Raw genomic sequence first — 57,671 nt, forward strand, 5'->3', positions numbered from 1 at the left:
TGATCCGCACCGAAGTCCTTCAGGTTATAGAAGTACTCCTCGTTCTTGAACTGCGGAATATCGTCGACGGTCAGGATGGATATATCGGGTGCGCCACTGCCAGCCGATAAGGCGGTCAACAGGTTCTGCTTGAGATTGGCATCATCCACCTGCACGTCGATTTTCACGTTCGGATGATCCTGTTGATACTGCTTGATGAGACCGTCCAGTCCTGGACCGTTATTCGTCCAGTATGTCAACTTGACCGTTTCGTTTGAAGCGCTTTCAGAAGAGCCGTTATTGTCAGAGCCGCAGGCAGACATAGAGATCAGAAGGGCGGCTCCCGCTGCTGCGATTGCCGTTTTTCGGAGATGTTTCATCATTCGTTCCCCCATTCCTAGTTTGAAATCCATAGCACAATTTAGTTATATCACCACCGTTCCAGGGGGGAGAATGCGGGGGATCTATCATTTCTTGAACTTATCTACGCTTAGTTGTTATTGCCCCCGAATTCTTAGATGCTCTCGATACTCGAAAGGACTGATTCCCTCCAAGGATTTGAAGAGGCGGCTGAAATAGGCTTGATCCGAATAACCGACTTCTTTGCAGATTTGATAAATCTTTAATTTCGTTTCGCCTAAGAGCCGCTTCGCATGCTCCATCCGTATACGAGTCAAATGCTGGGTGAAGGTTATGCCTGTTTCCGATGTGAATAACGCGCTTAAGTAGTTGGGGGTGATCTCGAGAGACTCCGCCAGCAAGCCAAGAGAGAAATCCTCATTCGCGTATTCCGTCTCGAGCCGATTCATCGCAAGCCGAATAATCCGATTCACGAACTCCATCGTTCTGCTTCCTGAAGTCGTATCCAATGAATCTGCCGAGAACGCCCTCAGACTCTGCTCGTACATGGAGCCGATTTCCCGTAAGTCCGAGGCCATGCCTCCGAGTCCCAGGCAGAGACTCGGGTCCACATTCTTCTGCAGTAACTTCTCCGCCTCCAGCATTTTCCGCTCAACGGACGGGACCGATACTTGACTGGAGAATACGACGGCTGTCATCAATAAATCATCGATAATGACGACCGAGCCCAGGGGGGATAATACTTCCTCCAACAACGCCCTTGCGGACGCCCGATCTTTGTTATCCCAATAAAGAGTGTCACGCCTGGAGAGCGAACAGACGCTGATCCAGCGATAGGTCGGGAGCAGCGCTTCATACGTATTCGCCGCGTCCGCCCCAAGCGTTCCATAGAACAGATCCTGTACACGCTTTTCCATCATCGTCTGTTCTCTCATCTTGACCGCGCCCAGCATCGTTCTCCTCTCCGCGTCATTGAACTCTCTGTTCACGAATCCGCTCTCGTCGTTGATTAGAACCTCGCTTAGAGCGGCGATCAGGTTCAGGGAATTGGCTTGGATTTTGATCCGATGATACGACGAAGAGTGCCCCGACGGACGAGAAGCTTCTTCTATGAATAAGTCAAGCAGCGGTCTGAGCCTCATAGTCAAATCCGAGTTCTTAGGCTGTAAAATGTCTGTTAAATGATAAAAGGGCTCGATCATGTGATGATCGTCAATGTTCAAATGAAGGCAGAAAAAAGTCATGCCTTCGGCCCCATCAGCCCTGCTGGAATGCGTCCACCCTGGCGGGATAAGCAGCAGGTCGCCCGGACCCTGCACATATTCCTTGTCTCCTACCCGCATCGCTTGCGTGCCTTCCAGCACCAAATTAAGTTCCAATAACGGATGCTCGTGTTCCGGATAAGACCAGCCTTGTCGAACGTTACGCCAATGAATACCGTAGATCTGGAAAGAAAAATGGAGGTTGGACATTGCGCGCAGCTCGACACAGAGATCGCCTTCGGGATCAAAATATTCGGCCATATTCATTCTCCTAAAAATAAGGATTTCGGTTAACTTGTACGTGATATGCCAATCGTATGCTTAAGAAAAATACCCCTTCCCGTTTCTCATGGCAGAGGTTTCGTCGGAAAGGAGTACCGGGATTATTCCAATGTAAAAGAGGCCAGGCTGGCATTGCCAATGCCCGTAAATGTAAAATATAAGGCATGCGTGCCGTTCGGAATGGCGAGATCGGCAGCATATTCTTTCCAAACATTCGTAAAATCGACCTGTATCTTACCGAGGGCCGGTCCATCCCACGATGTCTTTACTTCAAAGCTGCCGCGGCAATACCCGCGCACCTTGATTTTAACTTCCTGAACGTCGTTGCAATGAAAATATTTGAATCCTGCCGTAGCGGAATCCCGCATATTGGCGATGTATCCGATTTCCATATCCCCGTCTTTACCGTCCTGCGTAATGATCGGGAATCGACCGTCCATCCATGCACCGAATGTGCCCGAGTACGTTTCTTCGTCATTGCTGAATAGATTGCATGCCAGATACGCCGGATATTCGCCGCGCCCCACAAGCGCACCCCCATTAGCCCCGCATGAGGTCATCTCGACTTGAGGGATCGTCCCGTCGATTAGGAATGAAATGGGTTCGATGCAGCCCTGCCGGCTGAAGCTCGTTCCATTGGTATGTCTGTGATAGAAAATGTACCATTTGCCTCCGATCTCTACAATGCTGCCATGGTTGTTGCCGCCATAATACATCGGCTTGTTCGCCGGTTTGTAAGAGTCGATATGGAGATCGTTATTGCTTACAATGACTCCCTGATAAACAAACCCTCGTGTCGGATGCTTGCTGGTGGCATAGCACAGTTCGTGCATGACGATCGAGGAGTAGATGAAATAATACGTATCGCCTTTTTTTCGAATAGAGGGCGCCTCGAAAAACTCATGTCCTTCATAGCCGCTGCCCTTGCTGTAAGGCTCGCTTGGCGCGACAATAACCGGTTCCTCCACGATCGTAAGCATGTCCGGTCCGATGACTGTGGCCATGGCCCCTTTTCTTGATTTGTCGCCGAATCCACAGAAGCCGGTGTAGAGATAGGTGTTCTCCCCTTCGGTCATAACGCCCGGATCGAATTGAGGCTGGTCGCCTTCTCTCTCTCCTAGGCGAGTTCCATCCGAATCATGCACATAGCCGTAAAACTCGTATTTGCCGGCCGGCGTATCGCAGACAGCTACCGACACAATGGATACCTTGTCGAGAACATAGTATAAATAATATCGTCCATCCGGACCCATTGTCACGTCCGGCGCGTAGAGACACATGCTGCCGTCGGGATTGAGCGGATCGTCCGTTATATTGTAGATGACGCCTTCATACTGCCAATCGGCCAAATCATCGACTGGCGCCGACCAGCATACATAATCGTTCAAGCAAAAGACATGCCCGTTAAAACGGTCATGAGAGCCGTAAACATAAACTCTATCATTAAATACATGCGGCTCCGCGTCAGGGATATATTCCCAGGAAGGGAGATAAGGATTCAACCCTTGCTTTTCCATGTTGTCTATTACAACTCCTTGCCGGCTTTGAGTGCATTGCTTCTTGTAGAAGTATAATTTCAAAGATCCTGAACATTACAATAATAACGCCGCCGTTCCATCTAAGAAAATAAGAGGGATCTATTATTTCTTGAACATACCTACACCTATCAAAAATAAATTTACCGTTATTCCAGCTATAGACCTTCTTGCTATCGATCGCTTTTCCATTGGATTGGGAATCGGTAGAGCCTTGGTTTTGTTTCATCCTCCCAAAGGTTATACTTGGACCAGACCCTTGAAAGGAATGACACGAAGATGAAAGTAAGCAAGCACAGCGCCGAGCACTACATATGGGGCGATAGCTGCGATGGATGGCGTTTGGTGAAAAATCCGGATTTGAGCGTTATCCATGAGCAAATGCCTCCGCATACATCTGAAGTCAGACATTACCACGAGAAAGCTCAGCAATTCTTCTTTATCCTATCCGGTACGGCAACGATCGAAGTGAATGGCGAAGCGATCATCTTAAACGCTCAGGAAGGCGTCGAAATCCCGCCGCTCGTTCCGCATCAAATGTTCAATAAGTCCGATGAAGCGGTACAGTTTCTTGTTATCTCTCAGCCAGCAACCAAGGGCGATCGAATCATTGCAGACTAGCTTGCCATGAGCGATGCAAAGAAGGGCACCCCAACAAAGTTGAGATGCCCTTCTTTGGTCCATTCATTAGTAATCCCGCTTATTCCCCTTCTTCACATGCTCCCAGTCGACCTCAACGTTCCTGCGAACCCGCTGCAGCAGATGAAAGAGCGTCTCCTCTTCTTCTTCCGTGAATCCAGCCAACGCCACCGCGTTCGAATAGTCGCCCTCTCTCTTGAGAAAAGGATAAGCTTGCGCGCCTTTGTCCGTCGTATAAAGCCTCTTGATCTTCTTGTTCGTTTCATCATCCTTCTTCTCAACAAGCCCTTGCAGTTCTAGCTTCTGTATCGCACGGGCCGCCGTTGTGCGGTCCACCTTGATCATCTCTGCCAGCTTCTCCTGAATGATGCCCGGGTTCTCATGGATGCGTACCAAATATAAATACTGGCCTTTCGTCAGATCGATTTCCTTGAACTCGATATTGCTAATGGAATCCAATGCTCTTGCGATCATGCCAACCTCACGAAGGATCTCCCTCATATTCCCACCTGCCAGCGATGTCTATTTTGTTGCATTTGCAACATTATATCTTATACTTGTTTTATTGCTGTTATTCATTATGACGGTTTTCGCGAATAAATAAAGCTTGGAAGGATTGAGAACGTATGAGATATGCACAAAGAATCACGCTGCACGAAGAGCTCGAAACTGCGTTTACCATTCGAAAGAATGTTTTCGTTGAGGAGCAAGGCGTGCCTCTCGCAGATGAATTCGATCAATACGATAAGCTGGAGGGACCATGTGTTCATATTCTCGCTTATTATGATGGGAAGCCCATCGGGACTGGGAGAATTCGCAGCGTGGAGGGAATCGGGAAATTAGAGCGAATTTGCATCCTAGAGCCTTATCGCAAGTTCGGCATCGGGAAGAAGATCATCGCGGCATTAGAGGGAATCGCAGTCGAGCAGGGCCTTCGGAAGGTGAAATTGCACGGGCAGACGCAGGCGAAGGGATTTTATACAAAGCTTGGCTATCTTGCTGCATCAGAAGAGTTTATGGAAGATGGGATCCCTCACATCTTGATGATGAAGGATCTTACGATTGCCTAATCATGAAGAAGACTCGTGCATCAACGCTCTTCCTCTTCATATGCGGCATTCTGATCTTAACCTTTGGCATTGCGCTGACGATACAAGCCGACCTTGGGGTATCGCCATTTGATGCATTATTAGTCGGATTGTCCTCAAGCGTCGGTCTTACCGTCGGAAGCTGGGAGGTACTCATCGCACTCTTATTAATCGGTTGCAATGCTTGTCTCTCTAAACAACGGACGGAGATACTGGGCTTGGCGACAGCTTTTATAACCGGCATTGGGATCGATGTGTGGTTGTACCTGTTGCATCGTCTGACCGAGCCCGAGCATCTGTTCAGTAAGCTTGCCTGCTTTGGCGTAGGCATGATCATCATCGGCTTAGGGACATCCGTTTATTTGCACACCGATTTTGCGCCGATCCCGATTGACCGACTTACTCTCGTTCTGCAGAAAATAACAGGATACCGTTTACTGGTGACGCGTACAGTGATTTATCTCGTTTTCTTAATAGCCGCACTTCTGGTCCAAGGACCAATCGGCATTGGAACCATTCTCACCGTATGTCTAGGGGGCATCATTCTGAATACCTTCATGCCGCTTGCCCAGAAGGTTTTGAATCGACCTTACGCTTCAGACTCATCCTCTGATCACTCCTAGTAATGAAAAAAGGACGCTCCTCGACAGGAGCGTCCCTCTACTATCCGAACCCCATTACCCAAGCACCTTATACTCAAAATTCGAGAACGCGGCCGTTCCGCCGATCTCCTTCGTCGAGAACAGGAACAAGCCGATGCGGCAGCCCATGAAATGGTCGAGCTTGTATAGCATTTTGTGCCCGATGCCAAGCTGTTTCCATTCCTCGCCGTCCTTGTAGTAGAACGTGCAAATATCGTTATTGTCGACAAAATCGCCGTGCGCCTTCAACGTTACCGTGTCTCCGCTCACCGGAATGCGCGCATACTCCGTTCCTGGCACGCTGTCCACGAGATTGCCGAAGATCGTGCGGTCCTCGCTGTCTCTCGCCAGCATGACCAGATACGTCTGACCCGCTTCCTTCGTCAGCGCGATCAAGCCGTACATGCTGATCAAGAAGCTGATGCCGGCGTAGTCGCCATCCTTCAACTGGCTGCCGTCAAGCGTTACTGTCGCTTCACATGCAGGACCCATCGACCGCTGCGTCAGCGTGTTGACCGCATACGTCAGGTTCGGGCTAAGCTGACCCGTTTGAATTCGATATGCCCCGTCGGTCACCGACCAGAGTGCATCATTCGGAATATGATTCCACTGCCAGAAGTCCTTCAGACGCACCTTGCCTTCCGCATCCGGCTCATAACGGAAATCGTCACTGCCCACAAGTGGCTTATATTCGTAGCCCGGACGCGTGCTCGGAATGTCGATCGATTTAGGCGCTTCCTGCGCAAACACCGGCCAGCCGTTCTCGAACTGGAGCGGGACAAGCACCGGAATTCGGCCAACTGCACCGTGATCCTGGAACAACATCGCGTACCAATTGCCGTCAGGCGTATCGACGATGCCGCCTTGCGCGACGCCTGCATTGAAGTAGCCCATATCGTCGTTGAACACTTCGCCGCCTGTCCACTCGCCATCAAGCGAATCTGCAACATAGCAAGCTTGCGTACGACGGCCATTCGTAGCCGGTGTAATATGGATGAAAAAGGCGTAGTATTTGCCGTTGATTTTGTACAAATGCGCGCCTTCATAACCGAGGTAATACTTGTCCTTCTCCCGTACAATGATGCGATTCAAGCCATCCGGCTTCGGACCCGACAGATCTGCATGCAGCTCCGTCAGATGGATATCCGCGTTGCCATAGATGAGATACACGCGGTCGTCGTCATCGAACAACAGCGAACAGTCGTGGTAGAAGCCTTCTATGTACTGCTTCTTCCATGGACCTTCAATGTCGGTTGCCGTGTACAGGTACGTCTTATGCGTATCGTTCGCAACGAAGATAACGTAGAATTGCCCCTTATGATAACGAATCGACGCTGCCCACATGCCTTGGCTGTAGATCGACTTGCCATCCTCGAGCCGCTGGCCCGGCGTATCCTCAAGCACATCATACATATAAGTGGCAACTTCCCAATGGATAAGGTCATACGAGCGCAAAATAACGCCGCCCGGCATCATATGCATCGTCGTGCTGACCATATAATACGTGTCGTCTACCCGAATGACATCAAGATCGGGATAGTCGGCCCAAATAATCGGATTTGGATACATAGCACTTTCTCTCCTTCATGACTTCATCAAATGTTTAACTTCAACAGCTGTCACACGCCATTTACTTTACAACGACTTCAATCGATACCGCCGTCAGCGCCGGATTCAAGTCTTTGTCTTCCGTCAGATCAAGCACCGGATAACCGTCGATATCAAAATGGACACGGCGCAGTCCCGAGCAGCGAGGCGCACTAACACCCGGTCTGCCGTGATATACATTCCAGATGACGCCATGTTCATCCGTTACATAAGAGTTGTGACCAGGTCCGTATTCGCCCTCGACGCTCCGCGACGTGAGCAGCGGGTAGTTCGTTTTCGTCCAGCTGGCTGGGTTCAGCAGGTCTGCATTCGTATCAATTGTCAGCAGCCCGACGCAATAGGTTGCATCGACAAGCGCGCTGGAGATCGTCATGAACAGCTTCTTATCCCGAATAATAACGAATGGTCCCTCGTCAACGAATGTATGATTGTTCGCCCAGCCATAGTCCGGCTTCGACAGCAGCACCGGATCGCTGATAAGCCGCCATGGTTCCTTCGGATCGATCTTCGCAATGTAGATCCATGCCCCGATATCGACAGGCAGGAATTGACGTTCCGACCAAGCTGCATAGCACTCGCCGTTCAACTGAATAACGGTCATGTCGAGCGAGATGACTTTGCCTGCTTCGCACAAATACGATCCATCCTTCTTCACGACGCGCATCGGCTCCGACCAATCGGCCGCAACGGTCGGATTGCCGCCTTCGCGCAGCTTCATCACATGGCATTCCTCATAGAAGAACTCGCCTGTCGTCGCCGCATGGAAAATATACAGATTGCCTTCGATACTATGAAGCTCCGGCGCCCACAGCAAACCTTTGATGTGATCGTACGTCTCGGTATCAAGAATGAGCGATTCCGCTGCGTCCACGAGACCCGAGATCGTATCCGATTCCCGGATGTATAACGTTTTGTTGTGATCCGCGTCATTCGTAGCGATGAAATAGTATCTCCCGTTCCACTTCGCAATGTTAGGGTCAGCGCGGTGCTCCATCGTCGGGAACGCATAGCGATCCTGATGTACCGTTCCCGACACGCGATAAGTGCCTGGTGCACTCCAATTCACCCCAGCCGCCTGCCATGCCACAGACTTGCCTGCCGTTGTGCCATCACTGTATACAGCCGTCGCACGAACGGCATTCAATTCCTCTACCGAGGCCGCCGTTACTTGCTCCGGCACCTGCACTGCCACATTCGTCGGAACCGTCAGTCTTCGCACTAGTCGGTGAGCGATCTCGGGCGAGACGCTGATGACATTGCGAGGCACGATGCCTTCAATGTCTGCCGACACAGACGGAAGTGCAAGCGCTTCCGCTTGTTCCGGCGCCGATGCACCCGAGAGGTGGAGCAGGTCCACCATGACATTCCGGTAGCTGCTGCCATTCTCGTCTGTCCAATGCATCACATAAGTGTCAGCAGCCGCATCATACGAGCAAGCGATGTCCTGAACGTAGGTATCGCCCTTCAGGTCAATCAGACCGATCTCGTTATATTGCAGCAGATCCGATGACGTGAACAATAGAACCGATCCCTTGCTCTGCTCGTCCGGCTGTCCGTCATGCTCGGTGCGTACGGCAACAACGGCGAACGTGCCATCAGCCAGTTGGAACAGGTACGGGTTCTTCAAGCTCTTCGGATTCATCGTGCCATCCTCGTTGTCCGTCGCCTTCGCAAACAAGACACCGCTGTTATGGTTCAGCGCTTCATAACGCTCGCCATCTCCACTGTAGGCAAGGTGCATGCTGTACGCGAGTTTGTTCGCGTAGATGATGTCTTCTTGAGGTTCACGCGTATAGCATAGAACATCGTTACGATCGTTTTTCATTTCTGTTATCATAGAGGATAAATCACCTTTTTTTTGATATTTTCTAATACAAATACAAGATGAGTCCGCGGATTATTGTTTATTTTACATAGAAATTATAGACCAGCAGCATTCGCCTCACAATGATCTATGATGATAGAAACTTGATCTATTCTACGATTGGAGAATCTCTAATGACTACCATCTATTACGTCGGGTATGAGTCGGATCACTCCGGTGATTTTGTGTACGACATACCTGAAGGCCATGATTTCTGGCTGCTCATTACGACGCAGACCCCTGCTGTATTCTGGGTAGAGGGAGAGCTTCGAGAGTATCCTGCGAACCAAGCCGTCTTATATCCTCCCCATCAGAAAATCTATTACCGTGCCTGCACCGATACGTATGTGAACGATTGGATACGGTTTGCTTCCTCCGAGTCTTATGTGACGGAGACAACGCTGCCGCTTGGCGTTCCGATCCCGCTGACGGACCCCGCGTACTGCCATCAGCTGTTCCATCTGCTGGCGGCTGAGAATTATTTCAACTACGACTATCGGGAGCTGTCGATCGATTATTTGCTGCGCATTTTATTCAACAAGCTGCATGAAGCATATCAGACGAAGGAACGAACCCCTCATTATCAAGTGCTGCTTGACCTGCGCAAATCGGTGTATCACAATCCGGGCGCAGAGTGGACGGTTGCTGCAATGGCCGAGCATGTACATCTGAGCGCAGGTTATCTTCAGGCCTTGTACAAATCAACCTTTGGCATCTCCTGCATGGACGATGTCATTCAGAGCCGAATTCGACTGGCCAAGGAGAAGCTCAGCTACGGCCCGCTGCGTATTGCCGATATTGCTGTACAGTGCGGATACAAGAATGTCGAGCATTTCACCCGACAGTTCCGTCAGATCGCAGGGTGCACGCCAAGGGATTTTCGCAAGAAGGCTTCAGCTCATTGATAATAGAAACAGCGGCAGCCTTGGACGATATAAGAGGTCCTTGACTGCCGCTGTTTTATTGAACTAACGAACTACTGGGAATTTAGAAGAGAAAGTACATCCATCGGATGCTCAAACTTATACTTAGCTGGAATACGGTCGGGGTGCTTACATCCCCAAAGCGCTAGTCCAAAATCCATACCTTCGTCTCTTGCACATTCATAGTCATAGATAGTGTCACCAATATAGATGGATGACTCGGCGCTTGCCTCTGAAATCTGTAGGAATTGCAGCAGTGGATCTGGATTAGGTTTATGAAGCCTTGTGTCGTCCGCACATACCATGTATTTGAGATCGTTAGCCAGACCAAACGGAACAAAGTCATTTTGATATTCATGATACGTCTTTGAAGTTACCACTCCCGTTGTAATTGAACGTTCCTTTAGGGTGGTCAGCACCTGCTGAATGCCATCGTATACATGAATAGTCTGTCGATAATCTGCCATGTACTCATTCCCATATTGATTCGCAAGATCAATATCCTCTATCCCCAGCTGGGGCAAAGATGATGATCCAGGGATTCCCAGAACGAAAGCAGCTGCTTGCTTTTAAGCATATCCAAGTAACTAAGTTCGATGTCCGGGTTATATTTCGTAGGGAGAACCATCACGGTGTATCCAAGCTCGACGGATTGATTTAATTTGCCATGAAGCATTTGATCAAAAGCTTGATTATTATTGTGGGGCATGATTACGCCGATGTTTCTTGTTTCTTTACGTATTAAATCGACAGCAAGACGGTTAGGCGTATAATCCAATTCATCAATTACACGCTGTACGGCCGCCCGTTTGGATTCAGATACATACGAATTATTATTTAATACTCTTGATACGGTCGATACAGAGACTCCTGCCCGCTTTGCGATATCATTAATATTGGTCAAGTTGCATTCCCCTATCTACGACTCGACATCACTCAACCTTAGGTAAAACATTACCTTGCATTTCTTTTATGATTTCTAAGAATTGACCCACTTCCTTGGATGGATGTAATGGATATATCAAACCGTATGGAACTGTGAAATCTAAATCACTAGGGATCGTCACCAAGGAAGGATGAATATCTGCCCACGCCTCCAATGTTAACATAACCGTATTACTTTCCTCGCAGCGATTAAACACATCAAGATCATAGAGACGCGGAACATCCTTAATTCGAATTTGAGGATGTTTCATTTTCAGGAAATCTCGTATGTCATGAATGACAGCACTATTCCCTCCATTCACTACAGCCAATCTTTCACCATACAAATCTTCGACACAAAGTGTTTTTCTTGAAGCCAGCTTATGCTGCCGAGATACGGCAAAGCAAACGCGGTAACTCCCAAGCTCAAGCACACGGTAGTAATCCTTCAAGTTATCTGTAAGAAATGGCCCCGCAATGATATCGAGCGATTGGCCAATCATGCGGTAAGTCGTTGGGAGTGTATGTGCGTCATCTTCGAAATGAACGATGTTTATTCCGAATTGAGGGTATAGGTCGCTAATTCCATTCCACAAATCAATCAAAACCTTACAGGGATTAAGCATAGAAGTACCGACCCGAACAATATGCCGATTAGCCTGTGCGGACTGATGCATGCGGATAAGAGATTCTTGAAAATACTGCAGCATATGTTCCGCATCTTTGATAAAAGCTGTTCCTGCCTTTGTGAGGCTGACACCGTGGTTGGTACGGATAAAAAGCGGGACTCCGGCTTGCTTTTCCAACAAATTCATTTGCTTCATCACAGCGGTTGAAGAAATAAAAAGCTTTTCGGCTGCCTTAGAAAAGCTTCCGGAATCCGCCACTTGAACAAACGTCTTCAGTTGCTCAATCATTCAGGTTGCTCCCCTTTTGCATAAACCATTAGTTAATACCATGCTAACTTATTTGAAATTCCGTAGCAAGCTGCTAAGCCGTAACATTAGAGAAGAACGAAAGAGAAAACAGAAGCTTTAAAACACTACACACAGGAACTGTATTGGAGGAGAATACGATGGAAAACAAAGTCTGGTTCATAACAGGAGCTTCTCGCGGATTAGGGCGCATTTGGGCGGAGGCCGCACTCTCTCGCGGGGATAAGGTTGCCGCGACCGCTCGCACACCGGAAAGCATCGCCGAACTTAAGGAACGTTTTGGAGACAATGTTCTCCCCCTAGCGCTCGATGTAACGGATTCCCAGCAGGTCGAACATGCCGTTCGGCAGGCTCATGCGCATTTCGGCAGGCTGGATGTGGTTCTTAACAATGCAGGTTACACGCTGGTTGGTACAGCTGAGGAGGCTGACGAATCCGACGTCCGCGCTCTGTTTGACGCCAATTACTTTGGTACGCTTCGGGTCATCCAAGCTGCCCTGCCTCTGCTTCGACAACAAGGCAGCGGGCACATTCTCGGCGTCTCAAGCGCTATGGGCATTGTTGCGGCACCGCTCATCGGCTTCTATTGCGCTTCCAAATGGGCAGTCGAAGCACTGCACGATAGCCTCGCTCAAGAGGTTAAAAGCTTCGGCATTAAGGTCACGTTGCTCGAGCCGGGCGCCTTTGCAACCGACTTTGGAAGCCCCCTGTCCATGAAGACATCACAGGGATTGGAAGTGTACACTGAACTTCGAAATCGGGTGACTGCTCGCTTATCGACAGAAGAACGAGGCGATCCGAATGCGACGGCCGAAGCGATTCTTCAAATCATAGACGCCGAGGACCCACCGCTGCGGTTCGCGGTCGGCGCAGGGGTCTTGCCTTTGGTGCGCGGAGTCTATGCTGATCGTTTAGCTACTTGGGAGACATGGGAAGCTGTTTCGAACGGAGCGCAAGGAACGCCGATAAGCCGCCGTTAGATTTGGAATTAGCAGAAGGTAAAGAAACAGGGGGCAGCTGCAAAGGCAGTCTGTCCCCTGTTAGCATACTTAAGTGACAAGATCATCTAACCGTCTGGTAAGCGAGGCCTATGGCTCCAGAATCAAAGGTTTTGTTTTCGATTAGTTTAAGATTGATCTTCTCCTTGAGACCTTGGAATAACGGCAATCCCTTACCGATCAGGACGGGAGAAACCGTAATTTTATACTCATCTATCAAATCATGCTGCATAAGGTAGTGTGCAAGCCTGGGACTGCCGAGGATGACCATATCCTGGCCTGGCTGCTGTTTGAGATTCATGATCTCTTGCTCGACATCTTCTTTCACCAGTCTGGAATTGTTCCATTCGACATTCTCCAGCGTCGTGGAAAAAACGATATTTCTTTCGCGTATTTCTCCAATTCAGCATTGTAAGAAATCCAGCCAATGTCCATTTCACCATTCGGCCCTTCTACAAAACCGTCAAGCGATGCGTGCAGGAATAGAACGAGTTTTCTCATATTCCATTCTCCTCCGATGTGGAATCTATATTCAATGAACCTTAATTTAACGTTTCCCGTTTATTGAAAAAAGCTGCCCCGCGGCAGCCTTCTTGATATTGAGCGACCTGTTCATCACTTTCTACTCTACGATCGTAATGACATTGCCGTCTGGATCATGGACATGAAAATATTTTCCACAAGGTAGATTATCATAGCGATTTGATACGGTTACCCCATTGTCGAGCAACTGCGTATAAAATGCTTCTGCATCATCGGTACGCAACTCAAAGATCGGCGCTGGCTTTCCGTTTCGTGTAAAATGTAACGGGGTTAGTTCTTGCTCTTCATGCATGAGGACGCTTGGACCATTTTCTCCAAGTTGAATGATCGCATTTGCGTTTTGATCAAAGCGCGTAGGTTCCCGCAGCAAGATGACACCAAGATTTTCTACGTACCATTTTGCTGAAACCTCTACATTTCGGACCGGAAGATTAATACATGCAAGCCCTGTGATCCTTTTCATTACCTTTGTAACAAACGCCGAACCTAATTTTTGTTCTCTCATCGTTTGCTCCGCCAATTCAAACAACTCCTTCTTTAACATGGTTTTGGCCCTGCGAAGACGACTTTCCACTAAGCTGAGGTTCATATCATACAGCCTACTAATTTCCGTTGCAGTATAGCCACCTAAATAATACTGCGTAATAACCATGCGATACTTTTCATCCAGTTCCCCAAGTGCCTTCCATACCGCCTGTTGTCGTTCGCGACGCAAAAACGTTTCTTCGGTGAAGTTCTCGGCACTACCGGCCAGCACCGCGTCTTCAAGCCCCAAAGAAGGCTTCATTTTGCGAGCAAAATCCGTTGCCGTATTGCGTGCGATACTCAGAAGCCAACTTCCGAATTTACTTGCGTCTTGAAGTTTGGTTAGGTTGTACCAGGCCTTCACGAAAACTTCCTGAGCGACATCTTCTGCATCGTGGGCATCGCCCAACCTTGAATAAGCAGCTAAATAAACGGCATTGGCATATCGGCCAACCAATTCTCTAAATGTTTCCGTGTTTCCTTGAGCTGATTGTCTCACCAGTATACTGTCCTCGTTGGTCATGTCTCACCTCTGTGAAGCCGCCTCACTTATATAGACGGATCTTTGGAGCAATTACAGTCAAATAGATTGCCGGTTCCTATATTAAATATCTTATATACTTCAATAATTGAGCTATCGTCACCCGTTAGTGCAACCAAAAAGTTAACTCTTTGCTCGGGTTTCAGTAAACCATGCAAGTGCAAGTTGTTCCATAAATTATCCTTTAAACGCTATAGCGTCAAGTTGGAATTGAAGTCCATCCTCTCCGCCACGATGTGCAAACTCTGTTTGTATTGATTTGCGTGCAGGATACTTGCCATTAAATCTTTCTTTGACTACCTTTTCCAACACAGGTATGTTCCAAATATCTCTAAACATGCAATCAATCTTAACGACTGATTCTAAAGTTAAACCGATTGATTCCAGTCGCTTTTCCAAATGGTCAAATGCACCATTAATTTGATTCTCAATAGGTTGACCAATATTTCCGACACAATAATTTATGAATGCAAAATCACCAGCCTCAACAATTCCAGAATGTACCCAATCCTCATTAATATCTCTCCTTACAATTTCACCCATATAATTACCCCCTATATGAATAAGTATCTATTACAAATAATCAAGAACATATGTTCCCTTACAGTACCATAAATACCCAGTTTATTCAACTAATTTGCCCGTTAGCTTAACAGCCTGCCGACTACGGCAGGCTGCGTTATTGAGGTAGCGTTCTCATCATCATAGTTTGCGAATTTTGATGCATTTAATATACTCTGTTTCATTTACTTTAACGGCGATGGCATCTTTCTGCGAGATGTTTTGAATTGAATAAAAATTAATACCTAGCGGGGCTTTACATTCAGATACTGAACAACCTATATCACCATTTTTCTCTACTTTTGACTTTACAACTCTTTGCCCTTCGCCAATATGATTTTCAATTTGTTCTGCCTCAACTAATTCATTTGTAAAGCCATAAACATATCCATTCAGAGCTACAGTATATACATATTCTTTAGCCTCAACTTCTGAAGTAGCCTTCTGCGACTGACTGGAACAAACGCACAACATTAAACAGCTCAATAGCGTTACAAACACAACTTTTATTATAGAGTTACATCTAATAAACCTTAACTTTCTCAATTTGTCTCCCTCCTTGATAACATATAAATATAAGACGGAATTTCAACTGTAAGGTTACGCTATCCCACCCAATCGCTTAATAGAAAGAGCAGTTGCCACGATGGCAAGCTGCTCCTAGATGTTCTGAATAAACATAACCATTTTTTTTATTCTGATAACTTGTTAGCTGAAGCTCGAACTGCCATTGGTTTCTATTTTCACTTACCTCTTCTTAACGTGGAAATATGGAAAGGATAGCGGTTGAATGTCTCATACCGCTCCAATTGTTCGATAATCGCACCGCGGTCCTCTGCATAATGCTCCAGCCTGCTGACTGGCGATTGCTTCAGGCCCGCCATGAACATTAGGCTGCCGCCTGGCTTCAACAAACGAAGACAGGCATCCAGGCACTGCTCGAACTGACCCGCTTCTTGAATGGCAGACCCAATCAGAGTGACAAGATCAAAGGCGCCTTGAGGCAGCTCTGGATCGAAAATGCTCCGGTTCACAACCTCTGACGGATTCGGATGTCCCTCTCTCTTCTGCCGATACGCGAACAACTCGCAGATGCCGCTGTCGATATCGATGCTCGTCAGCCGTCCTTTTCCCTTCAACCAATAACCAAGATAATCATCCCAGTCACCTGTACCGATTCCAACATTGCAGACTCGCATCCCATCGATAACCGCGAATTCCTTTCTCGCATACACGCGCGTCATGCACTCCGCATACAAATTGTCGGGCGACGAGTTCCACTCCCCTGCCTCAGGTCCCTTCAGCTCCAAGTAATGGTTAAACAGTTTCTCTTCCATTCTCTATCACTCCCTATAGCGAGCAAAAGGAGCAGGCGTGAATTCACTGCACGCACTGCTCCTATGCCGTCTGTATCTATCTTGTCCTCCTATTATAGGGACTATTGCGGTAATTTGGAAGGGTCAACAATCGCCCAAAATGCTTGCTTCGCATGCAGCTGTCGATCGAACAACAAAGGAGCGTCTGTCCGCGTAACCGGGAATGTGTTAAGCCATGAATGCTCGTCCGTAATGCCCCAGAACATAACTCCGCTGAGGATGTCCTTGTTCTCCTTGAAAGCGTCGAACAGCTCGCGATACTTGTCCGCCTGACTCCTCAGTACGTACGCAGGAATGTCATCGCCGTAGTCGGAGCGGTCATTCCAAGCATAGAGACTCATATCAAGCTCCGTCACGATGTTATCGAGCCCAAGCTCGGCAAACTTCTTCATAGAGTCGATAATCGAGAAGACGGAGGGCCCTGCAACGCTAATATGCGTCTGATGACCGACGCCATCGATCGGCACCCCTTTGTCCAGCATCGACTTCACGAGTTCATACAGACGGTCGCGTTTCGTAATATCGTCCGTGCTGTAATCGTTGATATACAGCTTGATGTCCGGGCCACCTGCTTCGCGTGCAGCGCGAAATGCCGTCTCGATGAAGTCGACGCCTGCGATTTTGTACCAATTGCTTGCCCGCATGCCATCCGGATCGCCTGGTTCGATAACCTCATTCACAACATCCCAAGACTTAATATCGTCCTTATAACGCGACACGATGGTGCGCACATGGTTATCTAGACGTTTCAGCAGCAGCTTCTTGTTCGCTTCCCGCTTTTTCGGGTCCGTCTCGTCCACCATGGAATTGCCGTTCTCATCTTGGAAGAACCACCCGCCTACCTGATTGTGCCAGACGAGCGTATGGAAGCGAAGCTGCATGCCGTTCTCTTTTGCGAAGGCGACAAGCTTATCTGCATTGGTCCAATTGAAGTTACCCTCCGATGGCTCAATCGCATCGGGCTTCATGACGTTCTCCGCTACGAGCCAATTGACCTGCTTCTTCAGTAGATCCGCATGCAGACCTGCCGTCTCATCGGGTTCAATCGCAGCGCCTATCGGGAAATAATCCTTGAACACATCCTTCAGCGATGGGATGTCCATCTCGACGGACGGCGCCGGAGGAGGCTCTGCAGCCGCGACAGTCGCATCCTTCTCTTCCTGTGCCGCAGCGGCTGCATCTTCGGCTGGCTTCGCAGCATCTGCTTCTGCTGCCGCATCGGTCTTCGAACCATCCTCCGTTTGCTCTGTCGCAGCAGATACTGGCTCGTTCGAATTCTTGCTGTTTTTGTCCATTTGATTAAGAAATAATACAAGCACTAGAAACACGCAAATAACGATTGTTGCAATAATGATTCCCATCCGTGCAACCGGATTGTTCAATGGAACCCATCCTCTCTCCTCATCTGCCCTGTCACATAAGGAGGAGCGCCGACAGGTGCGGACCCTAATGGCCTTCTCCCGCAAGCGCTCCTCTTAACCAAGTTTATCCAACAATGCCTGTACGTTCAATGCTTTCAACGAAGTACCGCTGTACGAACAAGTAAATGATGACCAGCGGCAGAATCGCAAGCAGAATGCCCGTATCCTGCACCATGCTCATATAGAACGGGTCCTTGTTCGTCGCTACGCCGCCTTCCAGCATAATCGATAGATTATGCGGCAGCGAGGACAGCTGCAGCGACATCACGTTGCTGCTCGTCAGATACGTTGTCGTGAAGAAGCTGTCGTTCCACTGCCAAACGAACGAGAACAGCAGTACGGTCACGATCGCGGGAGTCGCGTTCGGCAGCATGATACGCCAGAACGTAGTGCCAACGCCTGCGCCATCAATATAAGCCGCTTCCTCCACTTCCTTCGGAATGCCGCGGAAGAATTGACGGAAGATGAAGATGTACAGGCCTGCCTTAAGCGAGCTTGCCGTCAGAGACGTCAAGACGAACGGCCAATATGAATCCAGCAGGTTGATCGACTTGCCTCCTGTCAGCAGCGGAATAAGCCCTAGCAGGTTGAAATCCTTCAGGTTCATATAGATCGGAATGAGTATCGTCGTCGGCGGAACGAGAATCGTCAATACGACGCCGAAGAACAACAATCCGCTCCCTTTGAATTTCAACCGGGCGAAGGCGTAGCCGGCGAGTGCGCAGGACGCCGCGGTCAGCAGCGTCGTCATCGTCGACAGCGAGAACGTATTGAGCAGCGTGTGCCAGTAATCCATGATCGAGATGGCTTTCTTGAAGTTATCCCATGAGTAATGCTCCGGTACATAGATGACGATCGGCGAATACAGATCGCTCTTATCTTTAATGGCAGTCGAGATCTTCTGCAGAATCGGATACAGGATGACGAAGGACAACCCTGCAATGAGCACGAGTCGAACGATCGACCAGAGCCCTCGCTTCCACGATTCAATCGACATCAATCGGGCCAATATCACACTCTCACGCTCCCTAATCTTGATAGAAGACTCTCTTCGAGATGATATACGTACTGATCGAGAGAATAATCATAATGGCGATAAAGTACAGCCAAGCCATCGCCGAGCTGAGTCCGAAGTCGAAGCTATTGAAGCCGGTCGTCTTGATCAGCTCTGTCATCTGACTGCTCGAGAACGAGTCGATGATCGTATAGATGACGTTGACGAGAATAAGCGGACTGACCATCGGAAACGTAATTTTCCAGAAGGCTTCGTACCCTGTCGCTCCTTCCATCTTGGACGCTTCGTAGAGCTGAGGCGAGATCGTCTGAATGCCTGCCAGGAAGATTAGAATCTGCACGCCCGATTGACTGACGATCGTATAAATCCGATCGACCGCTCCTGTCAAATACGCCACAATATTTTCGCTGACGCCGGCCTGCAGCATGAATCGTTCCATCTCGAACGTGCCGATGCCGCCGGATGATCCTCCGGAAGCGCTCTGCTGCACAAGCTCTTGAACGAGGCTGTTCATCTCCAGATTGGCGATAACGCCGGATGCCAGAATAACCGGCAGGAAGAAGATCGACCTTGCCAGCGCCCGACCGATGAACTTCTGGTTCAGCAGCACAGCCAAGAAAAGGCTGAATATAACGATAAGCGGCACATTGACCACCATATTAACGATCGAATCCGTTAACGTCCGGTTGAAGCTGGTGTTTACGGTCAGCGCATTCACGAAATTGTCGAAGCCGATGAACGTAATCTTCATGCCTTCCGATTTCGCTTCAATGGAGCTGAGGCTGTACCGCAGCGATGTAATTAGCGGCACAAGGAAGAAGAGAAGGAATCCGAGCAGCCAAGGCAGCACATAGAGGAAGCCCCACAGCGCCTTCTGCTCCGCGTAAGTCCGCTGCTTCATGCCGAGTTTCATTATGGATTTCAAGATTGCGCACCACCCGTCATATAGCTCTCCGCTTCCAGCAGTTTCCCGTCTACCTCAACCTGCGAGCCGTTATAGTTCACAATGACGTAAACCCCGTTCGCATATACCGTCTTGTACACGCCTTCGCTCAGCTTCTCGTGCGACGCAATCGGTTGATTAGCCACATGCTTAAGCACGTCGTTAACCTCGTGGTAGATGTCTGCCGCCTTATCCATCCACAGCTCGTAATTCACCGCATACAGTCCATTGTTCTCCGTATCCTTGACCTTATAGTTCGGCTCGTAAATCCACTCGAAATACACGCCCGATCCGTATTCCAACGATTTCAGAATATACTGCCGCTCATCGGTGTAGGAGGTTAGATTATATGGCGTGCCCGTATAGTTGATATAGCCGCGAATCACCATTTGATAGAACGGAATTTCCTCGTCTTCCAGCTTGAAGCTGCTGTTCGACATTGGCGCATCCGTAATATCGGAGAGGAATGGCAGTGCGTATGCATTGCCGCCCTGCGCCATAATGCTCATGCCGTTCTGACGAATCGTATTCAAGGCAGAGGCCGAGATGTTCTCCGATTCATCGCGGTCCACCTGCTTGCTCTTTCGATAGTCGCTGTTCAATTGGCTGCCGAGATCGCGGAGCGAAATGCCGCCTGTTTGATAGCTCTTCATGCCATTCACGATGTCGTTCACATAGTCGCCGACGATACTTGGCGAGACGACATAGGAAGGCGATTTATTGCGATCCCGGCGATTGAGCGCCATATCGAGCGGATACAGCTCGGCAACGACGCCGCGCAGCGTTCGGGAAGCATTGGACTTCTCATCGAAATCCGATCCCGTGCTCGCCTCTAGCACTGCTACATCCGGGAACAACGAAACGCCATGCTCCTGTGCATAAGCGACAAGACTCTTCAGTCCCTTGCTTCCGCCTACTGCATCGTCAACCGAAATATGATCCGGCACCTTATGATCGAGACCGCCGTTGAACCATCCCGCGTATTTGAGCTTAATGTTCGCAATATCGCGTGCTTGAACCTGGCTGATCATATCCTGCGCCTGCTTAAACGTCGTGAGCGATTCCAACGAAGTATAAGGAATGCCGATGAAATGCTTATCCTTCGCAATGCTTCCTACGAGCTGCAAGTAGAACGGAACAGCCTCCGACTTCGTTTCCTTCGTTTCCTTCGCTTCCGTCTGCTTCGCCGGCAGCCCGTCATGCTTCTCCAGATATTGCTGATAGTACTTCGCCATCCCTGAATAGCTTGCATCGCTGCCATTCAGGAACGCATATCGCACCGTCAAGTCCGTCTTCAGAGGATCCTCTTGAAAATGCGGCAGCGTCCGCTCCTGGCTGTTCGCCGTCAGCGTAACCAGTCCTTTGTTCGTCAGCGTGAACGACGGATAGACATAGTTGTAGCCGTTCAGCTTGCCGCTGATGTCCGCATTGACTGCTGCAACGGCCGCTCCTTCTTCAATAATCCCGAGAAGCGCTCCATGATTCTTAATAATGCCGAATACCGGCAGCCTTACAGCCTGCTCGTAGCTCGCGTCCTCGACCGTCTTCGTCGTCAGATCGTCGCCGTACACCAGCTGCTGATAAGCCGGATATTGGGTTTTTCCGTTGTTGAAATGAATGAGCGAGCCCGATCCATCAGGCACGAACAACGAGCCCTGTTCGTCTTTCCCGCCTGCGCCGAAGAAGCTCAGCAGCGAGATCGTCGCGATCGGATAGGCGCTAGGCGCATGAATATCCGCTTGCGGCACTTTGACGATTAGGCTGTCGCCATCCAGCGTGTACTCGATGGATGCGAAGAATATACGTGGCACAACCTTGTCTTGCGTGAAGCCAAGCTCTTGCATATCCTTCTCCAGATCTTCTTCGGTATAGCCGGCATCCTCGAACGCCTTGAACGCACGGTCCAGCTGAAGACCGTTCAGCGCGGAATCATTGCGATCGTAGGTGCCTTTGTCGGCATTCTCTTTGTACGCGATGCCCAGCGCGCGTTTGCCCGTCTTGTCGAGCTTATCGGACAGCTCCTTGAAGCGTGCCTCGCTTAACATGAGAGGCAGATCAGCGGCAGATTTCTTGGCCGTACCGAATTCATAGGTTACTTTGATCCCATTATCAATCGATTCATACTTGACCTGCTTGTATGAAACGCTGTCCGTGAACGTATTAATGGTGTTCGATTGCCCGAAGTTGTTGTAGTATTCGATGTTCAACTGCGCGGACAGCAGCGCTTTATTTACGCCTTGCGCAGTCGAGTCTTTGTCTCTCTCTGCCGGATTGCTGTACCAAATCTCACCCGACTGCTTATTCATAACGGCGATCGTGCCTGTCTGATCGTCGACGAATAAGGCCAACCGATCGTTCTGACTGATCCCCTTCATCCCGGCGACCCGATTGTCGCTGAACGTATTGCTAAGCTGAGATCCCGATTTGAAGGCAGCGACGTATTGCTCCATCTCGTCATTCTGCGCTGCTGTCTGCGAGCCGGAACAGCCTGCAAGGACAAGGCCGACCAGCAGCGTTAGGCATAGCAAGGCATTGCGGGCCATGCTCATTTCCCCTCCTCCTCTCTCTATCTCCTCAGTGCAAGCTCTTTATAGACCACGTTAACGAACGATACCATTTGCTGCGTCAGGCTGAAGAACAGCAGGCAGATGAACGCAATGAAGCCCATTGCCACAACCGTCAGCAGAATCATGCCGATCGTCTTGGATGGCGAGTATTGGTGGATCGTCATATTCCCTACGAATAAAAGGAACAACGACCAGAACACGGCGAAGCTGCTGAAGAAATAATAGAAAGCCGTTTCCTGCAAAGAGATGACCTTGCTAAGCCAAATCCATGGAAAGTTTATGACGATCAACGGCACGAGCGCGAAGCAGGTCGAAGTGAAAATGTCGACGAATCTCCCTTCGCCGTTCATCAGCGTTGTCAGCGACCAGTTCGCCACGCACCAGAATAGAACCGGAACGACCACATAAGCGATCTCCATTAGCGAGTTCATGTCATCGGGATTCATAATATTGACAATAAAACCGCTGTATTCAGAGCTTAGAATGTTCGTAATGATTAGCAGGAACAAAATGACGAACGAAATAATGACGTTATTTCGCTGCGTACGATCGTACTTTAAATCCCAAAAGCCATTAAAGGGATGCATGATGATATAGAACGGATATTTAATCAACTCACGATTCAATCGAAACACCCCTCATTCTGCGCAGCTTCTTCCTCTTCCACAGCACTCTTCCGATGAATGCCGCGATGATAACAACAACGATTCCCGTCATAATGGTTGGGAAATGCTCTCTGAGCACCTGCTTGCGATAGAGCAGGAAGGCCTTCGAATAGTTGCCGCGATCATAGCTTTCTTCAAAATAGTGCAAGGCTTCTTTGTATTCTCCTTTGCGAAGAAGGGACTTGCCGATGCCGGAATAGGCGAATTCGAGATTGGCATTCATATTGATCGTTTTGTTATAGAGCTCGAATGCCTTCTCTTCGTCTCCGCGATAATAGGCGCGAGTAGCTTCGTTCAAGGTGCGCCCGTATTCGGTCGACTTGAATACGGTAATCTCGCCGAACGCTTTGTCCAGCACGAGGAAGTCATCGCCGACGCGCTCAATGGCGACAGGCGTTTTGAACTGTCCGAGTTGGTTTCCGATTCCGCCGAAGACGTACATGAAGTGGCCGTCGCCGTTGTAGGTAAACACCCTGCCCCTAGAGCCGTCGAGAACGGAATAGATTTCGCTGTGCGTCACATCGATGTCCGTCAGCCGGGCAGGCCCTTGCTCCGTTGTATACCGAATATCGCCCTTCGGGTTGAAGTAGCCCGTTCTGCGCAAAATGTCGTTGCCCTGCGCATTCAGCTTCTTGATCGTATCGCCCCACACATCGCCGTTCGTCGCATAGATGAATCCTTCATCGTTAATATCCAGATTCGTGAACTCCGTCGGGGTGAACATGACCATCTGACTCCGCTGCGCCCTTGTCGACAGCCGTTTCCACAGCAGCTCCGTAGGGTCGACCTTCACTCTGTTCGCACCGATGAACGAGGTGAAATCGCCGTTCTGATTGAACTCCATGAAACCGTCGAATACGCCGACAGACATGACGTAAATACGATGTGCCTGATCTGCGATGACGCGCACCGGCTGGAACTTGAAGTTCGCGTTAAGCAAATCGGACTGCGGCGGGTCGATGACCTTGATGACGCTAAGGTTCGCATCCAGCTCGACAACGCGTTGATTGCCGGTATCCGCTACGATCAGCTGCTTCTGGGGTGTCACGAACAAGCCTTGCGGATTGTTGAACGTCTCCTGCTTCCCGTCACGCATAAAGGAATCGATGATACGAATTAACTTGAACTGACTATCGAACACAACGACTCGATTGTTGCCGGAATCAAGCACATAGATTTGATTGTCCGGCGTTACATGCAGATCGCTCGGATCCTTCAGCGCTCCGATGCCCAGCTCCTTGCCGTCCAATACGGTTGTAGCTTTGTAGGCCGCAGGTGCGGCAACCGTTCTTCCCCAGAATGAATAGTTGTAGGAAGACGCGCCGGTATCTGCGTATGCAAGCGTTCCACCCAAGCTGGCGCCGATCAGACAGCACAGCGCAGTCAAGAGTAGAACTCTCCATGTGTGTTTGCTCTTACGCATCGTCCAATTCTCCTCCTCTACTCTTTCATCCCGGAAGTCGCCATCGTCTGAATGACGTTGCTCTGCGAAATGATGAAGAGCGTGATCGGAACGATCATTAAGATGAGCGCGACCGCGGCGCCGACGCCGGCTCGCGCGATGCCTCCGGCCGTAATCTGTCCCAGCGCATAGTGCAGCGTCTTCAGGTTCTCGCTGTAGATGAAGTTGCCGCCGTCAGATCCCCACAGCGCCGGGAACTGAAGAATCATGAGCGTCAGCCATGCCGGCTTCACGTTCGGCATGACGATCTGCGCATAAATCCGATATTCGCTGGCACCGTCAATCTTCGCCGCTTCAAGCAGCGCATCCGGAATTTGCTCCATGAACTGTTTCATCAGAAACAGGCCTAGCGGGAACGCAAGCGACGGTATAATGATCGATGCATGCGTATTAATCCAACCTAGCCACGACATCACCATGTAGTTCGGGATCGCGGTGACGTGGCCCGTGAACATCAGTGACATAACGACGATGGAGAACAGCACTTTGGAGCCTGGGAAACGGAATTTCGCCAGTGGATAGGCAGCTGCCGACGCCAGAATGATATGGCCGACTGTCCCAACAATCGTAATGAACAGCGTATTGACGATATAACGCGACAGCGGCACCCATGAGTTGCCCATGAGAGCAACCAAGTCATAGAAGTTATCCGTCGTCGGATTGCGTACGAAGAAACGCGGCGGAAAAATGAATAGTTCATCCAGCGGCTTGAACGCATTGTTGATCGCATAGACGAGCGGCAGCACCATAAAGGCGCCGAAAACCGCTAAGAACAAGAATAGGATGAAGCTGACGGTGAAAGAGCGATTCAGCTTCCTTGGCGCACGCAAGGCGCCTAATGTTTTGGCTGCCATCTGGTCACTCCCCTACCCTTCTCAGCAGTTTCTGCGTCAGCATGTTCGTACCGAGCATGATAACGAACAGAACGGTCGCAATGGCGGACGCGTAACCCATTTCGAAGCGAATGGTGCCGTAGTCCATCAAGTGCGTGACAATCGTATGACCGGCATAGTTGACGCTCGGGAAGCCCGCTAACGCAATCGAGATGTCAGCTACGGCGAACGAGCCGGTTATTTGCATGACGGCACCGAACATAAGCTGCGGACGCATCGACGGCAACGTAATGAACCACAGCTCCTGCCAGCGGTTGCGGATGCCGTCGATCGCGCCTGCTTCGATTATCGATTTATCGATCGTCTGCAAACCCGCGATGAAGGCCAGGAAGCTCGTGCCGAGGCTTAGCCACAGCTGCACGATCATGATGATCGGCAGGATGTACTTCTCGTTCGTCAGCCACTGGATCGGCTCGAGGATGAAGCCCCATTTGATCAAGAAGCCATTCAAGTAACCATAGCGATCACCGGAGAAGACGATAAGCCAAATGAAGAAGACGTTGCCTGAAATCGATGGCGCATAGAACACGAGCGTCATGATAGCTCTCACCTTAGGCGAGAGCTCATTGATGATCCACGCGAATAAGAAGCAGGCAATATAACTGATTGGGCCGCTGAAGACCGCGAAGAGAAACGTATTCCTCATTGCGATCATGAACACGTCATCGTTAAGCAGCAACCGTGAATAGTTCTGCCAGCCGATGAAGCGAGGAAACTCAAGCATATTGAAGTAGAAGAAGCTGAGCGTGATTGAAATAACGACTGGAATAACGGTGAAAGCAAAGAAAATTAGCATGTAGGGACTCATCAGAATGTAATAATGCTTATTTTTCTTCAGCTCACGCATCAGATTGGCCAGCTTCGAATGCTTCTTCGGATGGACGAGGTCAGTTGAGACAGCGGGACTGATTGTTTCGGCTTGCATCGCATTCCACCCCCTAACTATTGGTCTAGATTGAATTCTTGCCGTTTGACCGTAATCTCGTCATTCATGTAGAGAATGTAATCCAACAACGCTTCGCGCGGATTCTCATTCGCATTGACGACTTTACGGAATGCATTATCGAGGTGACGGCCTGTGAAGTAGCCGCCAGGAACTTGCGGAATGCCTTTCACCCACTGCCACTGCTCTTCGAGATTGCGATAGTCCTTGACAGGCCAAGGCAGCTCCTCGAGCGCCTCGACATTCGCTGTCGGATAGCGCGCCGCTTCGCCCATCAGACCTTCCATCTCGCGGCCATAAGCGATTTGCGTCTCCTTGGAGGTCCACCATTTCATAAATTCCCAAGCGGCATCCTTGTCCTTCGCATTCTTCAGCATCATGACGCCGGTCGTATGGCTTGCTACCGCATGGTCGACCGTTCCATCGGCCTGTTCCGTACCTGGTACGATCGTGAAATCCCACAATCCCTTAATTTCCGGCGCAAGAACGGTGAGCATGTTATACGTCGTATAATCCGCAATGCCGATCGGCATCTCGCCCGTACGGAAACGGTTCGGGAAGTCTGCGATCAACGGGAACTTGTAGTTCGTATAGAACTGCGTCCATTTCTTGAATACGTTCATGGCGATATCCGAATCCAGCGCGCTGCTCTTGCCGTTATCGCGATAGAATTCGCCGCCGTTCTGATAGAGCAGCGCCGAGAACGTCGCATTCGGCACGATGTTGGCGTTGCCTTGTTCGATCGGCAGCCAGAACTCCATGTTGTGCTTCTGCAGCACGGAGATCATATTGTAGATGTCCTGCCACGTCTTGGGCACTTCGAGTCCAAGCTCCTTCAGAATGTCTTTGCGATAGAACAGCATCGGGAACGACTGCTGCTCCGGCAGAGCATACGTACCGCCTCCGTAGCGATATGGCGTTAAGCCGCTCTCGCGGAAACGGGAAGCGATCTGGTCATAATCCGGGAACTGCTTAAGATCGGCTGCCGCATCCCGCATCGCATAGTTGACCGGCACATCCTCGCCGATCTGCATGGCAACGTCCGGCCCTTCGCCGGCAAGCGTTGCCGGAAGGAGAATGTTCGCCGGAACGAGCTTCAAGCTGACGGATATATTCGATTCCGGCGTGAACGTCTCGTCGATCAGGTTCTTGAGCACCTGTGCCTGATCCCGTCCAGTCGTAATCCACACCGTCGTCGATCGGTTCTTCTTGCCTGTATTGCCAATGCTGTCATAGTCCTCCGTGTAGGAAGCCACTAGGCCGCCAAGCTCATGCTTCACATCTTGCATGAACGTTGCTTGGGCATGCGGAAGCTTATAACCAGGCGAAGAGATGGCCAAATAATCAAGCGTAATCGGTTGTTCGCGCACGGTGAGTATCCAAGTGCCCAGACCGCCGATGTTGACCTTAAAGGAGGACAGCCGTCCCGGAATCGTCTCCGGCTTCTTCACCATGTCATCCAATTGCTTAACGAGCGTATAGAGCACCGATACTTTATCGCTTCGCTCGCCCGTCATTTGCTCTAGATAAGCCGCTACGCTTGCGATTGTCTTGGATTGCTCTTGGAACACTTGAATCATGTCCGGAATTCGTTTCTCCAGTTGATAGTCGCGAAGCGTATCCGGCGAATTCGATGTAATCATAATGATTTTGCGATACATCTCGTTCAATTGGAGAACGCTCGACTCGATCGTCTGGAGCAGCGGCGCGATTTCGCCGAGCGATACCGTCATCCGAATGCGATGCGTCCCCTTGGTCAAATGGAACAAATACGGCTCGTCTTCCCCATTGCCGAGCACGTCATTGCTCCAATCCATTCCAAAGTCGAAGCGCAGCCGCTTCATCTCCTTGAACGGATATTCGCCATCGATCGTAAGGCTCCGCGTCGCGAATATGCCGCGCAGCTGATCCTGCTTCTCCTTCAATGCGATTTGATACAAACCATCCGTTGGCGCTTCGAACTCCCATTCGATCCACTGGCCCGGTAGCTTCCAGTTCAAACCGCCGATCGTGTTAATTCTTAGCTTGGATACATCGTATGGGATGACTGTCGGGCTCGACCTGTCGGTCAACGGATATAGGGTCGGAGAGGACTTGTAGACGGCATTCTCCGCCTGAATGAGAACATACTGATGGTCGACAGGCTTCAGCCCTTCAGCCTCATATTCGCTCTTCAGTTCTGCATACGTCTTCACGTCAGAATTGCGATACAACTCGATATAATCGATAGCCATCGGCTCGCGCAGTGCTGTCAGCTTCAGGCTCTGTGTACCCTTATCGAAATAAAACGCATAAGGTTCGTCGTAATAGCCATTACGATCCGATACGGATTCGGTCTGCCATATCGGCGTCTCGATTTGTCTTGGACGCAGGTCGTTGTCTCTGTCATCACGCTTAATTTCATCGGACTGATTGCCCCATACGCGATCGAAGGTTACGATATCCGCACCGCTGAACGGGACTTGATTATTGATCTCAATCTGACGTTCAATTGCGGAGCTCTTGCCCTCGAGAGGCAAATAGCGAACTCGAATGTTATAAAGCCCTGCCTGTTCAATCGGTATATCCCAACTGATCGATCCTTCTTCCGGCGTTACGACCGCCTTTGCATCCTGCACGTCGACGACCTGAAAGCCATCTCCCTCTGCAGCCTTATAACTCTCGCCTTCTATACGAATGACGCTGTCCGGACGGCTTGCTGCTTCATGGTTTTTCAAGTACATGTCATAGCTGTCGTCGCTAGTTGCCGCAGTAACAGCAGTAAAATCAGCCATCGCTTGAACGCGTACATTGTCGGATGAACTCGAAGGGTAGAACGCCCAAATCGACATTAATAACACAGCGAGAACCAGTATGACGACGACGTAGCTCTTCTTTCTGAAGTTCACTCTTCTCCCTCCTGCAGCGAAAGACATAAAATGTACAGTCCCCATTAGAACCTTCTAAATGGGGACTGCTCTTTAGTGCTATCAAACTTACTTTTTGTAAATTTTGTCGATCGCCGATTGGAACACCGATTTGTACTTCTCGATGACTGTCGATACCGATGTGCCGCCGTTCAACTCGCCAGCGAAATCATAGTATTTCAGGTCCGGCATGAACGTATTGTGGTCAAGCACGCTCAGATTTGCCTGAACAAGCTTGGCATTCTCGATATCGTCCTCGTTCGAGAAGTTCGTTTCGAGCGACGCTTGGCTTGGGTAGTCGTACATCGAGTCGATGTCGTTCATTTTCTCCCAGATGTACATCAGCTTGTCGGGATCTTTAACGCCTTTCGGAATCGTCAGCGCTTGCAGTGCCGGCTCGTACGAGTGGAACGTGGATGCGCTTGGACCTTTAGGGAACGGTACGAAACCGATATCCGCATCCGGCATATCCGTCTTCAAGCCGCCGATCTCATACATAGCGCCTGCATACATGAGCGTATTGCCTTGACGGAAAAATTGGCCCGGCTCCGTCCAGTCGCCGCCTTCTGTCGGTCTGTTGACTTTGTCGACAATAACTTTCTGTGCAAACGTCAGCGCCTCGATCGTCTTCGGATCGTCAAGGTTCTGCTTGTCTTCCTTCGTCAGGCTAGCTTCGTTGGACATCAGTGCCTGATCGAGGAGGCTGTTGTTTGCTAGACCCCAAGTGTCGAGCTTGCCGTCATTGTTCGTATCCTTATTCGCTTCCTTCGCGGCTTGAACGAACGTATCCCAGTTCCAGTTGCCTTCTGTGACATAGTCCTGCAGCGGCTTCATGCCGAGCTCGTTCATTAGCTTGCGGTTGTAGAAAATACCTTGAATGAGTGCGCCTTGGTCTTCTGTGAAGCCATAACCGCGGCCATTATAGGTGTATAGCTCATTCGTCATTTTCTGATTGAACACATTCGTATTTTTCGTGTATTCATCGATCGGCAGCAGCAAATCTTGTTTTGTCAGCGTAGGCACCGTGTACGTTTTGCCTAGGCGCACAATATCGCCAAGCGGCTGGCCCGACAGCAGCGATGCCGTTACCTTCTGTTGATATTCGCCGAAATCAATCGCAACGAACTCCATTTTGAAGTTATGCTTCTTCTCTAACTCTTCAAGGTTCTTCTTCTTCTGAATATTGTCAGGGTTGTCCTCGCCTGGCGTCATATCCCACCAAGATACAACTTTAATCGTACGGCCTCCGAGATCGAAGTCCATGTCCGGCGTCTTGTACGCTGCATCGTCCGCAGCTGCGTCCGCACCGTCGTCGGCAGCATCATCGCCTGCCGCTTCCGTGTTCGCTGCTTGATCGGTCGTGCTTTGGCTGGCGGAATCGGTTCCTTTGCTGCCTTCGTCCTTGGAGCCGCTGCCGCATGCTGACAGAACCAGCATCATTGCGGCCGTCAGCATCAACATTTTTTTACGCATTTTTTGTCCCCCTGTTTAGAAAAATGGAACTTACACGACAAAGTGTAGCGTTTACAATTGAGATGCAACAACCTGTCGTAACTTAGTTGTTGTACCCGTCAAAATATAGGGCTGTCTGATAAATTTCCAAATGAAGACTACACTCTAAGCGTGCTGGAACTTACTTTTTGTAAATTTCATCGATCGCCGATTGGAAGACCGGTTTGTACTTCTCGATAACCGTCGATACCGACGTGCCGCTGTTCAGCTCGCCGACGAAATCATAATACTTGAGGTTCGGGAACGTATTATGGTCGAGCACCAGCAGGTTTGGCTGAACCATTTTTGCGTTATTGATATCGTCTTCGTTCGAGAAATTCGATTCGAAGGAAGCTTGACCCGGGTAATCGTATACCGAATCGACGTCGTTTATTTTTTCCCAAATGTACATCAGCTTGTCTGGATCTTTAACGCCTTTCGGAATCGTCAGCGCTTGGAGCAGACCCTCGAAAGAGTGATACGTGGACGCGCTTGGCCCTTTAGGGAACGGGACGAACCCGATATCCGCATCCGGCATATCCGTCTTGATGCCGCCGATTTCCCACATCGCGCCGGCATACATAAGCGTGTTGCCTTGACGGAAAAATTGACCTGGCTCGGTCCAATCTCCGCCTTCCGTAGGTCTAGGGACTTTCTCGGTCATCAGTTTCGATTCGAAGTTAAGCGCTTCCAACGTTTTCGGATCATCAAGGTTTTGCTTGTCATCCTTCGTCAAGCCTGTTTCATTGGACATGAGCGCAAATTCAACCAAACCGTTGTTCGCCAGACCCCAAGTGTCAAGCTTGCCGTCATTGTTCGTATCCTTGTTCGCTTCCTTTGCAACTTGGACGAACGTATCCCAGTTCCAGTTGTTTTCATTGACATAGTCCTGAAGCGGTTTCATGCCGAGCTCATTCAACAACTTGCGGTTGTAGAAAATGCCTTGAACAAGATTCGCCTGATCTTCGGTAAACCCATAACCGCGTCCATTGTACGTATACAGTTCATTCGTCATGGTTTGATTGAAGACGTTCGCGTTCTTCGTATACTCATCGATCGGGGTCAGCAAATCCTGTTTCACGAGCGTAGGCACCGTGTATGTTTTGCCCAAACGTACAATATCGCCGATCGGTTGGCCCGACAGAAGCGACGCCGTGACCTTCTGTTGATACTCGCCATAGTCAATAGCGATGTACTCCATTTTGAAATTGTGCTTCTTCTCTAATTCCTCCAAGTTCTTCTTTCTCTGAATATTGTCCGGGTTGTCCTCGCCGATTGTCATATCCCACCAGGATACAACCTTGATGACACGTCCGCCGAGATCGAAATCCAAGTCTGGCGTTTTGTAAGCTGCATCGTCCGCCGTTGCATCTGTGCCGTCGTCGGTTGCCGCATCTTCGCCTGTTGCGTCCGTGTTCGTTGCTTGGTCGGTCGTGCTCTGGTTAGCGGAATCTGTTGCTTTGCTGCCTTCGTCCTTGGAGCCGCTGCTGCCGCATGCCGACAGAACCAGCATCATTGCAGCCGTTAGCATCAACCATTTTTTACGCATATTCGTCCCCCCGTATGAGAAATGGAACTTGCACAGCAAGAGTGTAGCGCTTACATTCGGAAGGCAACAACCTGTCGTAACTTAGTTGTTGCACCTGCCTAAATATAGGTGTTCCGAATCGGGCAGCCATTCCTTTACGCGAAAATGATGATGAGGTAAACATCTGCTAGCGATGCAAAGAAAAGCACGTTGTTTGGCTGCCCCCCGATTTCACATAATGAAAAAGTAATGACTGATACCGGTTACAAAAAAAAGGGATCATCGTAAGAGGGGGGTAATCATCGTGTATAAGGTGCTGCTAGTCGATGCTGCCGGGCAATCCAAGGACACGACGATCGATTTGCTAGCGTGGAGAGAATTAGGGTTTTCCTTGGATGACCATGCTTCAACGCGAACGGAAGCGATGCTCATGTTCGCCAACCTGCCGTACGCACTTGTGCTTATCAATATGAACATTTCGCAAGAAGAAGGAATTCGCCTCTGCGAGCAAATTAGAGAAACGAGCCGCGTGCCCATTATTCTGCTTGGCGGAGGGAACGACTTCCAACTCGCTCGAAAAGCGATGTGCTATCAAGTCAGCGATTACCTGCCGGATCCCATTGCGCCTGACGAATTGCAAGCAAGCCTGCACCGAGTCGAACGGGAGCTGGAGGAATTCATCGGCTCAGAAGGTAAAGCGCTTACAATGTCATCGATCAATATGCTGACTGCTGCTGCTGCCCCTTCTTCTTCGAATATCATTGATAAAGTGAAGGAATTCGTTGAAGAATCGCTCCATCAGAACATTACGCTCAAGGAAATCTCGAATATTTTCCACTTCAACTATTCCTACCTCGGTCAGAAGTTTAAGAGCCATGAGAATATGACGTTCAATGAATATCTCCTTCGACAGCGGATGGAGAAAGCCAAACACTTGTTGGAGCACACCGATATGAAAATTTATGAAATCGCGAACGAGGTCGGCTATACGGAAATGGATTGGTTCTACAAGAAGTTCAAATCGTATACGGGTGTAAGCGCTAACGAATTCAGGAAGATGATTTCGATTACAGCCTAATCGTTTATAATAGAACAAACTACGCGCTAAGAGGTGTACCCAAGAATGAATAAGCAGGCAGCGGACATTGCAGCTAACGAAATGCCCGAAGGAACGCAAACGATATATGCGGAGTTCTCAGAGCCTTTACAGCGAACAAACGGACGAGGTCAGCGCGGTAGTCGACTACTATGGCGTTTCGGATCTGCTGACGCTAGGGAAGTACAACGATATTCTTGATCATGACGCCGCCGACTCTCCGGAGGGACTGCTTATCGGCGGAAGCGTGCCGGAGCATATCGACATAGCGAAGAAAGCAGCCGGGCATTGTCCTCTTGGAATAACGATTTATTCGTAGGCGAAGGGTTCCCGTCCGAATCCGGGGTCGATATTATTATTTATAGATGGGTGCAATAAGAGGATAATCTCTGATAATCTCTGATAATCTCGGTTTACAAATAAGATTACATAAGTGCAAGCTGACGTCGATTAGGCGTCAGCTTGTTTGTGTGAGCCAAGTTGATCATATAAAGAAAACTGCCCTCTCGAACGCAAACGTCACCAACCAGTTCGTTTCGAGAGAAGCAGTTATATCAGCAGCTGCGCGAGATGCAGCAGCGCTTATTCCAGTAGCTTGACGATGCGTTGCACCGTATGAATGGATGTGTCCATCCGTCAGCCGGTCTTCGTCTCCTCGGATGGATACAGCACAATGCGGCCATCCTCCACTTCGACGCGTACCTTGTTGCTGTCCTTGAAGCTGGCCATATCCAGATAGCCGGCCGGAATTTGCAGCCGTCCCGCCTTGTCCAGCACCGCATATTCGATATGGCTCTCCGGCTCCTGCTCCGATTGCTCCGAATCCAGCTGCGACAATTCGTCGGCATAGGATACTCGCCGAATCATTTCCGCGCTTGTCTTGCCGTCGCGAATCTGAACGACGCGATCTACCTTTCGAGCCAGCTGCGGATCATGCGTAACGATCACGATCGTAATGCCGATCGTACGGTTCAGCGTCCGAAACAGATCGAGCACCTGGTTGGACGTCTTCGTATCGAGCGAGCCGGTCGGCTCGTCGGCCAGCAATAGACGCGGCTCATTCGCTAGCGCGATGGCGATCGCGACCCGCTGCTGCTCGCCGCCGGACAGCTCGCTCAGTCGATTCTTCACCCGATGGCTAAGGCCGACAGCGTCGAGCAGCTCCAGCGCGCGAATGCGCCGGCGTCTGCCGCGCAGCAGCATCGGGAGCTCGACATTCTCGAGCGCGGTCAAGTAGGGAATGAGGTTGCGCGCATTGTTCTGCCACACGAACCCGACCGATTCCCGCTTATATTTCACCAAATCCCGCTCTCGGAACGTCAACAGATCTTTATCGTCTACGAACAACTTGCCGGCTGACGGCTTGTCAAGGCCGCCAAGCATATTAAGAAGCGTCGACTTGCCGCTGCCGGAATTGCCGATGATCGCCATCAGCTCTCCCTTCTCCACCGTCAAGTCAAGCCCCTGCAGGGCAACGACCTCCAGATCGGCTGTCTTGTAGATCTTCACAAGCCCTTCGCAATGAATCATAGGCTACTCCTCTCCCAGCTTCAGCGCTTGCGAAATTCGGATACGGGACATCCGGAAGCTAAGGATGAGCAGCCCGATCGTCAGCATAATGCCGATAATGCTGTACAAGTGCAGATAATCGCTGAGCTGATACGTAATCGTGAACGGCGGCACCTGATCGGCTGTCTGGAACGACATCGAGAACAGCGGAATGAACAGCTCGCTGATCATGCCGCCGATCAGGACGCCGATGATCACTGCCGCACCCGAGGTGAGCAGTTGCTCGCTTACGAGCATGCCGATAATTTGCAGGAACGGGATGCCCATCGCCCGCAATACGCCATATTGAAGCGTTCGGCCCGACAAGGTAAGCACCCAGAAGAGCAGGAAGCCGAAGAAGCTGATCAGCATCGAGATGACGAAGCCAAGCGTCATGACGCCGTTAATCGCCAGCCGGAACGGGTCATTCTTGGACAGCACCAGCTGCTGCGATGCATCGCGAAGACTCGTCACCTTCCTATCCTTCAGCTCATCGTAGATTTGATCGCTGGATACGCCCGGCTTCAGCTTCAGCCATACTTCGTACGGCTCAACGGCGAGTCGGTTCTGAATCGTATCGAGATGACCGACGATTAAGTTCGGCTGCTCGACCTTCGACTTGCCGTCGCTGCGCCCCGGCAGCGGATTCCAAGTCGGCCAATAATCAATAATGCCATAGACCGTGAACTGCGCCCGATCCAGCGAGTCCCAATAGACATTGATCGGATCGCCAGGCTTCAGATTCGCCTGCTCCGCGATGGAACGCGAGATCAGCACGGCTTTCGGATTCGACGCAATCAGATTCAGATAGCTGTTGATCGGATAATCCAGCAGTCCGTCCTTCATCCAAGCCGTGCTGCCGAATTCCTTGGTGTCGATGCCGATTAGCGTCGTTGCTCCATTCTTGTCATTGCTGCTTATGCTGTATCGAGCCCCCGCCTTCTTGAACACCCGCGCTGCGGATTCCACGCCGTTCAGCTGCTGGAATGGCACGAATGGCGGCTCTGTGTACTGCACCCGTTTATTCGATATCGCTGCTTCGGTCTGCTGCTGTCCCGTCTGAGCCTGAGACGCCGAGAAGACCGGCGCATCGCTCTGCCAACGCGTCGTCAGCGCAATGTCCGCTCCGATGGCGTATTGAATTCGGCTCTCCATGTTGTCATTGATCGTTCGAGCCGCATTGGCGCTGAACAGTCCCGTAGCGACGGTCATAATGAGGAATACTTTGATCGTCAGATACTGTCCGGACGAACGGCTGATCACGACCAGCGTATTGTACAGTGCTGGCGGCCACCACCTACGCCCCAACCAGTAAACGAGCCGAATGAACCACGGATAGACGCGAAGCACAAGCAGCCCCGCTCCAAGCGAGAAAATCGCCGGCATGAGGAACAGCAACGGGTCGATCTGCAGCGAATCCGAATCAAGCGCAAGCCTCTCCAGATCCGCTTGCCGATTATTAAAGCTGCGCAGCAGATAGATCGCAATGGCGACTAGCGCAATATCGATGCCCGCCTTATGCCAGAACGACAGCTTGGTCAGCCGCGCCATCTGCCGTTTATGATCGACGATGCTCACTCTCGTTGCGCGATACGCCGGAATAAGAATAAGAATGATGGCGCCTGCCACAGCCAGGGCTGCCGTTCGGTACGCCCCGCTGGTCAAGGTAACATCAAGCGCAGAGCGCTGGACGAATTCCAGGAAGCCGTTCGATGCCCCGAGCACCTTCGTGAAGCTGACGCCCAGATAAGGTCCTGCGGCCAGCGCGCTTAGTCCAAGAATCAGACTCTCCAGCGTATAGGCGGCCATAATTTGCAGTCTGCTCGCGCCACGGCTTCGGAGCACCGAGATTTCCGTCTTCTGGCGCTCAATGATCAGGTTCGCCGTCATGAACAGATAGAAGGCGAGCATGAGCATAACGGGCGAATACAGCGAGATCATCATGACATTGAGCTTACCTTCTTTGCCCGCATACGAGGAGATCGTGTCTCTCGCCGGAATATTGATTTCCTCGGAGCCGAGCCTGCCGCGAAAATAGCGTCTTATCTCGGCATCGGCTTTCACGAATTGCTCGATATTGCCGACCTTGAGCTGCTCGTAATTAACCGCAAGCCGCCATTCCACTTCGGACAAGCGCAGTTTGCGGCCGACTGTAAACTCTCGATCAAATACGGAGAGCGGGATCAAGAGACCGTCCGGATTATCGGTCGTCAAATAAGGCAGGTAAGGATCAGCCGTCTTATCCGTGTCCATCGTCCCTACGATGATGACGCGGAATCTGGCTCCGTCTCCCTCCATCGATTCCGCAATCAGCGCATCGCCAACCTTCCGCTTGGTTGCGAGCTGAAACTTCTGCGTCGCGAGCGCTTCGATTACGCCATCCGTACGATCGACCGGCATGCGGCCATCGATCAAATGGACACGCTTCTCCAGATCGGACAGCGTCTTGAAGCCGCCGATCGTGTTAAGCGTCTTGATCTCCAGTTCAGAAGCGTCAGCGCCGTAAACCTTCATTTTCTGCGTAAAACGTTGTTGATAGAACGACAATCCATCCAACCCCAGCTTGCCTGGGATCGTCTTCACATATCGATCAGCCTTCTGAATGGCGGCCGTCGTCTTCTCTGTCATTGTCTCCGCCGAAATCGTCGACTCGATCCGCACATACCCCGGATACACTTGCTGCTGCGCTTGTACCGACTGAAGCTCTTTCAACAACGTCCTCTCCAGAATGGCCTTGGAATACAGCGGCATCGAACTGAACAAAGCGACGCACACCGTAAGCCCCAGCCATAGATTCAGCTGCAGCCATTTGTTCTTCGCCATTTTGCGGAGGATCATCGTCCATAAGGCCATACCGTACACCCCGTCCTTGCGCCCGGCTGCACCGGGCCTTCAATGTTGTTTCCATTAATTGTTGAGGATGACCTGCTGCCCTTCCTCGACGCCTTTCACAATTTCCACGTCCGTCGCCGTCATCAAGCCTACTTCAATATCCACCTCTTTGCGGCGATCGCCATCCGCGATCTGCACGTAGAAACGGTTCATATAAGACCGTATGGCCGATCGCGGCAGAACGATGACATTCTGACGCTTCTGCAGGTCGATCGTCATCTCGGCGCTATCCCCGACCTTCGCATCCGCCGGCGCATTGTCAATGCTCATATAGACCGTCACCGCATTGGTCTGCGCTTTGTTCGGGTCCGTCGCAATCGGCACATTGGATGGCGCCTGCACGACCTTACCCGTATATTCGACTCCCCGGTATTTCAGTTGAACGGGCATCCCCGCCTTCACTTGCGTCAGCTCTTTGCTGTCGGAGGCAGCATAGGTAAGCTGCAGCTGGGACGGGTCGGCAATGGAAACGATGTTCTGATAGGCGTTGACATAATCCCCGGCATTCATCTTCTCGACGAATGTCACGACCCCCGAGATCGGCGAATAAAGACGCGATTTCGCTAGTCGGTTCATCATATCGTCAAGCGACATCTTCTCCCGCTTCAGATCAAGCTCCCGCAGCTTCAAGTCCGTGTCGCTGGCACCGGATTTGATCGACTGGCTAAGCAGCAGCTGCGCTTTCTCGACATTGATCTGCTGCAGGCTGATCTGATATTCCAAATCTCCCGTTTCGATCTCTGCGACAAGATCGCCGGCCTTCACCTCTTGCCCTTGTGTGACAGGAATCGCCTTCAATCGTCCGCCAGATTCCTTGAACGAGAGATTCGCTGCCGTTGCAGACACGAAATTCGCCGTGCCGCGAAGCGCCGTCTGAATATCGCCTTTGCCGGCTTTTACTACGTCGAACTGCTCCTGCGCCGGCTCCACGAGCGGCGGCTGCAGCACCTCCTGCTCGACAGGGAGAAGCGCGCAGCCGGAAAGCGCCAGAGACATCATCAGCAGAACGGCAGCCTGCTTCGCATGACGCTTGCGTTTAGACGAGCGGTGATTCGTTGGTCGTGAAAGATACAATTCGTCCATCCTCCAATGCAATAACATGATCAACAAGCTCCATAATGTCAGGATCGTGCGTCGTGAGAACGACCGTCATGCCGGTCCGGTTCACCAGCTCCCGGAAAACGCGCATGACCTGCAGCCCCATTCGGCTGTCCAGCTCTGCGGTCGGTTCGTCAGCGATCAGCAGGACAGGCTCGTGTGCAATCGCACGCGCGATTGCGACACGCTGCTGCTCTCCCCCGGACAGCTCAGGCGGGCGATGCTTCATGCGCTCCTTCATGCCGACAAGCGTGAGCGCTCGCTCCGCCGCCTCGCGATTGCCCTTCACCTTCGCCCCTGCGATGCGCAATCCGAACTCTACATTCTCGTAGGCCGACATAAGCGGGATTAATCCGAAGGACTGAAATACGAGACCAATCTCCTTGCGCCTAAGCGAATTGCGCTCCGATACAGACAGGCTTGTTATTTCTCGCCCTTGGAAGAACACCTGACCATCCGTCGGCTCATCCAATGCACTCAATATATTAAGCAGCGTGGTCTTGCCAGAGCCCGATCGGCCCTTAAGCGCCACGATCGATCCCGCCGGAATATCGAAATGAATATCAGCCAGCGCAATAACGGCTGCATTGCCTCGACCGAATACCCGCTTAATGCCCTTCGCTTGCAAGATCGTTGATCCCCGATGTAATGCCGTATTCAGCGTCTCTTCCTTTACGGGCACCGCCGTTACCCCCTTTTCAAACCTGTTTGAGCCTGCCGCTTTCTGTTATTTTAGCGCTTACAATTTCCAAGCAGTACCTGTCGGTTCTGGTTCAATTACCCGAGAAATAATAGAGGTTGTTCAAAAAAGGCTTCTAAGCGCAAAAAAAACGTCCCTCGCGGGACGCTTGGATCGGCAATGATTCCTATATTATCGGCCAAATTGCCAGCTTTCGAATTGGAACAGCTTCTGCTCCGGCTTGCCTCGGAATACGAAATAGACGGAATGAATGCCTGCTGCGCCTTGAATAGGGGTCGTTACTTCCACCCATTGGTTATCGGCACCCGTTGAAGGAACTTCGATCGTACCGGCCAGCTCCCCCTCCGGTCCATCCAGTCGCACCTCAATCGCGCCGCCTTCCGTCGTGCTGGATACGGCGGCCGTGAACGCGGAGGCGCCTTGACCGAATTCGACATTCGCGACCGCCGTCCAATCGCCATTATCGATATCGCCAACCGCCATGTTCGCGCCTTCCGCCCCGGCGGCCGGCACAACGTTAATGCCAGCGCTCCATGCAATCGTTTCCGCGCCTGTACGGTCGAACGGATTCAACGTCTTCACGGCATCTACGCCCTTGAGATCTGCAGCGATCTCTTGAATCGACCCGTCTGTGTTGAACGTGACCTTGTTCAGATGCGTCGAGCGATAGCCTTGCGCCACGCCCATTGCCTTCGACAGCGTCTGCGCATGATACGCGATATACCAGCTGTTGTTAAATTGGAACATCGCATGATGGTTGTTGCCGCCGACGCCGAAGAAATAGCCCGGGTTCTTCAGAATCGTTCCTTGGTACGTCCAAGGCCCCATCGGACTGCTGCTGGTCATATAGGCGATCTCGCCGGCTGGCGGACTTCCTTCCGGACGCTCGCCGTTATAGAAGTTCGAGCAATACGAATAGTAATAGGTGTCGCCTACCTTGTTAATGCCCGCGTCCTCGAACATGAATGGCGCCGGAATAACCTGCGCTTCGCCGACGACGCTGGTCATATCGTCGCCGAGCTGCATCACGCGCGCTGTATTCGGCATGGCTTCCTGACCTTCTTGTATGCCTCCGCCATAGTAAATATAGGCTTTGCCATCATCATCCACAAGCACAGCAGGATCGAACAGCCATGTGACGCCTTGCGCACCTGAATCCGATCTCGCAATAAGCGGTTTTCCGATCGGGTCAACCCAAGGACCTGTCGGACTGTCGCTCGTCAGAACGCCGATGCCGCTTGCATTGTTCGCGAAGTAGAGGAAGAACTTGTCTTTGCCATCAATCACTTTATGGGCGGCAGCCGGCGCCCATGATTGCGTCGCCCATTTGGCGGCTCCTTCATGTCTTGCCACTACGATTGCGCCATGATCGGTCCAGTTCACCAAATCATCCGATGAAATAACCGATATCTTATTAATGTCGCTATACGTGTTGTCTTTTACTTTGCCGGCATCATCATATTGCAGAACGTCATTCGTCGCGTAGATATATACGCGGCCATTGTATACGAGCGCATAAGGGTCAGCGCCGAATTTGTGCGCAACGAGCGGGTTGCCGTTAGGCGGAGTCTTGCCAACCGCTTCGGCCGGCGGTACATAGACGATCTGCGCAGAAGCTCCGCTTGCGTCATACAATTGCGTCGTATTGTCGGAATGGATAACTTCTGCGCTCTGTACCTTTATTTCTTCACTCATTGGTTTCGTCAACTCCTGCTTTAGTTTTATTGAGATCGTCGCCAGCGTGCTGCTGGCATCGCGATTCACATAAGTAAGCGCCGAACCGTCGCTCGTATAGATACGGAGCTTCGTGCCATCTGCACTTGTGTCGCATTCGACCTCAGCCGTGGATGGCGCCACATTGTTGCCATTGAGAATGACGGATGCCACCTCGAACGAAGCCGGAACTTGGACAGTCGCCCGAATCTCGCGAATATCCGCACCTTGGGACAGCTCATCCATGATGAGTCGGACCCCATATTCCTTGCCGACATCCTTGCTAACCTTAACAACCTCATCTTTCAAATCGACGGTTCCTATCGTTGCGGTTGCAGCCTCACTGGTTGTGGTAGATCCGCCGTCTGAGCCGTTCGTTACTCGGTAGACCAACAAAGCGGCTGCCGCAAGGCATACAAAGGATAATGCAAGTAATAGAGCCCGCTTTCTTCTTCCCCCATCTTTCATCGTCACTTTCATCCTCTCGGCATTCCTTCACACAGCTTACCGCCAGTCAGCCTATGGAACAACCTGTCGATCACGCACTTGTTACCCGTCAAGTTCTAGCACTCCTGTCGGTCAACATGATGCACCGGATGCATTTTAACCCAGCTAATGGTTGCAGTCGCGCTTATTGCAGGTAAAATGCGTATTTCAGCGTGCTAACGGTTGAATTAGTGGCTATTACGACAAGAGTAAGCGAATCCAGTTGAAATCGAACGCTTAAGCTCTGTGGCAACCGTAAGCAATGGAAACGTCTCTTATGAAGCCAAATAGCCGCTAACGCGACCGTTAGCGTATTACACTATGTCAACCGCCCCGCTTGACTCGAACCCAATTGAAAAAGGTGCCCAAAAAGAACACCCTCGCATGAACCCGTAATAAAGACTAGCAGGCAGAAATAGGCTGCAGTCGTGTCATTCCTCACTGCCGATTCGGGAAAGCGATGTTGATTCACAACACAAGAGCTTATGTTACTCGCTTGCTCCCGTTACGCCACAGTCAGCGTATCCCGATACTCCTGCGGCGTCATGCCAGTCACCTTCTTGAAGAAACGGGTGAAGGAGTGAGCCGCCTCATAGCCAACCTCAACCGCTACGTCCCGCACCTTCATATTAGGATCGCGGAGCAGCTCCTTCGCCTTCTTCACGCGGCAGCGGTCAATGAAGTCTGATAGATTGGTTCCGCTTTCCTGCTTGAAGAATCTGGATAAATACGATGGATTGAAATAATGGATTTCCGCAAGGCGAACCAGCGACAGATCTTCGCTTAGATGATCCTCGATATACTGGCAGATGCGATCGGTGATAAGCGATGTCCGGTCTCGTTCATCGGACTGCTTGAATTGAAATACCGCTTCGGCCGTCCCTTTCAAATAACAAAATCCCTCTTTCATCGAAGCATGCTCTTCCAAACGCATCAGCTTGCCATGCTCGTCTATTCGCCCATGAAGGCCCAGCCGTCCGATCGAAGCATAGAGCATAAGTGCGATCGTGTAATACGCTTCAATCATATACTGGAATTTGCCGCAGCACTGCAATGCAGCTCCTGATATGTCCTCCAGCTCCCTCATAAACGCCTCCGACCTGCCCGCTTCCAAATGCGCGGCTAACATCTCGGCTTTCGCTGCAGAGATGAAGCCTTCTTTCGCAGATACGCCGCTGCTCGATTCGGGATGATCACGCACGATGATCGCAGCGCTATCGCCCACTCGCAGCTGCTGCAGCTGACGCAGGCGCTCATATTGTTGGGTCACTTCGCGCCATACACAGCTTGTTCCGCTAAACGTGAACCCGATCGTCAGACGAAGCGAGGCTATGCAAGCCTCTTGAATGAGCTCCAGCATGCCTTCCAAATACGTAAGCAGATGAACATCGAACGTATCCTCTGCACATAGGAATGGCTGAATAAACCAAACGAGATCGCCTTGCTTATCGACGATGCTGATACTGCGCGTCTTCTCCGTCAGGTAGGTTTCCGCAAGCATCTGCGCTGCGTTCATCATTTCATTCTTTTCAAGGTAGGTCTTGCCTTCTGGATAAGACAGACGACCAAGCACCATGACGGTCTCCTTCGTCGAATCGAGCGTAATGCCAAGCTTTCGAAACTCGTCCACCATAATGCCTGTCCGCTCGCAGGCCGTGTCGCTGTCATGCAAGAGATGCCGCATGTAATCGCCCTGCGCCATAAGCTGATAAGCCTGCAATTGTTCGCGGGATTGCTCCAGCAATTGATTCTCCAGGTTGCCCCGAACCAGCTCATCCAGTACTTCCTTCACGGTCTCCGCCACCTTGGCGTAGCCTTCCGTCTTCAGCAAGTACCGCACATTCGCGAGCTGAATCGCGCGATAAGCATATTCAAACTCGCTATGTCCGGTCAGGAAGATGACGCGGCATCGCGGCCAATACTTCAAGATTTCCTCCGATAGCTCAAGCCCGCTCATGCCCGGCATTGCAATGTCCGTCATGACGATGTCGATCCTTGTCCGAGACATCCATTCGAGCGCTTCTTTCGCCGAATAAGCTTTATAGACGTCCAGTCTCTCCGGCATGAATCGATTGAACACCTCGTACAGGCCGTTCGTAATAATCTCTTCATCGTCGACGATCAGCAATCTATACATGTCCCATCTCCTCCTTGAACTTCATGCAGATCGTTACGCGCAGGCCATTCTGCTTAGTTCGGGCTAACTGCAAGCCGCTTCCTTCCCCATACGTCAGCATGATTCGGCGATGAATATTGATCATGCCTGTCATTTCCTCGGTTTGGTCCGTGTTCGCCAGACGCGCATTCAACAGTCCAAGCTTCTCTTCATCCATGGTGCCGCCATTATCTTCGATTATGATACGAGCTTCATTCTTGCATTGTTCGAATGTTACATGCAGGAAGCCCTCCTCCGTCATCTTCTCCAGGCTGTGCTCATACGCATTCTCGATAATCGGCTGCACAATGAGCCGGGGCACCTTAATCCCCTCCATCTCCGGCGGAAGCTCATCGAACTGAACCTTGATCCGTCTGGAGAACCGCAGCTTCTGAATCTCGGTATACGTGCGGGCATGCTTGATCTCCTCCGCGAGCGGCACGTTGTCCTGTCCATTGCGCGTAATGAATCGGAAATATTCGCCCAGCATATTCGTGAACAACTCAATGCGCTCCGTATCCCCTGTCTGGGCGAGCGAGTTCAGAATGAAAAAGCTATTGTACAGGAAGTGCGGATTGATCTGCGATTGAAGCTGCTTCAATTCCGCCCTCTGCATCATCATCTTCTGCTTAAAATCCTGGTCGATCAGCGCCTGAAGCTTGTCGAGCATATTGTTGAATCGATTATACAGGTAGCCGAATTCGTCTTTCTTGCCATGATCGATTCGAAGATCAAGCGCTCCGCTCTCCATTCGTCGAAAGCCCTGTATAAGCAGCAGCAGCGGCCGATGGACGAATCGGTATGTCGAGAAGGCATACACAATGATCGCAATTCCTGTCGTTAATGCGAATCCCCATGCCCAATAGCTGAATTTGCTTAATGGACGCTTGACCGTTTCTTCCGGCAGATAAGAAACAACGGAAAGTCCCAGCTTAGTCGAATCTGCACGATCAAAATGATAGCGTTCCCCTTCGATGTCAAGCAGCATGGAACGCTCATGAGAAGCCTTCGCATTCTCCCAATATTCGTTCATACGGCTGAAAGCCTTAGTGTCGCTGTACAGCGTGAAGCCTGCACCTTCAGCCACTAGAATCGAACCGCTCTCCTCGTACACATTCAGCTTCTTCAGCGACGCTCTCAGCTTCTCGCTGTCCAGCTCGATCTGAACGATAAACAGCGGTTCCGCCCCCTTCTTGCCTCCGAATCGGGAGGAACTGAGCTCGAGCGTATCGTCAAGTTTCTTCAATCGGCTATCGTTCTCATCCAGCATCATCCGGAGCGCATCGTAGCGCTGTTGATCGAAAGGCATGACGCCGCTGCCTACCGACAGCGTTTTGCCAATCGTCCGGATGTGCACATAAATATCTTTGACGTAGGCGCTATTGCTCTTGATCGAGGTCAACCGATGCAGCATATACTCGATGCTCTTCTTCTTGTCGACGCTGTCCATCAGCTCCCATGTAACAGCGAGCCGGTTAAGCTCGCTCTCCTGCAGAAGATCATATTGCTGTATTTCAAGCCATTCGATCTCGCGGTTGAGGTCTTCCAAATAAGTAGACAATTGGGCGAGCGTACTTCTCGATATCTCGTCGCTAGCATTCTTGTAGCTCCAATTGTAGAGATAGACGCCGAGCAGAATAATCGGGAGAATAACGATGAGATACATGAAGACCAGTCTAACGAATATCGTATGGCGCAATGAGTTAACAGGAATCTTAAACAATGAAACGCCTCCGATGCTCTGAAATCTGCAGACTTCTTGTGCAAGACTTTATTGGCGCGATTGCTCGCGCTTATTCACATACCATTGGTTCACTTCCATCGTGATCTTGGCTCCGCCCAGGCGTTTCCACTCCTCGACGAACCGATCGAAATCGGCAATCGGGCGGCCGAGAATAATGTTCACGAACGTATCGTTCTTCATATCCTCGAGCAGCGACCACTTCTCAAGCATCGTTTCGGTCGGAGGACCAACGAATTTCTCGTATAATAACTGATTGTTCTGCTTATATCGATCAAGAATAGAGAACGCGCCGGTCGGCCCGTACGTATGCTCCCAACCCCAGCCTGTGATGTTGTTGTTATAGAGATAGAGATCTATATTTTTCTGAATGGCTCTCGCTTCGTCCTTGAGTACCGATTTATCGCCCGTTACGCGAGCCTCCTCAAGCTGATAATACGCATTCAGGTTTTTCAAAGCAGGATATGGCGTCACCGGCGAAACCTGCCACACCGGATACGGATTGCTATAGTAGGTTTCATACTGAGCCGTCTGTCCCCAATTCTTCTCCAGATGAAGATTTAACAGCTTCATGATCGCTTCCGGATGCTCATAGCCTTTCCGTACAGCGAGAAATTGGTCGGTTGCGAACCGCAGCGGCACCTTGGCCAGACCGCCCGTATCCGATACGATCGGGTAAGCCTGCCAGCGGGCGTTACCGTTCTTTGAATAGCTCGACTGCGCGGAGAAGGACCCCCACTGTTCGCCGTAGAACATCCCGACCTTGCCCGATGTAATCCATTCATTTGCTTTGCTGCCGTCCTTGAACATGAATTCGGGATCGAGCTGGCCATCCTTATACATGTTCTGAAGCACTTGCAGCGCCGTCCTTGCTTCCGGCTGAATCGCACCATAGGTCAATTGTCCGTTAGTCGCCTCTATCCATATATTCGGGAAAGCATCATAGCCGGCGACGAAATCGGTCATGCCCATAATTGGATCCCATAGATATTGGGTTATCGCGAGACCAAAGGTGTCATTCGAGCCATTGCCGTCAGGGTCATTGTGTGTAAACGCTTTCGAAATCTTCAGCAGGTCATCCATCGTGCGCGGCGGTTCAAGCCCCAGCCGATCCAGCCAATCCGTCCGAATCCAGATGAATTGCGCCCCTTCGATAGAAGAACCTGTCTCCGGTATCCCCATCAGCTTGCCGTCTACGGTGGCAGACTCGAAAGGCGCGGTGCCTTCTTGACTTAACACTTCCTTCGTGAAAGGCGTTGCATATTTGTTGTACACGTTCGTCAGATCTTGAATGAGTCCTGCATTGCTCAATTGTCGAAGCTGCTGCGCATTGACCCTGACGACATCCGGCAGATTGCCTGCCGCCAGCGCGACGCCCAGCTTCTCATTATAGAGATCGCCCTTGGCTGTCCATTCATATTTAATTCGAATGCCCAGCACCTGCTCGTACAAACGGGTCCATATATTGTTGTCGAGCGTATCGCCCGGCATCTGTTTGAGCAAATCATCCAGGCTGTCCCCCGTCTGCCGTACGAAAGTCAATGTGATCGGCAAATCGTATTTGCTCAAGCCCGGTTCATTGTAGATGATTTCTTCATTATTCTTCGTAGGCGGCTGTTCGTCGCTTGTATCGTCTCCACTTGCGCAAGTCGCAAGCATGGGCACAAGCAATATCGCGGTAACCATAAGGGCGAACCTGCTTATCTTCGACATCCGCAATGCGGCAACCCCATTTCTGAAGAGTGTATTGAGAGGTTTATCATTCCTATTATCCTGATGTCTTCCACCTGACACAATAAACATTTCTTGCTTTCGTTACCCGCTGTTTACGTTTTTCATGACTGTATGCCGTCTAAGCTTGCCGTATCGCGAAAGTCAAGGCATAGGAAAAGCCGGCCTGAAGCAAAGCCAAGTCCGGCCTTCCTATGTGATTCCTTATTCGGAAGCGGCCGCATCGACTATCTTCTTCACCTGTTCCGTCGTCCATTTCTCGTAGCCAGCTGTATCCAGCTTGCTGAATTCCTTCGCATAATCGTCCCAGACCGAATCGAACTTATCAGGCGGGGAGAGAACCAATCTCGGGAAGTACTTCTTCGCGAGTTCGTCCTTCTTCGTCTCCCAAATTTGCTCTGGCGAATTTTGCTCCTTCACGAAGCTCCATGCTGGATACCAAGCGCGGTACACAGGCTTTGCGAACATCTGCGTATATGTTTGAACGCCATATTGGTTTAGAATCTCTTTGTCCTTGTCCGTCAAGCTCATTTGAAAAAATTCGGGCTGATAGCCTACACCCTTCGCGTTGCCGTTTGCGAGCGTCGAGTGAGCATCGTAACTAGGCCAGTTCCAGTTGTAATATTTAAAGCCGAACTCCTCATTGAATGCTTCGTCGATCTTCGCGATTTGCTCAGCCGTGCGATAGAAACGGCCATTGTCATCCACTTCATACGTCTCGCCTTTAAGGCCCCAACCGATCATCGTCTGGTTCTCTTCGGTCAGCATGTTATCAAAGTATTGGATGATGCGTACTGGATCTTCCGCACTGACCGTAATGCCGATACCGCGGTTCGTCACGATGCCGCCCTGCGGATCGATGTAAGCGTCAGGCGTATTCTCGTCGAACGTAATTGGCAGCGGGAAGTAATTGTAGCCATCCTGCGACGGATCTTTGCGTGCCGCGTCTTTCAGCACGTTAAGCGCGTTGCCTACCTGCCATTTGTAATCAAAGAAGCCCAGTACTTTATGCGACGTCAGCTTGACAATGTATTGATCGTAATTATCTACGAACGACGCTTTGTCGAACAAACCGTTCGCATTTAGATCAGACAGCGCCTTCAACCAACGCCTCGTTGCATCGGAGCCTGCATAAGTCTTCGCCTCGAGCGTATTCATATCAACGGTTACGTTACCTTCATTCGGATAACCAAGCAGATGCATTGGCGGGTTGGACGTTACGAAGAAACGCCAATCATTCGTCAGCGACACCATACCCGTCAAGCCTTCGTCCTTATGCTTCGCAGCATAATCGCTGATCAGCTTCATGTATTGATCAAGCGTCTTGATCTTCGGATAGCCTGCCTCTTCGAGCACGCGACGCTGTACCCAGAAGGCTGCGTCTGGCTCAGGGTCTGGTATGAAGTCACCGACTTGAGCGGAAAGCGGGAGATAGTATACATTGCCATCCTTTGCTCTGATTTGATCAAGCACAGAACCATATACGCGTTTAATGTTCGGGCCATATTGATCAATGAGATCATCCAGTGGAATGAAAGCTCCTGCATTCATTACTTCTTCGATCACCGAGTCTGGAATAAGAACATCCGGATAATCGCCCGAAGCAATCATCGTGCCAATCTTCGTATTCAAGTCACTAACCAGAAACTCCAGCTTGAAGTTGACGCCCGTCTGATCCTCAAGCATTTTGCCGATCGTTGTCTCGTTCGTATTACCGTCCTTAGAGCCGGCTACACCATTGAAGATCGTAAACGTAACTTTGTCCTTCTTCACATTGGCACCGCTGCCAGCACTCGGGCTTTCGGTAGAAGCAGACTTGTTCTCATCAATTCCGCTACCGCAAGCCGTTGCTCCAGTCAGCACCGTAATAACAGCGAGACATGAAAGAAATAACGTCTTTTTTCGCACTGAGCTTTAACCCCTTTCATATGTTGTAGAACGCTATATAGATGGTATCCGCAGCCTTATAAATGTTCCTTGACCCCGATGGCTGTCCACTTCGAACGTAAAGCTGTCGCCGTAGATCATTCTAGCACGATAGATGACGTTCTGAATGCCGATTGAATCACCAAGCGTCTCGTTCATATCCATATAGCTGTACAGCTTATTGACCTGCTCCTCGTTCATACCAATGCCGTTATCACGGACTGTGAATACGAGGTCCTCGCCCGAACGGACAATACGAATTTGGATTCGCCCTCCGTACTTCAGCGGCTCAATCCCGTGAATGCTCGCATTCTCAACGAACGGCAGGAACATCATTTTGGGAAGCTTACATGCATAAGCCTCTGGTTCTACATCAATCTCATACACGAGCTTGTCTTCGAATCGGTACTTCTGAATTTCGAGGAAGCAGTTGATGAAGTCCAGTTCCTCCTTCACCGTCACCTTATCCTTGTTCCAAGCGAGCGAGCTTCGGAACAGCTTCGCCATGTTATGAATGATCTTCGCCGTTTCGCTCTCGTGCTTAAGCACGCTCCTCATCCGAATCGTCTCCAGTGCATTGAATAGAAAATGCGGATTGATTTGACTCTGCAGCGCATTGAGCTGCGCCATCCGGCGGTCTAGCTCAAGCGACTTCTTCTGAATATCTGCGACGTACACATCATCAATTAACGTCTTAATCTGCAGCGTCATCCGGTTGAATTCCAGCGTCAGCTGTCCAATTTCATCACGGGATTCCTCTTCATTGATCGATTCGAAGTTCTGCGTCTTCACCTTCTTCATATGCTTCAAAATCTGCACAACACGCAGGTTGATCGAACGTGTAATGATAAGAATGATGACAGTCGGAATGACAATCATGATACAGCCCGACCATAAAATGAGGTCACGCGACTTGCGCACTTCCTTGACGACCTCGCCCTCGTCGATCGTCCCGATGATTTTCCATCCTTTCAGATAGCTGACATTAGTGAAGGTCTTCACGAACTCGATCGAATGATTAGAGCGATAAGACGTATAGATCGGTAGTACCGGTGCATCCCAATGAACACCGGATTTGGTCGTGTATTCAATCTGACCGGATGGATTAACGAGATACATTTCCCCTTGCATATTCAGATTCGCGAAGATTTCCTTCAGATCAATGGTTTTAAAATCAATCTTAAGCATCTTCTCCTTCGACATCCGGTCGGAGAAATAATCGAGGCGGCGAATGAGCGAGAAGCTAATGAAGCCGCCGTCGGCTGTCTTCGTCCGCATAAACACCGGCTGTGATCTTGCAATAGCGGCTCCTCGCGTGTACCATTCCTCTTCCTTGATGTTATCCGACAATAAGCCGATATTGCCAGAATGAAGAAGCGTCGGATTCGCAACATAGATCATAATGCTCTGCATGGACAGCGTAACGGGACTATAGCTGTTCATGACACGCCGCAAGTAATTGTCATAAGCCTCGATATAGTCGGCGACATCCGTGTAGTCTCGGTCGAGAATTTCATTCGTCGTATAATCCGAATAGAAAAATGACGATAAACCAACCGCATCATCCACCTGCGAGCGGAAATCGTTCTTGATCTGCTCGACGGCCCTGTCGATATCTTTCATCCGCCGATCCCGCACATTGTCCGTCATCATGTCGTAGAACAAAAGATTCGTCACGATCATCGGGGTAAATACGCATAGGAAATAAACGAGCAGCATTTTGTTGCGTAACCGGATATTGTTCAGCAGACGATTCATGAGCGGTCCCCTAACCTTGGTTGTTCATTCGATTACGATATTCGGAAGGCGTCATCCGCTCCAGCTTCTCGAATTGAGTAACGAAGTAATCCGCATTATTGAAGCCAACACGCTCCGCAATCTCGTAAATACGCAATTCTTTCTGTCGGAGCAGCTTCTTTGCCTCTGCAATTCGCAGCTGATGCAAATAATCGTTGAAATAAACGCCAAAGCTTTTCTTAAACAGCTGTCCTAGATAAGCCGAGTTCATATAGAACTGTGCCGATATGCTCTTCAAGCTCAAATTCTGATGGAAATTGCGATCGACGTAGCTTTTGATTTTCTGAATGCTGCCTTTGCCCGATGCGCAGTAAAGCTTGCTGAACAGCGCTGCCGCTTCGAATGCGAATGCTTCAAACAAACGCCGCAGCTCATGAAGCGTAATGGTGTAATCATGCCAATTCATGATCGGTTCCAGGCTCTTCAGCTCTTTCTCGTCACCTTCCATGGTACGAATCGACTTCATAATGTTCAGCACACATTGCACGATGGCCGATTTAATCGCCTCCGGCGAGAAAGCCTGTTCTTGGAAAGAGGCGAACAATCGTCCAATCGACTGCTGCAGATGATCACTGTTATTTTCCTCCACCGCTTCTGTCAGCTTGCGATAGGTCTCATCGTCCGGATATCTATAATAAAGACTTAATCCCTCAACGTCCGCGTATAGAATGATCGTTTCTTCTGCTTTCAGCAGCTTGAACTGCATCGCTTCCTTCGCCGTCATATAGGACAGCTTCAGATCCATTAAATCGTTAACCGGCTTCCCTGCAAAAAGGCGATACGTCAGTTGAAACTTCTCACGAAGGCGATGCAGCGTACATTCGAGCAGGCGGCGTAGGCTGCCGCCATGCACGGTTAGGTATACATTCGGAATGATGGCGCCATACGCTTGGCGATGGCTGTACAGAATCGGTTCAACGGTAGAATGCGCTGCGTCTCGAATCGCTGTACGGATCCCATTGTGAACCACATCGTTCATCGGCATGACCCTGTCGTTCCATGGGAGCACGTCATTGATTTCAAACAACACATAGGTGAAGCTTCGTGCGTTCGGCCATATGGACTTCCACTGCGACAGTTCGGTCTCCTCAAGCTCTCCACGAATAAGCAGCTCCATCTGCCGCTCTTCACGGTGCTTGTTCGCTCGATCCTCCTGCTCCCTCTTCATCGAAAGCTTGTCGCGAAGCCTTGTGAGAGCATCCTGCATCTCGTCTTCATCAATCGGCTTTACGACGTAGTCCATCACGCCATGACGCATCGCCTGCTGCGCGTAGCTGAAATCATGGTAGCCGCTAATAATGATGAACGATGTGCTCAGCTGTTCATTCGCGGCAGCCTGAATGAGGCCAATCCCATCCAATATGGGCATCCGAATATCGGTAATGACGAGATCCGGGTTCATTTCTTTGATTAGCGCGAGCGCATCCTCTCCATTGTCTGCCTCTCCGATAATTCGAAAACCGCTTGCTTCCCAATCCATCAATTCCATTAGACCTTTGCGAACGAACAATTCGTCGTCGACAATAATGGCTGTATACATACGATGCACCTCCGTTGAATGGATAATTCTGCCTGCTTGCCTTGCAGAATGCTATAGTTTGTAGGGGAATAACCTACAATTTCTTCAATAATGACTGTGTTATGATGAAGGCAAATTTGTCTCTCATGGAGGATTGTCCAATGGAAATGACCGCTTCCGGTGCTTTTTACACAGGCCAATACCGCAATCTATTCCAAGAAATCGGTTACACAAATGAGCAGATCGATGCTAAGCTCAGACAAGCTTGGTCCGACTTATTCGATGGCGACGAGGATACTCGCATCTACTATCCGCTTGGTGACGATATGGGCTATTTGCTCGATACCGGCAATTTGGACGTTCGTACCGAAGGCATGTCCTATGGCATGATGATGGCGGTTCAAATGAATAAGAAGGACGAATTCGACCGTCTATGGAAGTTTTCCAAAACATTCATGCAGCATACAGAAGGACGATATAAACATTATTTCGCTTGGCACTGCAAGCCTGACGGTACCCGCCTTTCCGAAGGTCCAGCTCCGGATGGCGAAGAATTTTATGCCTTAGCGCTATTGTTCGCCTCTAACCGTTGGGGCGATGGTCCGTCACCGTTCGATTATTCGAATCAAGCTAGAATCATTCTTCGCGCCTGCCTGCACCAAGGCGAGCAGGGCGAAGGCGATCCGATGTGGGATCCAGCAACGAAGCTGATCAAGTTCATTCCCGAGTCGCCGTTCAGCGATCCTTCGTATCATCTGCCGCACTTCTATGAGCTGTTCGCGCTCTATGCCGATGAACAGGATCGGCCGTTCTGGAAGGAAGCCGCGGCGGCCAGCCGTGCTTATCTGCATACGGCTTGTCATCCTGAGACGGGATTGTCGCCTGAGTATGCGAACTATGACGGAACGCCGGCGGACGTACAACGGCATGGCGACTACAGACATTTCTTCAGCGATGCTTACCGCACAGCGGCGAATATCGCGCTCGATTGGGAATGGTTCCGTCGCGATCCGTGGCAGGTGGAGCAATCAAACCGGTTGCAGCACTTCTTCCGTGAGATCGAAGTGGACGACTACCGCAGATATACGATCGACGGTACACCGTTTGAAGAAGCAGCGCTTCATCCAATTGGTCTACTGGCCACGAATGCCGCAGCATCGCTCGCTGCAGATGGCCCGGATGCTGAGCACTTCGCTCGATTGTTCTGGGACACGCCGCTTCGGACAGGGCAGCGCCGTTATTACGACAATTGCTTGTACTTCTTCAGCCTGCTGGCACTGAGCGGCAATTATCGCATCTACTAAAGTTTTCCACTTAATGAAATTCTGATACAACGAGCGCTCTCAGCCGTAACCGAGAGCGCTCGTTGTTTGTTATGCGCAATTCATGAGATGGTCGTATGGGAGCTGAAATTAACACACGTAATGTTCATTATAGAAAGAGTGTAATGCCGAAAGCAACAACCTAACAACCCATTGATGTATGGTTGTCTACCCAAAAAACTATAGGACTTTCGTAAAACGATCGTTTTTTATGGGGAAAGTTCGTCTGATTTGTTGTCGGTGGGCTTTATGGGGGGCGGTCGGCGGTGGATGGCGACGCGGGATAGAGGCGATTTTTCACTCGTAGCTGGCCTCTATAGGGATCAGGTGCGCGATAGGAGCGATTTATCGCCTCTACCAAGTGCTATCCGGGCCATGCCGCGAGTTAGAGGCGATTTTCCGCCTCTATTCGGCACCTTCGGGATTATCCCTCTGGGTAGGAGCGATTTATCGCCCCTATCCAGTGCTATCCGAGTCAGGCCGCGGGATAGGGGCGGTTTTCCGCCTCTATCCGGCAACTTCGGGACTATCCCTCTGGGTAGGAGCGATTTATCGCCCCTATCCAGTGCTATCCGAGTCAGGCCGCGGGATAGGGGCGGTTTTCCGCCTCTATCCGGCAACTTCGGGACTATCCCTCTGGGTAGGAGCGATTTATCGCCCCTATCCAGTGCTATCCGAGTCAGGCCGCGGGATAGGGGCGGTTTTCCGCCTCTATCCGGCAACTTCGGGACTATCCCTCTGGGTAGGAGCGATTTATCGCCTCTATCCTGCGCTATCCGGGCCGGGCCGCGGGATAGGGGCGGTTTTCCGCCTCTATCCGGCGACTTCGGGACTATCCCTCTGGGTAGGAGCGATTTATTACCCCTATCCTGCGCTATCCGGGCCAGGCGTGGGATAGGGGCGATTTTCCGCCTCTATCCGGCAACTTCGGGACTATCCCTCTGGATAGGAGTAATTTATCGCCTCTATCCTGCGCTATCCGGGCCAGGCGTGGGATAGGGGCGGTTTTCCGCCTCTATCCGGCAACTTCGGGACTATCCCTCTGGATAGGAGCAATTTATCGCCTCTATCCTGCGCTATCCGGGCCAGGCGTGGGATAGGGGCGGTTTTCCGCCTCTACCCCACCCAGCTATCGCACATAAAAGCCCGATTCCGTAATGGAATCGGGCTTTTCGATCAAACACCTATTACTCTTTATAAGGGTCGATCGTCTGAATCGTACCGTCCTCGTTGTAATGCAGCTCCGTGTATTTGACGCTGCGCTTATGGTTCACGCCTTCGGACAGCGAGCAGTCGTGGTAGAACAGGTACCATTTGTCCTCGAATTCAACGATGGAATGGTGCGTCGTCCAGCCGATAACTGGCGTCAGAATCGTGCCTTTGAACGTGAATGGTCCGAGCGGGTTCGTACCAACAGCGTACACAAGCTTATGTGTCGTCCCCGTCGAGTAGGACAGGTAGTACAAGCCGTTATACTTATGCAGCCACGGACCTTCAAAATAACGACGGTCCTCGTCGCCTGCCACAATTGGATTGCCGTCTTCATCAATGATCGAGATCTCATGAATCTCCGATGCGAACGACTTCATATCTTCGCTCAACCGCACAACACGAGGTCCAATGGCTGGTGCGTCCGCAGCCGGGCCATCGACAACCTCAGCCTTGAAGGAGCCTGTCTGCCACTTCTCCAATTGACCGCCCCATAGGCCGCCAAAGTACATATAGGCTTCGTTGTCTTCGTCGACAAACACAGCCGGGTCGATGCTGTAGCTGCCTTCCATATAATTGTCTTCCGGCTTGAATGGTCCAGCAGGCGATTCGCTCGTCGCTACACCGATACGGAAAATGCCGTCGTGGTCGCGCGCCGGGAAGAACAAGTAGTACGTGTTATTCTTATAAGCCGCATCCGGTGCCCACATCTGCTTGGAGGCCCACTTCACATCGCGTACATGCAGCGCTTCGCCATGATCGACGACCGGCGATTCGAAGTTGTCGAGCGACAAGATATGATAATCCTCCATCGCATACTGGTCGCCATTATCGTTGTCTGGACCATCGTGGTCGAGATCATGCGATGGGTAAATATATAGTTTGCCATCAAATACGTGGGCAGATGGGTCAGCTGTGTAAATATGCGTTACAATCGGCTGATTCGGTTTCGGTGCGTTGGACATTGCAATTAGCCTCCAGTCGGATACATAGTCATTCGCTATTATAACCAAGTGTACCGATTAAGAGAGCCGCAGGCAATCGGACATTTTATATGAAACGCCCTAAGAAATTATAGTTCTTGCTTCCCACCACACTAGGAATTATTGATATAGCACAAAGGCGCCCCTATCCGTCGATAGGAACGCCTCCTCTTGCCTACCCCTTCACCGCGCCATTCGTCAAACCGCTGACGATATACTTCTGAACAAAGATAAAGATCAGCACAACCGGAATGATACTTACCGTACCAAATGCCATCGTATTGTTCCACGACGTGCTCTGGAAGCCGAGGAAGGTGTAGATGCCTGCCGTAATCGGCCGCATGCTTTCTTTGCTAATGAATGTCATGCCATAGATCAGATCGCCCCACGCGAACAGGAACGAGAAGACCATGACGACGACGACGCCAGGCATTGCGATCGGAAGCATGATTCGGAAAAAGGTTCGAATCGTTCCGCAGCCATCGATCTTCGCCGACTCCTCGAGCTCCTTCGGCAGACCGGCAAAGTACGTGCGCAGTGTAACGACTGAGAACGGGATGCCCATCGTCGCATTCGCGAGAATCGTGCTCCAATACGTCGGCCCGATGAGACCGAGATGCTTGAACAAGATGAACAGCGGCGTTAAGATGAGCGATGCTGGCAGCATCTGTGTCACAAGGAACAAGAGCAGGAAGATGTGACTGCCAGGGAACTTATAGCGGCCGAGTCCATACGAAGCCGGGATCGCGAGCACCGTTGCAATGACGAGCGAGCCAAGCGCGATAATCGCACTGTTCTTAAAGCCGTTCCAGATGTTGTACGAGGAGCCCGACAGCTGCTCGGTGTACGATTTGATATCAATGGTGTGTGGATACCATGTAACCGGCGTTTGGAAAATCTCCCCTTCTGGCTTAAGCGAAGTGACAATCATCCAGTAGAGGGGGAACAGGAACACGATCATAACCGCAATGCCGAGAATAGGGAGCAGCCATGCTGAATAACGTTTCTTCATGAACTACTCACCTCTTCTCTCCTTACCATCCATAGATACAGAATGCCAACAATGAACAGGATGACGAACATGACGTTGGCAGCTGCGGCGCCTTGGCTGAACTTAAACAGTTCGAACGACAGCTTATAGGCGTAAGTAGACATCATCTGTGTCGCATTCACCGGTCCACCGTGCGTGGCGATGAGGACAAGCTCGAACACCTTGAACGTATATATGAAGCCTAGAACGAGCAGCGAGTAGATAGCGGGCTTCAGCAGCGGCAGCGTCAACCGCCAAAACTTCTGTAACGCATTCGCCCCGTCAATCGACGCGCTCTCGTAAATGT

The 57,671-nt window shown here is 50.6% G+C and carries 46 protein-coding genes and 1 pseudogene (2 of these 47 cut by a window edge); 8 read left to right on the top strand and 39 right to left on the bottom strand.

The annotated features are described in order from the left end of the window. From DFQ01_RS03260 to DFQ01_RS03270, 3 genes are all read right to left on the bottom strand, one after another. Positions 1-362: the beginning of an ABC transporter substrate-binding protein gene (locus DFQ01_RS03260; RefSeq protein WP_174812572.1), read on the bottom strand. It extends 922 nt beyond the left edge of the window; the window shows 362 of its 1,284 coding nt (coding positions 1-362); the start codon lies at positions 360-362; its stop codon lies off the left edge, out of view. A 114-nt stretch (positions 363-476) separates the two neighbouring features. Then, the gene (locus DFQ01_RS03265) at positions 477-1,862 is read right to left on the bottom strand and encodes an AraC family transcriptional regulator (RefSeq protein ID WP_174812571.1); all 1,386 of its coding nucleotides are present in this window, start codon (positions 1,860-1,862) and stop codon (positions 477-479) included. Between the two features lie 122 nt (positions 1,863-1,984). Then, the gene (locus tag DFQ01_RS03270; protein WP_110042457.1) at positions 1,985-3,400 is read right to left on the bottom strand and encodes a family 43 glycosylhydrolase; all 1,416 of its coding nucleotides are present in this window, start codon (positions 3,398-3,400) and stop codon (positions 1,985-1,987) included. A 297-nt stretch (positions 3,401-3,697) separates the two neighbouring features. Between DFQ01_RS03270 and DFQ01_RS03275 the strand changes: the two genes are divergently transcribed. Further along, positions 3,698-4,039 carry a cupin domain-containing protein gene (locus DFQ01_RS03275; protein ID WP_110042458.1) on the top strand — a complete coding sequence of 114 codons (342 nt, stop codon included), beginning with the start codon at positions 3,698-3,700 and terminating at the stop codon, positions 4,037-4,039. Between the two features lie 66 nt (positions 4,040-4,105). Here the strand turns inward: DFQ01_RS03275 and DFQ01_RS03280 are convergent, their stop codons facing one another. Further along, positions 4,106-4,558, bottom strand: a complete 453-nt coding sequence (locus DFQ01_RS03280) for a MarR family winged helix-turn-helix transcriptional regulator (protein WP_110042459.1) — start codon at positions 4,556-4,558, stop codon at positions 4,106-4,108. Between the two features lie 125 nt (positions 4,559-4,683). Here DFQ01_RS03280 and DFQ01_RS03285 point away from each other — a divergent pair, with 125 nt between their 5' ends. After that, on the top strand, positions 4,684-5,127 hold the full coding sequence (locus DFQ01_RS03285; protein WP_110042460.1) for a GNAT family N-acetyltransferase: 444 nt from the start codon (positions 4,684-4,686) through the stop codon (positions 5,125-5,127). Between the two features lie 2 nt (positions 5,128-5,129). Next, entirely contained in the window at positions 5,130-5,768 is a 639-nt protein-coding gene (locus tag DFQ01_RS03290; protein ID WP_110042461.1) for a YczE/YyaS/YitT family protein, read from the top strand. Positions 5,769-5,822: 54 nt separating this feature from the next. Here the strand turns inward: DFQ01_RS03290 and DFQ01_RS03295 are convergent, their stop codons facing one another. Beyond that, entirely contained in the window at positions 5,823-7,355 is a 1,533-nt protein-coding gene (locus tag DFQ01_RS03295; protein WP_110042462.1) for a glycoside hydrolase family 43 protein, read from the bottom strand. 61 nt (positions 7,356-7,416) lie between these two features. After that, positions 7,417-9,231, bottom strand: coding sequence for a family 43 glycosylhydrolase (locus DFQ01_RS03300; protein WP_110042463.1), 1,815 nt, complete (start codon positions 9,229-9,231; stop codon positions 7,417-7,419). Positions 9,232-9,392: 161 nt separating this feature from the next. Here DFQ01_RS03300 and DFQ01_RS03305 point away from each other — a divergent pair, with 161 nt between their 5' ends. Continuing rightward, complete coding sequence (locus tag DFQ01_RS03305; RefSeq protein ID WP_110042464.1) at positions 9,393-10,163, top strand: helix-turn-helix transcriptional regulator; 771 nt, start codon at positions 9,393-9,395, stop codon at positions 10,161-10,163. A 71-nt stretch (positions 10,164-10,234) separates the two neighbouring features. On the opposite strand, the gene DFQ01_RS03310 is transcribed toward DFQ01_RS03305, so the two are convergent. The 3 genes from DFQ01_RS03310 to DFQ01_RS03320 are packed head-to-tail and all read right to left on the bottom strand — an operon-like array spanning position 10,235 to position 12,022. Then, positions 10,235-10,705, bottom strand: a complete 471-nt coding sequence (locus DFQ01_RS03310) for an HAD family hydrolase (RefSeq protein WP_245946499.1) — start codon at positions 10,703-10,705, stop codon at positions 10,235-10,237. After that, the gene (locus tag DFQ01_RS03315; RefSeq protein WP_245946500.1) at positions 10,687-11,085 is read right to left on the bottom strand and encodes a LacI family DNA-binding transcriptional regulator; all 399 of its coding nucleotides are present in this window, start codon (positions 11,083-11,085) and stop codon (positions 10,687-10,689) included. The genes DFQ01_RS03310 and DFQ01_RS03315 overlap by 19 nt, the downstream gene beginning before the upstream one ends. Before the next feature lie 28 nt (positions 11,086-11,113). Beyond that, positions 11,114-12,022, bottom strand: coding sequence for a LysR family transcriptional regulator (locus DFQ01_RS03320; RefSeq protein WP_110042466.1), 909 nt, complete (start codon positions 12,020-12,022; stop codon positions 11,114-11,116). 158 nt (positions 12,023-12,180) lie between these two features. Between DFQ01_RS03320 and DFQ01_RS03325 the strand changes: the two genes are divergently transcribed. Further along, positions 12,181-13,020 carry an SDR family NAD(P)-dependent oxidoreductase gene (locus DFQ01_RS03325; protein WP_110042467.1) on the top strand — a complete coding sequence of 280 codons (840 nt, stop codon included), beginning with the start codon at positions 12,181-12,183 and terminating at the stop codon, positions 13,018-13,020. A gap of 82 nt (positions 13,021-13,102) precedes the next feature. On the opposite strand, the pseudogene DFQ01_RS03330 reads toward DFQ01_RS03325, so the two are convergent. The 16 genes and pseudogenes from DFQ01_RS03330 to DFQ01_RS03405 all read right to left on the bottom strand — a co-directional run bounded on the left by DFQ01_RS03330 (position 13,103) and on the right by DFQ01_RS03405 (position 32,439). After that, positions 13,103-13,539, bottom strand: a pseudogene (locus tag DFQ01_RS03330) (dihydrofolate reductase family protein). 121 nt (positions 13,540-13,660) lie between these two features. Next, positions 13,661-14,629, bottom strand: a complete 969-nt coding sequence (locus DFQ01_RS03335; protein WP_110042468.1) for a sigma-70 family RNA polymerase sigma factor — start codon at positions 14,627-14,629, stop codon at positions 13,661-13,663. A 195-nt stretch (positions 14,630-14,824) separates the two neighbouring features. After that, on the bottom strand, positions 14,825-15,190 hold the full coding sequence (locus tag DFQ01_RS03340; protein ID WP_110042469.1) for a RidA family protein: 366 nt from the start codon (positions 15,188-15,190) through the stop codon (positions 14,825-14,827). A gap of 159 nt (positions 15,191-15,349) precedes the next feature. Then, positions 15,350-15,754, bottom strand: coding sequence for a hypothetical protein (locus DFQ01_RS03345; protein WP_110042470.1), 405 nt, complete (start codon positions 15,752-15,754; stop codon positions 15,350-15,352). Between the two features lie 197 nt (positions 15,755-15,951). Next, the gene (locus DFQ01_RS03350) at positions 15,952-16,545 is read right to left on the bottom strand and encodes a class I SAM-dependent methyltransferase (protein ID WP_110042471.1); all 594 of its coding nucleotides are present in this window, start codon (positions 16,543-16,545) and stop codon (positions 15,952-15,954) included. A 101-nt stretch (positions 16,546-16,646) separates the two neighbouring features. Next, a complete protein-coding gene (locus DFQ01_RS03355; RefSeq protein ID WP_245946501.1) occupies positions 16,647-17,966 on the bottom strand; it encodes an endo-1,4-beta-xylanase in 1,320 nt (439 codons plus the stop codon). 103 nt (positions 17,967-18,069) lie between these two features. Continuing rightward, positions 18,070-19,002, bottom strand: a complete 933-nt coding sequence (locus DFQ01_RS03360; RefSeq protein WP_425452358.1) for a carbohydrate ABC transporter permease — start codon at positions 19,000-19,002, stop codon at positions 18,070-18,072. A 31-nt stretch (positions 19,003-19,033) separates the two neighbouring features. Beyond that, the gene (locus DFQ01_RS03365) at positions 19,034-19,945 is read right to left on the bottom strand and encodes a carbohydrate ABC transporter permease (protein WP_110042473.1); all 912 of its coding nucleotides are present in this window, start codon (positions 19,943-19,945) and stop codon (positions 19,034-19,036) included. After that, the gene (locus DFQ01_RS03370; protein WP_110042474.1) at positions 19,942-22,512 is read right to left on the bottom strand and encodes a DUF5696 domain-containing protein; all 2,571 of its coding nucleotides are present in this window, start codon (positions 22,510-22,512) and stop codon (positions 19,942-19,944) included. The genes DFQ01_RS03365 and DFQ01_RS03370 overlap by 4 nt, the downstream gene beginning before the upstream one ends. A 17-nt stretch (positions 22,513-22,529) precedes the next feature. After that, positions 22,530-23,156, bottom strand: coding sequence for a Yip1 family protein (locus DFQ01_RS03375; RefSeq protein ID WP_110042475.1), 627 nt, complete (start codon positions 23,154-23,156; stop codon positions 22,530-22,532). Next, positions 23,146-24,618: a hypothetical protein gene (locus tag DFQ01_RS03380; RefSeq protein WP_110042476.1), complete on the bottom strand. Its 1,473-nt coding sequence runs from the start codon at positions 24,616-24,618 to the stop codon at positions 23,146-23,148. The genes DFQ01_RS03375 and DFQ01_RS03380 overlap by 11 nt, the downstream gene beginning before the upstream one ends. 17 nt (positions 24,619-24,635) lie before the next feature. Beyond that, the gene (locus tag DFQ01_RS03385; protein ID WP_110042477.1) at positions 24,636-25,511 is read right to left on the bottom strand and encodes a carbohydrate ABC transporter permease; all 876 of its coding nucleotides are present in this window, start codon (positions 25,509-25,511) and stop codon (positions 24,636-24,638) included. Positions 25,512-25,515: 4 nt separating this feature from the next. Further along, positions 25,516-26,475, bottom strand: coding sequence for a carbohydrate ABC transporter permease (locus tag DFQ01_RS03390; RefSeq protein ID WP_110042478.1), 960 nt, complete (start codon positions 26,473-26,475; stop codon positions 25,516-25,518). A gap of 17 nt (positions 26,476-26,492) precedes the next feature. Further along, the gene (locus tag DFQ01_RS03395; RefSeq protein WP_110042479.1) at positions 26,493-29,381 is read right to left on the bottom strand and encodes an extracellular solute-binding protein; all 2,889 of its coding nucleotides are present in this window, start codon (positions 29,379-29,381) and stop codon (positions 26,493-26,495) included. An 87-nt stretch (positions 29,382-29,468) separates the two neighbouring features. Beyond that, complete coding sequence (locus DFQ01_RS03400; RefSeq protein ID WP_110042480.1) at positions 29,469-30,872, bottom strand: ABC transporter substrate-binding protein; 1,404 nt, start codon at positions 30,870-30,872, stop codon at positions 29,469-29,471. A 160-nt stretch (positions 30,873-31,032) separates the two neighbouring features. After that, positions 31,033-32,439 (bottom strand): ABC transporter substrate-binding protein, encoded by a 1,407-nt coding sequence (locus DFQ01_RS03405; protein ID WP_110042481.1) that lies wholly within the window; start codon positions 32,437-32,439, stop codon positions 31,033-31,035. A gap of 283 nt (positions 32,440-32,722) precedes the next feature. Here DFQ01_RS03405 and DFQ01_RS03410 point away from each other — a divergent pair, with 283 nt between their 5' ends. After that, complete coding sequence (locus tag DFQ01_RS03410; protein ID WP_110042482.1) at positions 32,723-33,496, top strand: helix-turn-helix transcriptional regulator; 774 nt, start codon at positions 32,723-32,725, stop codon at positions 33,494-33,496. A 67-nt stretch (positions 33,497-33,563) separates the two neighbouring features. Beyond that, positions 33,564-33,833, top strand: a complete 270-nt coding sequence (locus DFQ01_RS03415) for a hypothetical protein (protein WP_217490347.1) — start codon at positions 33,564-33,566, stop codon at positions 33,831-33,833. Positions 33,834-34,150: 317 nt separating this feature from the next. Here DFQ01_RS03415 and DFQ01_RS03420 read toward each other — a convergent pair whose 3' ends face one another. The 11 genes from DFQ01_RS03420 to DFQ01_RS03470 form a co-directional block, all read right to left on the bottom strand. Beyond that, the gene (locus tag DFQ01_RS03420) at positions 34,151-35,044 is read right to left on the bottom strand and encodes an ABC transporter ATP-binding protein (RefSeq protein WP_110042483.1); all 894 of its coding nucleotides are present in this window, start codon (positions 35,042-35,044) and stop codon (positions 34,151-34,153) included. A gap of 3 nt (positions 35,045-35,047) precedes the next feature. Further along, positions 35,048-37,915 (bottom strand): ABC transporter permease, encoded by a 2,868-nt coding sequence (locus DFQ01_RS03425; protein WP_110042484.1) that lies wholly within the window; start codon positions 37,913-37,915, stop codon positions 35,048-35,050. A gap of 54 nt (positions 37,916-37,969) precedes the next feature. Then, a complete protein-coding gene (locus DFQ01_RS03430) occupies positions 37,970-39,028 on the bottom strand; it encodes an efflux RND transporter periplasmic adaptor subunit (protein ID WP_245946502.1) in 1,059 nt (352 codons plus the stop codon). Continuing rightward, the gene (locus DFQ01_RS03435; RefSeq protein ID WP_245946503.1) at positions 38,991-39,734 is read right to left on the bottom strand and encodes an ABC transporter ATP-binding protein; all 744 of its coding nucleotides are present in this window, start codon (positions 39,732-39,734) and stop codon (positions 38,991-38,993) included. Before DFQ01_RS03435 ends, DFQ01_RS03430 begins: the two co-directional genes overlap by 38 nt. A gap of 189 nt (positions 39,735-39,923) precedes the next feature. Beyond that, positions 39,924-41,945 carry a glycoside hydrolase family 43 protein gene (locus DFQ01_RS03440; RefSeq protein ID WP_110042486.1) on the bottom strand — a complete coding sequence of 674 codons (2,022 nt, stop codon included), beginning with the start codon at positions 41,943-41,945 and terminating at the stop codon, positions 39,924-39,926. A gap of 511 nt (positions 41,946-42,456) precedes the next feature. Further along, positions 42,457-44,088, bottom strand: coding sequence for a response regulator transcription factor (locus DFQ01_RS03445; protein WP_110042487.1), 1,632 nt, complete (start codon positions 44,086-44,088; stop codon positions 42,457-42,459). Further along, positions 44,081-45,829: a sensor histidine kinase gene (locus DFQ01_RS03450; RefSeq protein WP_425452351.1), complete on the bottom strand. Its 1,749-nt coding sequence runs from the start codon at positions 45,827-45,829 to the stop codon at positions 44,081-44,083. Before DFQ01_RS03450 ends, DFQ01_RS03445 begins: the two co-directional genes overlap by 8 nt. 48 nt (positions 45,830-45,877) lie before the next feature. After that, the gene (locus tag DFQ01_RS03455; RefSeq protein ID WP_110042488.1) at positions 45,878-47,533 is read right to left on the bottom strand and encodes an extracellular solute-binding protein; all 1,656 of its coding nucleotides are present in this window, start codon (positions 47,531-47,533) and stop codon (positions 45,878-45,880) included. Positions 47,534-47,782: 249 nt separating this feature from the next. After that, on the bottom strand, positions 47,783-49,486 hold the full coding sequence (locus DFQ01_RS03460) for a type 2 periplasmic-binding domain-containing protein (RefSeq protein WP_110042489.1): 1,704 nt from the start codon (positions 49,484-49,486) through the stop codon (positions 47,783-47,785). Positions 49,487-49,519: 33 nt separating this feature from the next. Further along, on the bottom strand, positions 49,520-51,262 hold the full coding sequence (locus tag DFQ01_RS03465) for a sensor histidine kinase (protein ID WP_110042490.1): 1,743 nt from the start codon (positions 51,260-51,262) through the stop codon (positions 49,520-49,522). Between the two features lie 10 nt (positions 51,263-51,272). Then, positions 51,273-52,841 carry a response regulator transcription factor gene (locus DFQ01_RS03470; protein ID WP_110042491.1) on the bottom strand — a complete coding sequence of 523 codons (1,569 nt, stop codon included), beginning with the start codon at positions 52,839-52,841 and terminating at the stop codon, positions 51,273-51,275. 140 nt (positions 52,842-52,981) lie between these two features. Between DFQ01_RS03470 and DFQ01_RS03475 the strand changes: the two genes are divergently transcribed. Beyond that, a complete protein-coding gene (locus tag DFQ01_RS03475) occupies positions 52,982-54,124 on the top strand; it encodes a family 8 glycosyl hydrolase (protein WP_110042492.1) in 1,143 nt (380 codons plus the stop codon). Between the two features lie 1,205 nt (positions 54,125-55,329). On the opposite strand, the gene DFQ01_RS03480 is transcribed toward DFQ01_RS03475, so the two are convergent. The 3 genes from DFQ01_RS03480 to DFQ01_RS03490 all read right to left on the bottom strand — a co-directional run. Continuing rightward, positions 55,330-56,316 carry a glycoside hydrolase family 43 protein gene (locus DFQ01_RS03480; RefSeq protein ID WP_110042493.1) on the bottom strand — a complete coding sequence of 329 codons (987 nt, stop codon included), beginning with the start codon at positions 56,314-56,316 and terminating at the stop codon, positions 55,330-55,332. Between the two features lie 193 nt (positions 56,317-56,509). Next, the gene (locus DFQ01_RS03485) at positions 56,510-57,346 is read right to left on the bottom strand and encodes a carbohydrate ABC transporter permease (protein WP_110042494.1); all 837 of its coding nucleotides are present in this window, start codon (positions 57,344-57,346) and stop codon (positions 56,510-56,512) included. Then, positions 57,343-57,671: the 3' portion of a carbohydrate ABC transporter permease gene (locus DFQ01_RS03490; RefSeq protein WP_217490346.1), read on the bottom strand. 559 nt of this gene lie beyond the right edge of the window; 329 of the gene's 888 nt are visible here — the last part of the coding sequence; its start codon lies off the right edge, out of view; the stop codon is at positions 57,343-57,345. The genes DFQ01_RS03485 and DFQ01_RS03490 overlap by 4 nt, the downstream gene beginning before the upstream one ends.

The organism is Paenibacillus cellulosilyticus, assembly GCF_003182255.1.
GTDB lineage: Bacteria > Bacillota > Bacilli > Paenibacillales > Paenibacillaceae > Paenibacillus_T > Paenibacillus_T cellulosilyticus.

Excerpts from the sequence above, each read along its gene's own strand:
- DFQ01_RS03475 (WP_110042492.1), top strand. The coding sequence starts at position 52,982 with ATGGAAATGACCGCTTCCGGTGCTTTTTACACAGGCCAATACCGCAAT.
- DFQ01_RS03385 (WP_110042477.1), bottom strand. The coding sequence starts at position 25,511 with ATGGCAGCCAAAACATTAGGCGCCTTGCGTGCGCCAAGGAAGCTGAAT.
- DFQ01_RS03470 (WP_110042491.1), bottom strand. The coding sequence starts at position 52,841 with ATGTATACAGCCATTATTGTCGACGACGAATTGTTCGTTCGCAAAGGT.
- DFQ01_RS03270 (WP_110042457.1), bottom strand. The coding sequence starts at position 3,400 with ATGGAAAAGCAAGGGTTGAATCCTTATCTCCCTTCCTGGGAATATATC.
- DFQ01_RS03320 (WP_110042466.1), bottom strand. The coding sequence starts at position 12,022 with ATGATTGAGCAACTGAAGACGTTTGTTCAAGTGGCGGATTCCGGAAGC.
- DFQ01_RS03265 (WP_174812571.1), bottom strand. The coding sequence starts at position 1,862 with ATGGCCGAATATTTTGATCCCGAAGGCGATCTCTGTGTCGAGCTGCGC.
- DFQ01_RS03280 (WP_110042459.1), bottom strand. The coding sequence starts at position 4,558 with ATGAGGGAGATCCTTCGTGAGGTTGGCATGATCGCAAGAGCATTGGAT.
- DFQ01_RS03340 (WP_110042469.1), bottom strand. The coding sequence starts at position 15,190 with ATGGGTGAAATTGTAAGGAGAGATATTAATGAGGATTGGGTACATTCT.
- DFQ01_RS03425 (WP_110042484.1), bottom strand. The coding sequence starts at position 37,915 with ATGGCCTTATGGACGATGATCCTCCGCAAAATGGCGAAGAACAAATGG.
- DFQ01_RS03305 (WP_110042464.1), top strand. The coding sequence starts at position 9,393 with ATGACTACCATCTATTACGTCGGGTATGAGTCGGATCACTCCGGTGAT.
- DFQ01_RS03390 (WP_110042478.1), bottom strand. The coding sequence starts at position 26,475 with ATGCAAGCCGAAACAATCAGTCCCGCTGTCTCAACTGACCTCGTCCAT.
- DFQ01_RS03285 (WP_110042460.1), top strand. The coding sequence starts at position 4,684 with ATGAGATATGCACAAAGAATCACGCTGCACGAAGAGCTCGAAACTGCG.
- DFQ01_RS03295 (WP_110042462.1), bottom strand. The coding sequence starts at position 7,355 with ATGTATCCAAATCCGATTATTTGGGCCGACTATCCCGATCTTGATGTC.
- DFQ01_RS03370 (WP_110042474.1), bottom strand. The coding sequence starts at position 22,512 with ATGAGCATGGCCCGCAATGCCTTGCTATGCCTAACGCTGCTGGTCGGC.
- DFQ01_RS03485 (WP_110042494.1), bottom strand. The coding sequence starts at position 57,346 with ATGAAGAAACGTTATTCAGCATGGCTGCTCCCTATTCTCGGCATTGCG.
- DFQ01_RS03335 (WP_110042468.1), bottom strand. The coding sequence starts at position 14,629 with ATGACCAACGAGGACAGTATACTGGTGAGACAATCAGCTCAAGGAAAC.
- DFQ01_RS03380 (WP_110042476.1), bottom strand. The coding sequence starts at position 24,618 with ATGCGTAAGAGCAAACACACATGGAGAGTTCTACTCTTGACTGCGCTG.
- DFQ01_RS03300 (WP_110042463.1), bottom strand. The coding sequence starts at position 9,231 with ATGATAACAGAAATGAAAAACGATCGTAACGATGTTCTATGCTATACG.
- DFQ01_RS03455 (WP_110042488.1), bottom strand. The coding sequence starts at position 47,533 with ATGGTTACCGCGATATTGCTTGTGCCCATGCTTGCGACTTGCGCAAGT.
- DFQ01_RS03465 (WP_110042490.1), bottom strand. The coding sequence starts at position 51,262 with ATGAATCGTCTGCTGAACAATATCCGGTTACGCAACAAAATGCTGCTC.
- DFQ01_RS03445 (WP_110042487.1), bottom strand. The coding sequence starts at position 44,088 with ATGTATAGATTGCTGATCGTCGACGATGAAGAGATTATTACGAACGGC.
- DFQ01_RS03350 (WP_110042471.1), bottom strand. The coding sequence starts at position 16,545 with ATGGAAGAGAAACTGTTTAACCATTACTTGGAGCTGAAGGGACCTGAG.
- DFQ01_RS03325 (WP_110042467.1), top strand. The coding sequence starts at position 12,181 with ATGGAAAACAAAGTCTGGTTCATAACAGGAGCTTCTCGCGGATTAGGG.
- DFQ01_RS03440 (WP_110042486.1), bottom strand. The coding sequence starts at position 41,945 with ATGAAAGTGACGATGAAAGATGGGGGAAGAAGAAAGCGGGCTCTATTA.
- DFQ01_RS03290 (WP_110042461.1), top strand. The coding sequence starts at position 5,130 with ATGAAGAAGACTCGTGCATCAACGCTCTTCCTCTTCATATGCGGCATT.
- DFQ01_RS03360 (WP_425452358.1), bottom strand. The coding sequence starts at position 19,002 with ATGTCGATTGAATCGTGGAAGCGAGGGCTCTGGTCGATCGTTCGACTC.
- DFQ01_RS03400 (WP_110042480.1), bottom strand. The coding sequence starts at position 30,872 with ATGCGTAAAAAAATGTTGATGCTGACGGCCGCAATGATGCTGGTTCTG.
- DFQ01_RS03420 (WP_110042483.1), bottom strand. The coding sequence starts at position 35,044 with ATGATTCATTGCGAAGGGCTTGTGAAGATCTACAAGACAGCCGATCTG.
- DFQ01_RS03480 (WP_110042493.1), bottom strand. The coding sequence starts at position 56,316 with ATGTCCAACGCACCGAAACCGAATCAGCCGATTGTAACGCATATTTAC.
- DFQ01_RS03405 (WP_110042481.1), bottom strand. The coding sequence starts at position 32,439 with ATGCGTAAAAAATGGTTGATGCTAACGGCTGCAATGATGCTGGTTCTG.
- DFQ01_RS03275 (WP_110042458.1), top strand. The coding sequence starts at position 3,698 with ATGAAAGTAAGCAAGCACAGCGCCGAGCACTACATATGGGGCGATAGC.